The 57,671-nt window shown below is 33.8% G+C and carries 58 protein-coding genes (1 of these 58 running past the window's edge); 16 read left to right on the forward strand and 42 right to left on the reverse strand.

Annotated elements, in window-relative coordinates; genetic code table 11:
• Positions 1-195 precede the first annotated feature (195 nt).
• From F8154_RS04455 to F8154_RS04480, 6 genes are all read right to left on the reverse strand, one after another.
• Positions 196-753, reverse strand: coding sequence for a UbiX family flavin prenyltransferase (locus F8154_RS04455; protein WP_151860400.1), 558 nt, complete (start codon positions 751-753; stop codon positions 196-198).
• 110 nt (positions 754-863) lie between these two features.
• Positions 864-1,466: a cysteine hydrolase family protein gene (locus tag F8154_RS04460; RefSeq protein WP_151860401.1), complete on the reverse strand. Its 603-nt coding sequence runs from the start codon at positions 1,464-1,466 to the stop codon at positions 864-866.
• A 66-nt stretch (positions 1,467-1,532) separates the two neighbouring features.
• Positions 1,533-2,948, reverse strand: coding sequence for a dihydroorotase (locus F8154_RS04465; protein WP_151860402.1), 1,416 nt, complete (start codon positions 2,946-2,948; stop codon positions 1,533-1,535).
• A 22-nt stretch (positions 2,949-2,970) separates the two neighbouring features.
• On the reverse strand, positions 2,971-4,641 hold the full coding sequence (locus F8154_RS04470) for a formate--tetrahydrofolate ligase (RefSeq protein WP_151860403.1): 1,671 nt from the start codon (positions 4,639-4,641) through the stop codon (positions 2,971-2,973).
• 63 nt (positions 4,642-4,704) lie between these two features.
• On the reverse strand, positions 4,705-5,610 hold the full coding sequence (gene ftcD / locus F8154_RS04475; protein ID WP_151860404.1) for a glutamate formimidoyltransferase: 906 nt from the start codon (positions 5,608-5,610) through the stop codon (positions 4,705-4,707).
• Positions 5,611-5,666: 56 nt separating this feature from the next.
• On the reverse strand, positions 5,667-7,253 hold the full coding sequence (locus F8154_RS04480; protein ID WP_151860405.1) for a methyl-accepting chemotaxis protein: 1,587 nt from the start codon (positions 7,251-7,253) through the stop codon (positions 5,667-5,669).
• Positions 7,254-7,629: 376 nt separating this feature from the next.
• Here F8154_RS04480 and F8154_RS04485 point away from each other — a divergent pair, with 376 nt between their 5' ends.
• Complete coding sequence (locus F8154_RS04485; RefSeq protein WP_151860406.1) at positions 7,630-8,322, forward strand: cyclase family protein; 693 nt, start codon at positions 7,630-7,632, stop codon at positions 8,320-8,322.
• Positions 8,323-8,348: 26 nt separating this feature from the next.
• Here F8154_RS04485 and F8154_RS04490 read toward each other — a convergent pair whose 3' ends face one another.
• The 6 genes from F8154_RS04490 to F8154_RS04515 all read right to left on the reverse strand — a co-directional run bounded on the left by F8154_RS04490 (position 8,349) and on the right by F8154_RS04515 (position 13,194).
• Entirely contained in the window at positions 8,349-10,073 is a 1,725-nt protein-coding gene (locus F8154_RS04490) for a PucR family transcriptional regulator (protein WP_243141166.1), read from the reverse strand.
• Positions 10,074-10,186: 113 nt separating this feature from the next.
• Positions 10,187-10,825, reverse strand: a complete 639-nt coding sequence (locus F8154_RS04495) for a cyclodeaminase/cyclohydrolase family protein (RefSeq protein ID WP_151860408.1) — start codon at positions 10,823-10,825, stop codon at positions 10,187-10,189.
• A 99-nt stretch (positions 10,826-10,924) separates the two neighbouring features.
• On the reverse strand, positions 10,925-11,467 hold the full coding sequence (locus F8154_RS04500; protein ID WP_151860409.1) for a TDE2712 family protein: 543 nt from the start codon (positions 11,465-11,467) through the stop codon (positions 10,925-10,927).
• An 83-nt stretch (positions 11,468-11,550) separates the two neighbouring features.
• Positions 11,551-12,264 (reverse strand): flavodoxin family protein, encoded by a 714-nt coding sequence (locus tag F8154_RS04505; RefSeq protein WP_151860410.1) that lies wholly within the window; start codon positions 12,262-12,264, stop codon positions 11,551-11,553.
• Positions 12,265-12,304: 40 nt separating this feature from the next.
• The gene (locus tag F8154_RS04510) at positions 12,305-12,772 is read right to left on the reverse strand and encodes a nucleoside recognition domain-containing protein (protein ID WP_151860411.1); all 468 of its coding nucleotides are present in this window, start codon (positions 12,770-12,772) and stop codon (positions 12,305-12,307) included.
• Complete coding sequence (locus tag F8154_RS04515; protein ID WP_151860472.1) at positions 12,769-13,194, reverse strand: nucleoside recognition domain-containing protein; 426 nt, start codon at positions 13,192-13,194, stop codon at positions 12,769-12,771. The genes F8154_RS04510 and F8154_RS04515 overlap by 4 nt, the downstream gene beginning before the upstream one ends.
• A 273-nt stretch (positions 13,195-13,467) precedes the next feature.
• Here F8154_RS04515 and F8154_RS04520 point away from each other — a divergent pair, with 273 nt between their 5' ends.
• The gene (locus tag F8154_RS04520; protein ID WP_151860412.1) at positions 13,468-14,250 is read left to right on the forward strand and encodes an SDR family NAD(P)-dependent oxidoreductase; all 783 of its coding nucleotides are present in this window, start codon (positions 13,468-13,470) and stop codon (positions 14,248-14,250) included.
• Positions 14,251-14,343: 93 nt separating this feature from the next.
• Here the strand turns inward: F8154_RS04520 and rluF are convergent, their stop codons facing one another.
• On the reverse strand, positions 14,344-15,039 hold the full coding sequence (rluF, locus tag F8154_RS04525) for a 23S rRNA pseudouridine(2604) synthase RluF (protein ID WP_151860413.1): 696 nt from the start codon (positions 15,037-15,039) through the stop codon (positions 14,344-14,346).
• A gap of 317 nt (positions 15,040-15,356) precedes the next feature.
• Between rluF and F8154_RS04530 the strand changes: the two genes are divergently transcribed.
• The 3 genes from F8154_RS04530 to F8154_RS04540 all read left to right on the forward strand — a co-directional run bounded on the left by F8154_RS04530 (position 15,357) and on the right by F8154_RS04540 (position 20,249).
• Positions 15,357-16,730 carry a pyridoxal-phosphate dependent enzyme gene (locus F8154_RS04530; RefSeq protein ID WP_151860414.1) on the forward strand — a complete coding sequence of 458 codons (1,374 nt, stop codon included), beginning with the start codon at positions 15,357-15,359 and terminating at the stop codon, positions 16,728-16,730.
• Between the two features lie 386 nt (positions 16,731-17,116).
• Entirely contained in the window at positions 17,117-19,060 is a 1,944-nt protein-coding gene (locus F8154_RS04535; protein ID WP_192930160.1) for an HD domain-containing phosphohydrolase, read from the forward strand.
• 118 nt (positions 19,061-19,178) lie between these two features.
• Positions 19,179-20,249 (forward strand): baeRF3 domain-containing protein, encoded by a 1,071-nt coding sequence (locus F8154_RS04540; protein ID WP_151860416.1) that lies wholly within the window; start codon positions 19,179-19,181, stop codon positions 20,247-20,249.
• A 23-nt stretch (positions 20,250-20,272) separates the two neighbouring features.
• On the opposite strand, the gene F8154_RS04545 is transcribed toward F8154_RS04540, so the two are convergent.
• From F8154_RS04545 to F8154_RS04570, 6 genes are all read right to left on the reverse strand, one after another.
• Positions 20,273-20,941, reverse strand: coding sequence for a hypothetical protein (locus tag F8154_RS04545; protein WP_151860417.1), 669 nt, complete (start codon positions 20,939-20,941; stop codon positions 20,273-20,275).
• Positions 20,935-21,504: an NAD(P)H-dependent oxidoreductase gene (locus tag F8154_RS04550; protein ID WP_151860418.1), complete on the reverse strand. Its 570-nt coding sequence runs from the start codon at positions 21,502-21,504 to the stop codon at positions 20,935-20,937. Before F8154_RS04550 ends, F8154_RS04545 begins: the two co-directional genes overlap by 7 nt.
• A gap of 14 nt (positions 21,505-21,518) precedes the next feature.
• Complete coding sequence (locus F8154_RS04555) at positions 21,519-21,995, reverse strand: flavodoxin domain-containing protein (protein ID WP_151860419.1); 477 nt, start codon at positions 21,993-21,995, stop codon at positions 21,519-21,521.
• A gap of 24 nt (positions 21,996-22,019) precedes the next feature.
• Positions 22,020-22,412, reverse strand: a complete 393-nt coding sequence (locus tag F8154_RS04560) for an FMN-binding protein (RefSeq protein WP_151860420.1) — start codon at positions 22,410-22,412, stop codon at positions 22,020-22,022.
• 30 nt (positions 22,413-22,442) lie between these two features.
• Entirely contained in the window at positions 22,443-22,895 is a 453-nt protein-coding gene (locus tag F8154_RS04565) for a MarR family winged helix-turn-helix transcriptional regulator (RefSeq protein WP_243141168.1), read from the reverse strand.
• Between the two features lie 114 nt (positions 22,896-23,009).
• Positions 23,010-23,522: a GNAT family N-acetyltransferase gene (locus F8154_RS04570; protein ID WP_151860421.1), complete on the reverse strand. Its 513-nt coding sequence runs from the start codon at positions 23,520-23,522 to the stop codon at positions 23,010-23,012.
• Between the two features lie 191 nt (positions 23,523-23,713).
• Between F8154_RS04570 and F8154_RS15030 the strand changes: the two genes are divergently transcribed.
• Positions 23,714-24,472 (forward strand): LysM peptidoglycan-binding domain-containing protein, encoded by a 759-nt coding sequence (locus F8154_RS15030; protein WP_192930162.1) that lies wholly within the window; start codon positions 23,714-23,716, stop codon positions 24,470-24,472.
• A 124-nt stretch (positions 24,473-24,596) separates the two neighbouring features.
• Here the strand turns inward: F8154_RS15030 and F8154_RS04585 are convergent, their stop codons facing one another.
• From F8154_RS04585 to F8154_RS04605, 5 genes are all read right to left on the reverse strand, one after another.
• Positions 24,597-25,523: a M15 family metallopeptidase gene (locus F8154_RS04585; RefSeq protein ID WP_151860422.1), complete on the reverse strand. Its 927-nt coding sequence runs from the start codon at positions 25,521-25,523 to the stop codon at positions 24,597-24,599.
• Between the two features lie 101 nt (positions 25,524-25,624).
• Positions 25,625-26,116 (reverse strand): flavodoxin family protein, encoded by a 492-nt coding sequence (locus tag F8154_RS04590; protein ID WP_151860423.1) that lies wholly within the window; start codon positions 26,114-26,116, stop codon positions 25,625-25,627.
• Between the two features lie 27 nt (positions 26,117-26,143).
• The gene (locus tag F8154_RS04595; protein WP_151860424.1) at positions 26,144-27,031 is read right to left on the reverse strand and encodes a cell division protein FtsX; all 888 of its coding nucleotides are present in this window, start codon (positions 27,029-27,031) and stop codon (positions 26,144-26,146) included.
• Positions 27,028-27,705: a cell division ATP-binding protein FtsE gene (locus F8154_RS04600; RefSeq protein WP_151860425.1), complete on the reverse strand. Its 678-nt coding sequence runs from the start codon at positions 27,703-27,705 to the stop codon at positions 27,028-27,030. The genes F8154_RS04595 and F8154_RS04600 overlap by 4 nt, the downstream gene beginning before the upstream one ends.
• 21 nt (positions 27,706-27,726) lie before the next feature.
• Positions 27,727-28,845 (reverse strand): coiled-coil domain-containing protein, encoded by a 1,119-nt coding sequence (locus F8154_RS04605; protein WP_151860426.1) that lies wholly within the window; start codon positions 28,843-28,845, stop codon positions 27,727-27,729.
• A 185-nt stretch (positions 28,846-29,030) separates the two neighbouring features.
• On the opposite strand from F8154_RS04605, the gene F8154_RS04610 reads away from it, so the two are divergent.
• On the forward strand, positions 29,031-29,618 hold the full coding sequence (locus tag F8154_RS04610; protein WP_151860427.1) for a TetR/AcrR family transcriptional regulator: 588 nt from the start codon (positions 29,031-29,033) through the stop codon (positions 29,616-29,618).
• On the opposite strand, the gene nagZ is transcribed toward F8154_RS04610, so the two are convergent.
• The 4 genes from nagZ to F8154_RS04630 form a co-directional block, all read right to left on the reverse strand.
• Positions 29,615-30,853 carry a beta-N-acetylhexosaminidase gene (gene nagZ, locus F8154_RS04615; RefSeq protein WP_151860428.1) on the reverse strand — a complete coding sequence of 413 codons (1,239 nt, stop codon included), beginning with the start codon at positions 30,851-30,853 and terminating at the stop codon, positions 29,615-29,617. The genes F8154_RS04610 and nagZ overlap by 4 nt on opposite strands.
• 47 nt (positions 30,854-30,900) lie before the next feature.
• Positions 30,901-32,502 (reverse strand): hypothetical protein, encoded by a 1,602-nt coding sequence (locus F8154_RS04620; RefSeq protein WP_151860429.1) that lies wholly within the window; start codon positions 32,500-32,502, stop codon positions 30,901-30,903.
• Positions 32,495-33,214: an ABC transporter ATP-binding protein gene (locus F8154_RS04625; protein WP_151860430.1), complete on the reverse strand. Its 720-nt coding sequence runs from the start codon at positions 33,212-33,214 to the stop codon at positions 32,495-32,497. Before F8154_RS04625 ends, F8154_RS04620 begins: the two co-directional genes overlap by 8 nt.
• A 177-nt stretch (positions 33,215-33,391) precedes the next feature.
• Positions 33,392-34,255, reverse strand: a complete 864-nt coding sequence (locus tag F8154_RS04630) for a MerR family transcriptional regulator (RefSeq protein ID WP_192930163.1) — start codon at positions 34,253-34,255, stop codon at positions 33,392-33,394.
• 240 nt (positions 34,256-34,495) lie between these two features.
• On the opposite strand from F8154_RS04630, the gene F8154_RS04635 reads away from it, so the two are divergent.
• On the forward strand, positions 34,496-35,566 hold the full coding sequence (locus F8154_RS04635) for an AI-2E family transporter (protein ID WP_192930164.1): 1,071 nt from the start codon (positions 34,496-34,498) through the stop codon (positions 35,564-35,566).
• 7 nt (positions 35,567-35,573) lie between these two features.
• On the opposite strand, the gene F8154_RS04640 is transcribed toward F8154_RS04635, so the two are convergent.
• From F8154_RS04640 to F8154_RS04660, 5 genes are all read right to left on the reverse strand, one after another.
• Complete coding sequence (locus F8154_RS04640) at positions 35,574-36,284, reverse strand: ATP-binding cassette domain-containing protein (protein WP_151860433.1); 711 nt, start codon at positions 36,282-36,284, stop codon at positions 35,574-35,576.
• An 18-nt stretch (positions 36,285-36,302) separates the two neighbouring features.
• On the reverse strand, positions 36,303-37,079 hold the full coding sequence (locus tag F8154_RS04645) for an ABC transporter permease (protein ID WP_151860434.1): 777 nt from the start codon (positions 37,077-37,079) through the stop codon (positions 36,303-36,305).
• Positions 37,054-38,103 (reverse strand): ABC transporter substrate-binding protein, encoded by a 1,050-nt coding sequence (locus F8154_RS04650; RefSeq protein ID WP_151860435.1) that lies wholly within the window; start codon positions 38,101-38,103, stop codon positions 37,054-37,056. Before F8154_RS04650 ends, F8154_RS04645 begins: the two co-directional genes overlap by 26 nt.
• A gap of 75 nt (positions 38,104-38,178) precedes the next feature.
• Positions 38,179-38,451, reverse strand: coding sequence for a Crp/Fnr family transcriptional regulator (locus F8154_RS15665; RefSeq protein WP_151860475.1), 273 nt, complete (start codon positions 38,449-38,451; stop codon positions 38,179-38,181).
• Positions 38,406-38,807 (reverse strand): cyclic nucleotide-binding domain-containing protein, encoded by a 402-nt coding sequence (locus F8154_RS04660; protein ID WP_151860436.1) that lies wholly within the window; start codon positions 38,805-38,807, stop codon positions 38,406-38,408. Before F8154_RS04660 ends, F8154_RS15665 begins: the two co-directional genes overlap by 46 nt.
• Positions 38,808-39,061: 254 nt before the next feature.
• On the opposite strand from F8154_RS04660, the gene F8154_RS04665 reads away from it, so the two are divergent.
• The 5 genes from F8154_RS04665 to F8154_RS04680 are packed head-to-tail and all read left to right on the forward strand — an operon-like array spanning position 39,062 to position 42,303.
• The gene (locus F8154_RS04665; RefSeq protein ID WP_243141169.1) at positions 39,062-39,886 is read left to right on the forward strand and encodes an ABC transporter ATP-binding protein; all 825 of its coding nucleotides are present in this window, start codon (positions 39,062-39,064) and stop codon (positions 39,884-39,886) included.
• 25 nt (positions 39,887-39,911) lie between these two features.
• Complete coding sequence (locus tag F8154_RS15355) at positions 39,912-40,301, forward strand: ABC transporter permease (protein WP_243141170.1); 390 nt, start codon at positions 39,912-39,914, stop codon at positions 40,299-40,301.
• Positions 40,301-40,717, forward strand: a complete 417-nt coding sequence (locus tag F8154_RS15360; RefSeq protein ID WP_243141171.1) for an ABC transporter permease — start codon at positions 40,301-40,303, stop codon at positions 40,715-40,717. Before F8154_RS15355 ends, F8154_RS15360 begins: the two co-directional genes overlap by 1 nt.
• A gap of 27 nt (positions 40,718-40,744) precedes the next feature.
• A complete protein-coding gene (locus tag F8154_RS04675) occupies positions 40,745-41,779 on the forward strand; it encodes an ABC transporter substrate-binding protein (protein WP_192930165.1) in 1,035 nt (344 codons plus the stop codon).
• A gap of 20 nt (positions 41,780-41,799) precedes the next feature.
• On the forward strand, positions 41,800-42,303 hold the full coding sequence (locus tag F8154_RS04680; protein ID WP_151860439.1) for a CD3072 family TudS-related putative desulfidase: 504 nt from the start codon (positions 41,800-41,802) through the stop codon (positions 42,301-42,303).
• An 88-nt stretch (positions 42,304-42,391) separates the two neighbouring features.
• Here the strand turns inward: F8154_RS04680 and F8154_RS04685 are convergent, their stop codons facing one another.
• Positions 42,392-43,498 (reverse strand): M23 family metallopeptidase, encoded by a 1,107-nt coding sequence (locus F8154_RS04685; RefSeq protein WP_151860440.1) that lies wholly within the window; start codon positions 43,496-43,498, stop codon positions 42,392-42,394.
• 455 nt (positions 43,499-43,953) lie between these two features.
• On the opposite strand from F8154_RS04685, the gene F8154_RS04690 reads away from it, so the two are divergent.
• The 3 genes from F8154_RS04690 to ppx are packed head-to-tail and all read left to right on the forward strand — an operon-like array spanning position 43,954 to position 49,208.
• Complete coding sequence (locus tag F8154_RS04690) at positions 43,954-45,498, forward strand: Ppx/GppA phosphatase family protein (RefSeq protein ID WP_151860441.1); 1,545 nt, start codon at positions 43,954-43,956, stop codon at positions 45,496-45,498.
• Between the two features lie 2 nt (positions 45,499-45,500).
• Complete coding sequence (locus F8154_RS04695) at positions 45,501-47,663, forward strand: RNA degradosome polyphosphate kinase (RefSeq protein WP_151860442.1); 2,163 nt, start codon at positions 45,501-45,503, stop codon at positions 47,661-47,663.
• Between the two features lie 21 nt (positions 47,664-47,684).
• Complete coding sequence (ppx, locus tag F8154_RS04700; RefSeq protein ID WP_151860443.1) at positions 47,685-49,208, forward strand: exopolyphosphatase; 1,524 nt, start codon at positions 47,685-47,687, stop codon at positions 49,206-49,208.
• 144 nt (positions 49,209-49,352) lie between these two features.
• On the opposite strand, the gene F8154_RS04705 is transcribed toward ppx, so the two are convergent.
• The 8 genes from F8154_RS04705 to F8154_RS04740 form a co-directional block, all read right to left on the reverse strand.
• Positions 49,353-50,006 (reverse strand): heterodisulfide reductase-related iron-sulfur binding cluster, encoded by a 654-nt coding sequence (locus F8154_RS04705; RefSeq protein ID WP_151860444.1) that lies wholly within the window; start codon positions 50,004-50,006, stop codon positions 49,353-49,355.
• A 24-nt stretch (positions 50,007-50,030) separates the two neighbouring features.
• Positions 50,031-50,456 carry a hypothetical protein gene (locus F8154_RS04710; RefSeq protein WP_151860445.1) on the reverse strand — a complete coding sequence of 142 codons (426 nt, stop codon included), beginning with the start codon at positions 50,454-50,456 and terminating at the stop codon, positions 50,031-50,033.
• Between the two features lie 176 nt (positions 50,457-50,632).
• Entirely contained in the window at positions 50,633-51,238 is a 606-nt protein-coding gene (locus F8154_RS04715; protein WP_207706829.1) for a uridine kinase family protein, read from the reverse strand.
• A 175-nt stretch (positions 51,239-51,413) separates the two neighbouring features.
• Positions 51,414-52,016 carry a hypothetical protein gene (locus F8154_RS04720; protein ID WP_151860447.1) on the reverse strand — a complete coding sequence of 201 codons (603 nt, stop codon included), beginning with the start codon at positions 52,014-52,016 and terminating at the stop codon, positions 51,414-51,416.
• A gap of 173 nt (positions 52,017-52,189) precedes the next feature.
• A complete protein-coding gene (locus F8154_RS04725; protein ID WP_151860448.1) occupies positions 52,190-53,362 on the reverse strand; it encodes a Wadjet anti-phage system protein JetD domain-containing protein in 1,173 nt (390 codons plus the stop codon).
• Positions 53,359-56,565: an ATP-binding protein gene (locus tag F8154_RS04730; protein ID WP_151860449.1), complete on the reverse strand. Its 3,207-nt coding sequence runs from the start codon at positions 56,563-56,565 to the stop codon at positions 53,359-53,361. Before F8154_RS04730 ends, F8154_RS04725 begins: the two co-directional genes overlap by 4 nt.
• Positions 56,537-57,160: a DUF4194 domain-containing protein gene (locus F8154_RS04735; RefSeq protein ID WP_151860450.1), complete on the reverse strand. Its 624-nt coding sequence runs from the start codon at positions 57,158-57,160 to the stop codon at positions 56,537-56,539. The genes F8154_RS04730 and F8154_RS04735 overlap by 29 nt, the downstream gene beginning before the upstream one ends.
• Before the next feature lie 5 nt (positions 57,161-57,165).
• A protein-coding gene (locus F8154_RS04740) for a Wadjet anti-phage system protein JetA family protein (RefSeq protein WP_151860451.1) crosses the window boundary here: on the reverse strand, positions 57,166-57,671 show its end. 910 nt of this gene lie beyond the right edge of the window; only the last 506 of its 1,416 coding nucleotides appear in the window; the start codon falls outside the window, past its right edge; its stop codon occupies positions 57,166-57,168.

Genomic DNA, 57,671 nt, shown 5'->3' on the forward strand with positions numbered 1-57,671 from the left:
CTCTTAACTCTTAACTCTTAACTCTTAACTCTTAACTCTTAACTCTTAACTCTTAACTCTTAACTCTTAACTTTTAACTCTTAACTCTTAACTCTTAACTCTTAACTCTTAACTCTTAACTCTTAACTCTTAACTCTTAACTCTTAACTCTTAACTCTTAACTCTTAACTCTTAACTCTTAATTTTTAATTTTTCTTACTTCTCGCCCCATCTTTTAAATAGGTTATTTTCTATATCAAGTTGATCTAGTGCTCTACCAACCATTATGCTTACAATCTCTTCAATGCTTTCTGGTAGATGATAGAAGCCAGGGGCAGCAGGTAATATTTTTACTCCCATACGGGCAAGCTTCAACATGTTTTCCAGATGTATTACACTTAAAGGTGTTTCTCTTGGTACGATCACAAGCCTTCTACCTTCCTTTAGCACCACATCTGCAGCCCTAGTCAACAAATTATCAGACATTCCATGGGCAACTGCTGCTAAGGTTCTCATTGAGCAGGGAATAATAATCATTCCATCTGTCTTAAATGATCCACTTGCTATGGCGGCGGCAAGATCATTATTGTCATGATATACTGTAGCTAAACTCTTTAACTCGTCTAAATTCATACCGCACTCATGATTAACGACATACTCACCCATTTTTGATACAACTAAGTGGGTTTCTATATTTAGTTGCTGTAGAACCTTCAAAAGGCCTACTCCATAAATGGCACAGCTACCACCAGTTACTCCTACTATTATTCTCATTAGCATCACCGCACTTTATTCAAGTTTTCCTTCTGAAGATTAACATCACTTAGATAAATACTATTAGCCTGTTAATAAAAAGCTTTATTAGTTAACAGGCAATAGTAATACTATTCTACTTGGTTATTGGCATCTCCTCCACCAATCCAAGGGTCTTCTCCCTTTTCCCATGCTTCAATATACTCATCTATAGTCATAACCTTAGAAAAAATACTTAAATCCTTTAGTCCATTTAAGTGCATTTCTTCAGTTTTAGAAGCACAACCATCACTTAAGGTTATTACCTTGTAGGCATTAGCTAATGCATCTGTAGCAGAGCTTCTAACACATACATTTGTCCATACTCCTGTAACTACAACAGTGTCGATGTTTTCTTCCCTTAAATATAGGTCTAAATCTGTATGGGCAAAGGCACTGTGTCTTCTCTTAGGAACGATATACTCGTCTCCTTCTGGGTAAAGCTCTGGAATAAAGTCTGAACCCCAAGTACCCTTAACTGCATGTAGAGGTCTTACTCTAAAGTCTGCATCATTCTTTCTGTGGGCCTCTTGAATGTGAACTAAATGAATGTCATCATCCTTACGATTTCTTACCCATTTAAAAAGCTTCTGAAGATCTGGAATTATTGTTTCACCACCTGGACATCTTAGTGGTGCCTTTACTCCTACAAAATCATTTAGCATATCTATTACTAATATAGCGTGTCTTGGCATAATCTCTCTCCCTTTCAAAGTTAGTTTTGTCTAGATTGGTATAAATACCAATCTAGACAATTATAATTAGTATTTAATAACTCTCTCAAGCTTTTGTATTCTTTGTCTCTTAACAAATTGACCATAGCCTGGTTTACCAACAATACCTTCTTTATCATCATATACAACAGTTCCACGAACAACAGTTTTAACTGGCTTACCTTTTAGTTTAATACCGTGTAATGGGTTGTATTTAGCCATAGAGTAGGTTTCTTTTTGATCTATAGTCCATTCTCTTTCTAAATCTATAATTGTAAAGTCAGCATCTGACCCTATCATTATAGCACCTTTTTTGGGGTATAAGCCATACATTTTAGCAGCATTTGTACTTAAAACCTCTACTAATCTGCTTAATGTAAGTCTTCCCTTGTTGTAGCCTTCACTAACTACTATAGGAACTAATGTCTCTACTCCTGGTATTCCTGGAAAGGCTGACCAAATGTTCATTCCTGGACCTTCTTTTTCTGTTGCAATTTCGTATGGGGCATGGTCTGTAGCCATAAAATCTACGCTTCCATTTTGTAGACCTTCCCAAAGCTCTTCGTTATCCTTCTTTGTTCTTAGTGGTGGTGCAATCTTTGCAAATTGCTTATGCTCTGTCATTGCATCTTGGTAATTAAGCATTAAATAATGTGGGCATGTTTCCGAAGTAACACTTGAACCTCTTTTCTTAGCCTCTCCAATCAGCTTTGCACCAACACCAGCACTCATATGCACTATGTGAAGTCTTGCTCCTGTAGCTTCTGCAAAGTTTATACCTAGCTCAATTGCTGATCTTTCAGCTTCAACGCATCTAGCTTCTGCCCAAGCTGGACCATCTGTTCTACCTTCTTTTTCAAACTTTTTAACGAAATAGTCGCACATAGCAAAGTTTTCAGCATGAATTCCTACTGGTACACCTATTTCTGCAACCCATCTGAAGGCCTCAAGCATTTCAGGGTCAGTTACTCTCTCGTAGGTTGGTACTGAAGGTGTCATATAAACCTTGAAGGCGCAAACCCCATAATCTGCTTGTTCCTTAACAATATGCTTTTTACCAGCTCTTATATCTTCACCGGTTACTCCACCCCACATAGCATAGTCAATAACAGCTTGATCCTTAATAGCATTAAGCTTATGCTGTAGCTCCTCTACACCCCTTACTGATGGCTTAGAGCAGCATGGCATATCCATTATCATGGTTAATCCACCAGCTGCAGCTGATGATGATCCAGTTAAAAATGTTTCTCTGTGGGTAAAGCCTGGGTCCATAAAATGGGTGTGGGAGTCGAAGCAGCCTGGTAATGTTAAGTGTCCCTCTGCATCAATCTCGCTATTGTACTCTATACCCTCTAGATCAGTCACAAATCCTGCTATTTTTTCATCCTTTACTAAAATATGAGTTAAAACTGTTTCGTCACCATGGGGTATTTTTGCATTTTTAACAACAACATCGTATTTCATTAAAAAATCCTCCTTTTTATTTTTAGAATAAGCCTAAAATCTCTCCATCTTCTGTAATATCCATATTATTTGCTGCTGGTATCTTAGGTAAGCCAGGCATTGTCATTATGTCTCCAGTTAAAGCAACTAAAAACTTAGCACCCGCTGAAACTCTAATTTCTCTTACTGTTACCTTAAAGCCCTTTGGTTTTGCTAAAAGTGTTGGGTCATCTGATAAGGAATATTGTGTTTTAGCCATGCAAATTGGCATTTTGTCTAATCCTAGTTTTTCAATGTTTTTAATTTGCTTTTCGCAGCCCTTAGTAAACTCAACTCCATCAGCGCCATAAACCTCTTTTGCTATTTTTTCAATTTTTTCAGGTATAGATAGCTCAACATCATATAGTGGTTTGAAGCCAGTAGGTTTCTTTTCTATAGTTTCTACAACCTTTTGTGCCATTTCTTTACCACCTTCACCACCATTTGCCCAAACATCTGACAATACTACTTCAGCACCTAAATCCTTACATTTATCAAAAATGTATTGTAGCTCTGCTTCTGTATCTGTTGGGAATTTGTTAATTGCAACAACCACTGGAACTCCAAATTTTTGAACATTCTCGATATGCTTCTCTAAATTACCAAAGCCAACCTCTAATGCCTTTAGGTTTTCAGAGTTCAGTTCAGCCTTAGGTACTCCACCATGATTCTTTAATGCTCTGGCTGTGGCAACTATTACTGCACAATCTGGCTTTAACTCAGCAAAGCGACACTTTATGTCAAAGAACTTTTCTGCTCCTAGATCAGCACCAAAGCCAGCCTCTGTTACTACGTAATCTGCTAATTTAAGGGCTAACTTTGTTGCCATAACACTGTTGCAGCCATGGGCTATGTTTGCAAAGGGGCCACCATGAATGAAGGCTGCTGTGTTTTCTAATGTTTGCACTAAGTTAGGCTTAATTGCATCCTTCAGCAGTAAGGTTAATGCACCAGTTGCGTTTAAATCCTTTGCTCTAACAGGTTCATTATTGGAGTTATAAGCTACTATCATGTCACCTATTCTTGCCTTTAAGTCCTCCATGCTGGTTGCTAAACAAAGTATTGCCATTATCTCAGAAGCTACTGTAATATCAAAGCCATCCTGTCTTGGTACTCCATCACCCCTGTTACCTAGACCTACAACAGTATTTCTAAGGGCTCTGTCGTTCATGTCTAAAACTCTTCTCCACACTATTCTTCTAGTATCTATATCTAAGCTATTACCTTGATGAATGTGATTATCCAGAAGTGCAGCCATTAAATTATGGGCAGTTGTAATAGCATGAATATCTCCTGTGAAGTGTAGGTTAATATCCTCCATTGGTACCACCTGAGAGTAGCCACCACCTGCTGCTCCTCCCTTTACTCCAAAGCATGGACCAAGTGATGGTTCTCTTAGGGCTGTAATCGTTTTCTTGCCAATTTTGTTTAGCCCCATGCTTAATCCAATATTAGTTGTTGTCTTTCCTTCTCCTGCTGGTGTTGGATTAATAGCAGTAACTAAAACTAACTTTCCATCAGGCTTGTTTTCTAATCTTTTGAATACGTCTAAGGAAACCTTTGCTTTGTACTTACCATAAAGCTCAAGCTCATCCTCCAGTATTCCAAGATTTTGGGCTATGTCTGTAATTGGTTTCATCTTCGCCTCTTGGGCTATTTGAACATCTGTCTTCATTTGTTATATCCCTCCGTAGTATTTTATCTCAGCGGTGTTACTATGCTCCCACTTTTTATCCCTTTACTTCATTAAATGTGTTTCAAGTATTTGCTCTTTTCTAAAGCCTTCTAATCCTAGATAATATTCTAAGGAGTTAATTATATAATCTAGCTTAACAGGCCCAACTATCTCTGATCCAGTAACAGCAACTCCATACCTAGCTGCCTCCTGCTTAACAAAGTTAAATGCCCTGTATAAAGGTGTAGCTCCACAATCAAACATGTTCATTGATACTACAACGCCTTCTCTTTCTGGAAACTTAATGCCTACTGCTCTAACAGTTGAAAATCCACCACTAGGTCCTCTTACTCCCTTAGCAATGGCTTTAGCAATGCTTAAGTCGTCGGTTGCTAAAAAGATATTATAGGCTGTCAAACCTTCTAAATCTGCACTTACAATAGTAGCCCCAGCTGTTGGATGCAGGGCTGCTGGTCCAACATCAGGCTTTCTTTCATCAGTATGGGCAACCTCCTTTAATCCCTCATATTGACCTTTTCTAATAAAAGAAAGTGCTTTTCTATCTTCATTTCTTGCATTTTGTCCTGAGAAGAATACTGGAACCTCAAATCTTTTATATATTTCTTCTCCTATTTCTTCTGCTAGATTAACACATTCTTCAATTGTAATGTTTTTAAATGGAAATATAGGTATTGTGTCTTGAGAACCTATTCTTGGATGAGTTCCTTCTTGCTCCTCCATGTTAATTAATTCATAGCTTTTTTTAGCCATATTTAGTAGTGCTTCCTTAAGGGGGGCTGGCTCACCAATAACAGTAACAACTGTTCTGTTGAAGTCATGCTCTGGCTCATAGCTAACAAGACTAACACCTTCAACGTTTTTTAATGGTTCAACTATTGCTTCAATTACTTCTTTTCTTCTTCCATCACTAAAATTTGGTACAGCTAAAACATACTGCTTTTCTGTCATAAAATCTAACCTCCTTAATATATGTTGTATATTTTTGTAAGATTACTTTTGAAAAACTAAAACTTTAGTAAAGTGTCAATAGATAATCCTACTTGATATATAATACCCTTATCATCAATTGTTGCTAAAAACTTAAAAAGCCTATTATCTTCCACCCTTTTCTTTACAGGGGTTGTAACCTTCATTGTGGTTCCCTCTTTAAAAGCATTAAAGCTTTTATCTATTTTGTATAGATCTAACCCTATAGAATCCTCTACGTTGCTAAATTTAACTACTCCTTTATTATCGGTAACATAAATAGCATCCATTCCTGTTTCTTCAATTAGACTAGCAACCCGTTGTTGGTCTATACCGTTTTGCTTAATGGTTGTCTGTATGTAGTCTACTGCCTGCTGCATTTTCCCCTCCATCACCCTACTGGTTACATGTTGTTGCATGTCGTCTGCCTTTTCGTATAGGGTGTCGGTAATCTCTTGAAGATTAATTAGCCTTTCATTTTGTAATAAAACTTCGGCTGTTGATTGCTGCATTGTAGCCGATATTTCTTTAGAAAAGTCTGTGGCCTCTACAATATTGGAGCCAATGCTTTTGCACTTTTTATTTACTTTCCCTATGCTTTGATTCATATTTTCTACTTTATCTACACTTAGCTGCAAAGCGTTATTGACCCTATTGAAGTCTTCTACTGTGTGTTCTGTTAATTGGTAGCTTTCATCAACCTGTTGCTTTTCCTCCTCCATCCATTGACCAATTCCAGTAATTTCTTTTTTAAGCTCTAGTAATACCTCTTCAATTTGACTTGAAATAGTCCTTGTGTCTTGGGATAGTTTAGATACTTCATTGGCTACCACAGCAAAGCTTTTTCCATGCTCCCCAGCTCTAGCAGCCTCTATAGAGGCATTAAGTGCCAAAAGATTTGTTTGCTCTGTTATTGAGTTTATTAGGTCCATCATGCCTTCCATTTTATAGGAATCTTTCTTAAGCTTATCAACTTGCCCAGCAGTTATCTCAACTGCATTTTTAATTTCCTTCATTTTGACTTTGATGGTTGCAGTAGAATTAATTCCCCTTTGAGCTTCTCTAATTGTATTTGCTGTAAATTTTGCTGTATTATCCATTTCTAAGCTTACATCATTTAGGGTGCTAATCATTTCATTATTGTTTTTTGCTATTATATTAAGCATTTCAAATTGTTCTTCACTCTTTTTGCATGTTACTTCAGTTGATGCTGCAATGGTGTTCATTGTTTCAGTGGATTCGTTAGAAACTTCATTTAGACTGCTACTTACCTCTGCAATTTTTGTTGAGATATTAACCTCTTGTCTAAAATTTGTTTTTAGATTTTCCACCATTGTTTTTATATCCCTTAGTATTGTTCCACAATAGCCTATTTCATCTTGTGGAACCTCAAACATTAGGTCATTTTTATTGATTTTTTCAATGGAACTTTGTATCTTTTTTAATGGTCGATAAACAAAATAATTATATAATACGGTTAATATTATGGGTATTAGTATAACGTTTAAAATGACTAATGCAATTTTAGAACCGTAAACTGCTACAACTGCATTTAGTAAGGTTAATGCTAGAATAGTTGATAGGATTACAAAGCTTATTAGAACCTTCTTTCCCCTCGGAACCATAATTTTCCTCCTTATCCCCTAGGCTATGTTTTTGCCTCTATTTAAAGGTACCACAAAATTGAAAATATTTCTTTGTAGTTTTTACATGAATATTCCCAGTTATCTTATGGATAATTCATTGTAGTTTTGTGAAATATATATAATTTTTCTGACTTTTTAAAAATTTTAAACTGCGTATATAAAGTCCAGTTATTTGGTAATACTTTAACCTATAGATTTTATTCATTATAATAAACTCAACTGGGTAATATAAATAGTTGTCCATTAAAGTAGGAATTTCTTATAAAAAAATGTATAATTAACTTATTATTGCCTGGATCTTCTCTTTCTTGAATTCCTTATCCCACGTAATTCAAATTGAGAAAGGAGAATAATCATGACTCTACGACTTATTGATTTATCGCAAGAAATTTTTCAAGGAATGTCTGTATTTCCTATGCATCAGCCTACCTTTATAATGACAAACATGACCCATGAAGATAATATGAAGGCTACTGGCAGTAAAAAACTAGGGTTCTCTGCAAGAAACCTTTTAATTAGTGAACATGGTGGCACCCATTGTGATGCAGTATGGGAGTATAAACCGTCTGGAGCAACCATAGAAAAAATGCCCCTTGAGTATTTCTGGGGAAGTGCTATTTGTATTGACTTGTCCCACATTCCACCCACCCGTTATATAGAACCAAAGGATTTATCTTTAGCACTTGATAAGTCTGGACTAACTATCGAAAAGGGAGATATTTTACTTATGTATACAGGTCACCATGATCGCCATTTTGGTACTGATAAATGGCAAACCACATATAGTGGGTTAAGCTACGAGGGTGCTAAGTGGCTTGCTGAAGCAGGAGTTGTAAATATTGGTGTAGATGCCCCTGCTATCGATCATCCAGAAGACCTTGACTTTTCAGGGCATTTGATATGTGGTGAGTATGATATAACAAATACTGAAAATCTGTGTAACCTGCATTTAGTTGTAAATAAAAGATTCTTATATTTTGGACTTCCTTTAAAAATTCGCGATGGATCTGGCTCACCTATAAGAGCAGTAGCGTTATTAGAGGAGTAACTACAATAGCCCTTATTTATTAAGGGCTATTTTCTTAGTATTTTCTTTATTTTCAATGCTATTTCTAGGTTAAGCCTATCCTTATGGTTATCTAGGCTCATTCCTGTTATGGCTTGTATTCTCTGTATTCTATATAAAGTAGTATTATAATGGGTGTATAGTTCCTCAGATAGTTTTTTTAGATTTCCATTGTTTAAAAAGTAAGCCTCTAGGGTTTTAACCAATTCGGTAGACTTTCTTTCATCATATTCTACTAATTTTGAAATAGTTACTTGATAAAATCTTTCAAGCTCTTCGCTAAGGTAATCCTGACATAATATTTTATATATGCCTAACTGCTCAAAATGTATAACACTACCACTATCAATGAGTTCACCACTAATAATTGCTTTTACAGCATCAATATAGCTTTTATAAACCTTTGATAGTCCCCAGTAGGAGCGACCAACACCAATTTTAAAATCCTTAATATTTAATCTTCTCAACAATACCTTTTCCAGCTGACTACAGAAATTATTTATCTTATCTTCACTATTACATTCCTTTGTTAAGCTTAATAGGATATATAGGCTATCGGTTTTATTAACTATAAAGGCCTTTAGCTTTAAGCCTTCAACCAAGCCTTCTGTATCATTATTTAAAAGAGAAACCTTTTGTAAAAGCTCATCTGCCATTTTATTATCTTGGTTTTCTAATTGAACAACAATCATTTTATACTGCCTATCAGGTTCCAGCTTGAAAACCGATACTTTTTCCATTGCTTTTTTTTGCCTATTTACATCTAATGATAATAAATCCTCAATAAACTCTGACCTATGTCTATTTTCTACATCTCTAATTGATAGCTGTTTTAATACTTCTAAGGCAATAGTGGTTGATGCTGCCTCTAAAATAGACAAATCAAAGCCTCCTAGGGGTGTTTTAAGTGCCCAAGTAAACATATGACCATATACATTGTTTTTAACAATAATGGGCATTACCATTCTTCTAACATGCTTACCTGTAATAATTTCTACAGTTTCATTAAATTTCTTCTCCCTTACTTTATCTATTCCATTATAAAAACGACCATAGTTATTTAGTATCTCTATCCTTACATCTTCTGGTAGCTCCTCTAATCCCATTAGTACATTATCATTGAACTCAAGGTTTATTAGAATTGGGTTTTGTAAATTCTCATAAACTACTCTGGATATATCGTTAACATCTCCACCACTTAATACAACATTCATTAATTGTTCGTGTACGTTTTCTATTCTCTGAAGTAATGTAGCCTGCTTATTAAAGATTTCTTTAAATATTGAAGTCATGATGTCAGATAAAGGTGTTTCATGATAGATATCAATTATAGGGAAATCAAGCTCATCTGCTAAATCAAGAACCTCTTCAGGAAGCTTATCTAAATATGGATATATTTTAATGCCTATACCTGCTAGTCCCTTTTTTGCACAATTTTTTATCAGTTCTTTTTGAATAGCTATATCTTCATTCTTGAAGGAGTAGGCGGTTGTCAATAGAAACTCACCTGCATCAACCCAATCAGCAAAATCTGGATCTGCAGTAATATTAACTTTAGAAATTGTATTATATAGTCCTCTATTGCCTGCAATAATTTTGCAATTTTTCATCCCTTTAAGTCCCATAGCATCTTTGATTGTGATACCATTTTGTCTAATCATATGCTCCAGCTCCCTTACATCTTTGCCTTGTAAAATATATACAATATGCATGGCCCATTTAATATTAATCATTTAAATATTCAGTATTATTTTCTAAAATCCTTTAATTATTTATTATTTATATAATATTTTAAATATAACTAAAAAAAATCTTGAGGTTATCAAGATTCTTTTTTTACAATAGCTTAAAGCTTTGAATAAACTAATTCAATTACTTCATCCTTAAGCTTTGTGCCTTCCTTTAAAATCATCTCACATTCACTATTTATCCCTGAAACATATTCTTCATTCTTTAATCCCTGTAAATTAATTCTAACATTAAACAACGCACCCTCTAATCCGCCATAGGCCATAAGAGCTGCAACTCCAATGTCTGTAATAGCATTAACATTTCCAGATTCAGCAAAAACCTTTTGACACTGAAGCACCTTTAAGCATTCCTTAGCTGCTGATAAAGGCACCTCTAAAGCTCCGATAGTTGCCTTTTCTATAGCTTCTTTTCTTGCTTTTTTATCTTCATCTGTTTCCTTTGGTAGCTTAAAGGCTGCCATTACTTCGTTAAATGCCTTTGTATCTTCATCAATTAGCTTATTAAGCTGTGCTTTTAGCTCTATAGCAAAATTGTGCTTTTTTTGTATTACATTTTGCACCTCTGAGTCTAATTCATTATAGGCTTTTCTACCAATAGTTAAATTTCCTACCATAGCTGTTAATGCTGCTCCTAAGCTACCAGCCAATGCAGATACACTACCCCCACCTGGTGTTGGCTCTTTACTTTCAACCACTTCTATAAATTCTTTAACAGTTTTGTCGACTAACAACATATCTTTGCCGCCCCTTTCATTAGTTTGTTACATGTATATTTTACACAATTCATTGAATTTAAGTCTATGTAGAATATATACAAAAGAGGAAGGCTAAGTTTAGCCTTCCAATAGTTCCTGAATTTTCTCTTCAATATAAGCTGTAATAGGTTTGTCCCCTATTGATGCTTTGTTTTCTTCATATAAGTCTGGTTTTACTCTAAAGAAATTGATAATTAGCTTGTTATCAATAATCTTATATTCATCAGTGTGACTTGGTAAAAAAATCAACTCAAGCTCTTCATGGCTGATATTCTTATTATGGCTATTTATTTTTTCAACAAGTGAATCTAGGTTTAAAGTTTTTAATGGAGCCACCATCAACTTAGTATAATCTAAATCCTCCATCATCCACATATTATTATTCCAAAAAACCCTTTCCTTTTTGTTATCACTGTGGAAGATTTCTCTATTGGATATTGCACTTAAAGCTCTTCTTACAGATTCACTATTAAATTCATTATCATAAATATAGCTCATTTCTGGTTGCTGTGCCTGACTGTTAAGATAAGCCTCTCCAACCTTTTCCCTTTCACTTGTTGCTTGCCAGTAGTAAAGCATACCTTCAATTACATCCAGCTTGATTTTTATCCTTTTAACCATAACAAACACTCCTCTACTTTAAGACTCTTAATAAGTATATACTTAATACATTACTAAATCAATTTCAACAAAGGTATTGATTTTTAGAAGGGACTATTCTTTCCCATTAACCATCCTTTTTTTCTCCAATATTCCTTGTCTGCATTACCATCCTTATAGCCATTGATCATTCTTCTCATCATCATAAACATTATTCTAGTAAATATCTGTGGTCTCAATAAATCTCTTTTTTCTAACATAAAATAAAAGGCTCTTGACTTTTTTCTTAATAATCTACTAAGCTTTTCCTTCTTAACATCACTCATATCTTCCCAGTTCTTGGCAGCCATGCTGAAGCCACACTTTATAACCCTTTTAACTCCCCAAAACTTGAGATTCCTTGCAATAGGCTTAATGGCATAGCTGGTACCTGTACCTGCAGTAGTAGATATAACCATTGCTACCTTCGAAAACATTTCCTCCATAGGCCTATGGGGAAGATACATATAGGCAAGGTGATCTAAAAATGCTTTCATTCCACCACTTTCAGCTAAAACATATACTGGTGAGGTTAAAATTAAACCATCTGCCTCCCTCATGGCTTGGACAATTGGTTGAATGTGTTTTGAGTGGGGGCATTTGTCTTCACTAACTTCAAAGCAGGTATAACAGCCACAGCAAAAGCTAGGCATATCAGCAGGTAGAAAAAACTCATCAAACTGTATACTTGTAGCTTTTAATAATTCCTCTTTAATTATTTCAGTAGCTTTATAGGTATTTCCTCTTCGAGGACTACCATGAATTATACAGACCTTCAATACCTTCACCTCATTTAATATTATTTTTTATTCCTTACCCTTATGATAAATTCTCCTGTCTTATTTCTTGTAATTCAGCAGCTGGTAGCTTTTTTGAAAATATATAGGTTAGTATAAATGCCGCAATTAGTCTTGTAATTAACAGTATATACCCATTTGCACCTACTGCAACAAATATAAGTGTATCTTCGAAAACTGCATGACATGACACTAAAAATATTGTTATTAAGGTTAAGTCCCGTTTGTTTAAGTTGCCTTCCTTAGCACTTTGAATAATAACCCCTGCTCCATAGGAAAGACCAAATAAAATACCTACCAATAGTGGTAATACTGTTTCATTCGATGTTTTAAATATTCTTGCTAAAAAATTGAAGGGTTTAGTAATTTTGTCTAATACTTTATAATCCTTTAAAATTTGTAGGGTTATCATTATAGGTATTATTATTATTGCAATCGAGTAAACAGAATTAATGCTTCCAAATGTAGCCTCTTTTAAAATATTCATCATATAATGGCACCTAACCTTCCTACAATTACTCCCGATACAATTGCTAGGCTTATTCTAATGAGTATAACCTTAGTAACGCTTATTCCCAGCTTCTTTGAAACAGCTGTTTCTACTAATAATGAATGGGAAAAAGAAAGCATCATTGCAATAATTGTTACTTCTAATGGGGTAAGTTGAATTGCATTTATTCCTCCAATGGCTGCATATAGGTTAAGTATATTACCTAATACCAATATAATAGCGGCTTCCCCTGGTAAATTAAAGACTGCCATAATAGGCTTAAATATCTCAGCTATCCAATTAATAAGAGGTGTATATTGTAAAAAGGTTATTATAAAATATACAGGAACTATTACCTTTGCTAGCATCCACGTGGTTTCTACTCCTTTTTTTATGCCTTCCTTTATTGAGTTTATTAGCATCAATATTCAACCCCTTTTTATGCAGCCTTAAGTAGTTTTATGATTACTATTACTAGTATAGTATAACAAAGGTTTTAATACTTCTCCACTAAAAAATATTCACCTGCCGGGGGGACACCTCTATGTTTTACTTGCACTTGTCAGAGGGAAGCCACACTCCCAATATTTTACTCATAAAATCAATAAATTTGGTAATAATTATTATATTAGTAAAAATATTCTGAGTCAATAATAAGCAATATAGTAAAAAAGCACATCATTTGGGAGGTCAATATGGATATAAATGGAAAATGTATTGTTTTAACTGGAACAGCTTCAGGTATAGGAAAAAGTCTTTTAGAGCATCTACTTCAATATAATGTAAAAGTAATAGCAGTAGATAAAGAGGAACAGCCTTGGTTATTTTCCCACCCAAAGGTAATTCCTTATCAATGTGACATTAGTAAAAAGAAAAATATTGATATGCTATTTGAGTTTGCAGTAAATAAATTAGGTGTTGTTGATATATTCATAGGTAATGCAGGCTTTGGATATTATGAGAAAATTGTAATAGAAGATTGGGAGAGGATAGAAAAAATCTTTCATACTAATGTTTTTGCTTCCATCTATGCAGCAGAAAAAATGTATGCTCTAAATAAAGATAGGAGATACATGATTGCATTTACAGCATCGACTATGGTTGAGTTTCCTATTCCTGGGTATGCTTTATATGCTGCAACAAAGTGTGCACTGGATGGTTTTATAAGGACCTATAGATACGAAATGGGTAATAAGGGTAAAATATTAATGATTTACCCTATATCTACCAAAACCCAGTTTTTTCAAACAGCTGGGAATACTAGACCTCTTGAATGGCCATTGCAAACGCCTGATAAGGTGGCAAAAGCTATTATTAAAGGTATACAGAGGGAGAAGGCCTGTATCTATCCTTCGAAAATATATAGTTTGGGTAAAATTATATCCGCAGTTATACCCTTAGTTCCTAAACTGTATATGAAAAGGGAAATCATGAAGCTAGAAAAATGGCATAAGTCTTCATTACATCCATATAACTAGCTTGCATCAGGGGTTTAATCTTGAAATATCTTGCATTTACTGCCTATTTAGGTTAATTGCTTCTAGTATACGTCTAAAAAGTTGTCAACAACCCTATCCCCGTGACACTAAGTCTGTGAGCTGTTTTAATTCTTTTTCTTTTATGTATCGCCATTCCCCAGTTTTTAGTCCCTTTAGGGTTATGTTCATTATACGTATACGCTTCAGCTTAATTACCCTATAGCCAAAGGCCTGACTCATTCTTCTTATCTGTCTGTTAAGCCCCTGTGTTAGAATTATTCTAAAGGTTTTTTCATTTATTCCTTCAACTACACATGGCTTAGTTATTTGTCCCAAAATAGAAACCCCATTTGCCATACCCTTAATAAAGGCTGAGTTTATGGGTTTATTAACTGTAACTATATATTCTTTTTCATGGTTGTTCTCAGACCTTAGTATTTTATTAACTATATCTCCATCATTAGTTAAAAGAATAAGCCCTTCGGAATCCTTATCTAATCTACCAATAGGAAATATTCTTTGAGGATAATTTATAAAATCTATTATATTTCCATTTACATGCCTTTCTGTTGTGGAAATGATTCCTGTTGGCTTGTTTAAAGCAATATAAACAGATTTCATTTTATTACCAATTGGCTTATTATCAATTTTAACTATATCACCTGGCCTAACAATGCTACCAACTTCAGATATACTACCATTAATAGTTACTCTTTTATCAAGTAGTAGCTTATCTGCTTCTCTTCTGGAGCAAATACCAGTTTCACTTATATATTTATTGATTCTCATTTAAAATACCTTCCCCGTTGTTTATTTCTATTTCTTTATTAGCTTTATATCGGAGGCTTTACGACATTCCCCATTCTTAAGGAGGAGATATGTATCGCCACCCATGAAAGCAAGTGGAACTAAGCTTACTTTATTTTACAGCATAGTTTTAAAGAAGTCACTAAAAAATTATACCTCATATTAGGGTTAGTAATTATGCAATTTCCTATGCTTTTGGTAAAAATAGTATTAAATATGATTGGCTAGAATTTTTTGGGGTATATATTTAAATATTTGGTATATATCTATAATTAGTACAAACTATAAGGAGGAATTCGATGAAGAATACTATTATCAACATGGTGGGAAAAACCCCCTTGGTGAGAGCAGAAAACCTAGAAAAGGAATTAGGTATATCGAAAATATATCTTAAGTTAGAGGGTAATAATCCATCAGGTCAACGTTTCGACCGATTAGCACATTTATTAATAAAGGATGCAGTATCTATAAATAAAAGAACTATTTGCATGGGTACACCAGGTCCATTGTCCAACTCCCTTGCTTTAATATCACAATTTTATGATGTGGAATGTGTTTTTGCATTCCCTACAAGCAGTAGGGCATTAAAAAACAAACTGTTTAATAAGGAGAACATTAAACTTGTTGAATGTGGAAAAACACAAGCTGAATGTGTAAACTATTGCTCTGAAATGAGTGAAAAACACGGATGGTATAATGCCACCTTAGGAATGGAGAATAATATTTTAAATATGACTGCATTATCCTTCATTTCCCAAGAGCTACACAACCAGGTAAAGGAAGAAATTGATACTGTGTTTTCACTTATGAGTTACGGTTTTTCAGTGTCTGGACTACACTTAGGCTTTAGGCAGCTTTGGATTAATAACCATATTAAGAAACTACCTAAGCTGTACAATTGTACTATAAATGAAGGAAATGTAATTTATGAATCCTACAAAAAAAATTCACTAAAGATCAAGCCGTTGCCTAATGAAAAAATAAAAGTTACTAGATATAACAGACACTTACTCAATTTTAATAGCTCTATAGCTCAAGATGCATTAGATTCAATATATGATGCTAACGGAACAATTACTGGTATTACCGAAGAGGAACTATTAAAGTACACAGGTAAGTTTAAAAAGATAGAAAATATTAAGTTTAGTACAGAAAATGGCTATGCTATTGCAGGATTTATGAAGGAAGTAGAAAAAGGTAATATTTCTAATGGTAATCATGTAATTCTGCTGAATGACGGAAGAGTTGATTTAGACGTCAGAAGGGTTACTAGAAATGAAGTTGATATGTCTATAGACGAGATTGTAAGCAATATAGATGAATGGCTAATGGAGTATACAGATCCTCTTTATGAGATTAAAGAAGCCTTAGAGCAAGCATTTGAAACAGGCTTCGTGTTAATGTCCTTTTATAACAACCAATTGTCTGGTATATCTGTTATTGTACATACTGGCTTTGAGAATTTTATACCAACCTATCACCTAGGCTATATAGCTACAAAACGCACTATTAAGGGTCGTGGAATAGCTACACAGCTTCTAAGAAAGGCTATTGAGCTTTCTGGTGGAAATATCTCATTACATGTTGAAAAAGACAACAATAGAGCTATAAAGCTTTATGAAAAAATGGGCTTTAAAAAATCCTATCTAAGAATGATTCATCAATCCCGATAAACAAAATATTATAGTCACCATACTAATTAGCTTTAGTGTTGGTGGCTATTTTTTATGTAGAGATTTTTATTTATTAAAAGCAAGGTGTTAATAAAAAATTAACATAAACACCTGCTATTAGTAATTTAAAGTAGTCTAGGCTTTTTTTTAGTCATATTCTTATATATTTCGATATTATTTTAACAAATTATTATTAATAGAGTGAGTATGCAAATATCAAAGTGGTATATATGACATATATTAATAAAATAAACAAACATAATAAATTATGCTGTTTCAACCTTTATAATAATATTGACATTGATATATATTATAATAGCAATGTAGGAATTTGTTATTTTTTGACGATGTTAGCAAAATTCAAAATCCCTACTAAAGGAGGTACAATGAATAGTTTAAGAGGAATAATTACAGTAATTTTAGTTATTGTACTAATCATATTAATAAGTGTTAGTCTACTTAACTTTTTTTATGTAAATAGTGTCTATAATGACCTTGAGGATTTATATAAAGCAATTATCTTGTCTCAAAACATACATAACGATATTAACTTACCACTTAAGGTTATAAACAATATCGAAAACCAAACAAGCTCTAATCAGCCTATGGATTCTGATAGATACGATAGATTGTTGGAAGCCTATTTAAGTAATTATAGCAAACTAACCGAGAAAACTGATGCCTTATTGACTACTACCTCAGTTTTAGAAGAAATGTTAGAGGACTTTAACAGCCGAATTATATTAAATGGTACAAATGAATTTAGAATATTGTCAAAAGATATTAATAGTGTTTTAAATAATACAGATTATTTTATATTAAGCTTCAACAGCATGCCCAAAAGCGAGATAGTAAATATTTATAGATTAGATTCAAGTGCCATAAGAAAAACAGCATTAAACTACGATAAGCTAAAGGTGGAAATAGATAGCTCCTTAGATAGCTTTAGAAGCCTACAAAGATCCCTTATCACAAAATATATATCTATAGTTTTTTTATCCTTTATGATAACACTTGCAATAATTATTGTTTTAACAGCTGTACTTATTAAACTATTAAGGACTGACATTCCCTTTGTAGTGAAAAGCTTTAATATGCTCTATGCCCATGATTACGATATTAATAATTTACCGAAAATCCATGGAATTTTCAAAGAGGAAATTCAGGTGAAAAAATTTGTAGAAGGTGTTTTTCAAGAGCAAAAGATAATAGATGAAATAAAGCAAATCTCCAGTAGTGAATTTATGCTGGAGGATGTGATTGATAATATTTTTAAGATAATACATAAGCCCTTGAAAACCGACAGAATTGGTGTGGCCTTTATCAATTACCCTCAAGAAAAGATTATAGCAGAGCATGGTGTTTTTAAGTATAATAGAGTACTACTTGGACCAGGCTTTGAGGTTAGTTTAAAGGATACAACCTTAACTGATTTAATTAAAGAAAACAGACCTATAATTACCCATGATATTGATCAACAGCTGATTAAACGGCCGGATAGTAAATCCCTACAGCTATTAAGGGATGAGGGTATAAAATCTAATATGATAATACCTATAACGACAAATAAAACCGTTGTTGGTTTCATCTTCTTTAGCTCTATTAAGGAAAACAATTACGATGAAAAAGCTTTAAGACTAGGTAAAAACATTGCTTATGAATTATCCTCTATTATAAACAAAACATATTTAACAAAGCTAATGTTTACTAATGTAACAAAAACCTTTGCAGATATAGTTGAGAAAAAGGATTACGAAACTGGGGACCACATTAAGCGTATGACAGCTTATTCTAAAATAATAGCTTCAAAGCTTATTAATCACCCCCACAAGGATTATTCTATTAAGCAAAGCTTTATAAATGATGTAGAAAACTATGCTGCTGTACATGATATTGGTAAAGTTGCTATTCCAGACTGCATTCTAAAAAAGCCTGGAAAACTAACCTCAGAAGAATGGGATATTATGAAAGCTCATTCAACCATCGGAGCAGATTTATTAGTAGGTCTAAAGGATAGCTTGCAAATATTCAATAAGAATTTCTTTGAAATGGCGATTACTATTACAAGATATCATCATGAGCGATGGGATGGTTCTGGATATCCTGAAGGGTTATCTGGTGTATCTATTCCTTTAGCAGCAAGAATTGTGGCAATAGCAGATGTGTTCGATGCCCTATCATCAAAAAGAATATACAAAGAGCCCTTAAGCTTTAAAGATTCAGTAAAGCAAATTAATATTGGATCTGGTAGTCATTTTGACCCCGAGTTAATTAAGATATTTAATGCATCAATTGGTAGCATAAGAGAAGTATATGAAGACCTTAATTAGAATCTAGTTTAATAAAACTAGATTTTGTTGTTTATTAAGCTTTTGTTGGGGTAATTAGAATTATAATGTGTATTAATATTCATGGTATTGATACGGTGTTATTAGAGGAGGCTAATAAATGAACTATTTAACTAAGGACTTACTTACCAGCTTAATCAAAGAAAACTACAATGAAAAATGTGTATCTATATTTATTCCAACAGCACAGGTGGGTAAGGAAGCATCGGTTGGTAGTATTAGTCTTAAAAATCTATTGGATATAGCAAAAATAGAGCTACAAAAGGATGGCTTTTCCTCCAAAAAAGCTCATCAGTTTTTAAGATCTGCCTACGACTTAGTTGATAATTCTATGTTTTGGAGCTATCAAAAGGAAGGTCTATGGATTTTTATAACCTCCGAGGAAATAGATTATTATAGATTACCTATAGGCTTTAAGCAACTAGTTATTCTATCTAAAGGACTTTATATACAACCATTGCTTAAATTTTTTGTAGCAGATACGGATTTTTATATATTAGCACTAAGTCAACAAAAAATTAGATTAATACATTGTACAAAGTATAGCTCCAAGGAAATCAATAATGATATAAATAACAAATGGGAATCTGTATACCAGAGTAATGGCATAGATTGCGAGGATAGCAAGAAGGGTATTTGTAAATTTTTACAGCATGTTAGCAGCAGCTTACTTAAATATATTGACGTAAAGGATGCTCCTATAATATTAGCTGGTGTAGACTATATACTATCAATATTCAAGGAGCTACAACCCCAAATCAATATACATAAAAAGGTTATATTAGGAAACTCAGATGATTTAAGTGTAGATGAGCTTCATGGTAAGGGTTTGGAACTACTTGAAGCATATTTTAATAAGCCTATCCATAAAGCCCAAGAAGAATATAAACATAAAAGTGAATCAAAACAGGTATGTAACTGTATTGAAAAGGCTATTTCCTCTGCTTATAATGGTAGAATTAAAACACTACTTGTTACTGCTGGAGTACGGCAATGGGGTACATACAAACCCTATTCAAATGATATTATTTTATATGAGGATAGAAAGCCTAATTCGATAGATCTAATTAATTTTGCTGCAACCCATACTTTTTTAAACGGTGGTAAGGTATATGAAGTAAATCATGGTAAAGCACTGGATAGCTACTGCTACGGTATCTTAAAGTATTAAATGTCGAAGCCTTTAAGGGGCAACTATATATAGGGTTTTTCTTCTATATTAGTGGCACCCATTTGCAGTGATATTTTACGGCTCTTATAATTTAAGTATAGAGCTAAGGGCCAATATAATATCTTAGGTATTTTAACCGTCAGCAACTCTTGAGATTTTGCTGGAATTTTTTCTCCCTTTAGAATATTGTCGATAGCATAATCAAATGCTAATATCATTTTTTCACCCTTTTTGCCTAAATCCTCAAGCAAGGCACCATCTAACATTGCCCCACCACCATAGCCTAAGCCTCCTAGCCAGGTCATATTATGGTCTTCTGCAAAGGATCTACAGGCATCAAGCACCGATTGACAGAAGCGGATTTCTGGAAATCCACACTGACCAATTGCAAAGGTCCCCTTACCCTTCAGCTCTTCACCATATTTTTTTGAAAGCTCTTCTAAAAACCATATTGTTGGATATGGTAGTGTATCAACGTACACTGGTGCAATAAAACCTATTATATGACAATTATTGATAAGCTCCTCTAAATCTTCCAAACTAGACTTACCTTTAAAATAATCTATTGCATTAATAATATCAGCATTGCTATCTCTTTTTTCTGATAGTGCTTTAATAGTTCTTGCAAAGCTATAGGAGGTTTTATTTCTTCTAACGCTTCCATTTACAAGAATAATCTTTTTAGCTACCATGCCGACACCTCCTTAACCAAATCCATTATCTCATTTTCAGCCTCTGCAGATTTATTATTTAAGCTAATAGTTATTGCTTTGTGATGGGGAGACTGCATATTCAACGCATTTCTTTCTATCAACAGCTTAAATGCCTGCTTTTGGCCTTCAGTAGTATCTTTTCCAACACCAACTCCAATTAGATTATGATACCCATAGCGCATAGGATGCAATAGATTGCCATTCTTTACAGTGTAAAGGGGTAAGCCAATTAGAGTAAACTTATCTACTGCTTTTTTTAATAGAGATGAGTACCCTCCAAATGTAATTGGCGTAAGGAGGATTATACCTTTACTATTGGCTATGGCTTTAATAATACTAGGTATCTCATCTTCAAAGCCACATCTTCCTGGAGTTTTACTTCCACATGATCCACAGCCAGTACATGCTAATATATTCATATCCTCTAAATCAAAATAGTTGTAGGTAATTTTTTTGTTTTCTAAGTTCCTCGTTAATAAATCTGTAACTCTTCTTGCACTGATGTTATCTTTACTTGAGCCATCAAGTATTACCCAATCCAAATCTTTTCCCCCTTTTACTTATTCATTAATTCTGCAAACCTTTCAATATTATCATATAAGTATTTCGCTGTATCTTTATTGGTCTTTGCAACCTTCTTTGTTATAAATCTATCAATAAAGCTCATTTTACTTATAGTAAACTCTCCACCAAAAACCTCCTTTGCTTTAGCCTTTTCAGTAAGCTCTTGTGGAAAGGAACTATACAATTGATCTAAGGCTTCTTTTTCATCTCTCATGCAGCAAATATATAACCCCAGCTGTTTATTTTTTAAGGCCTTAAGATTATCTTTGCAAAAGCTTGTCACCTCTTTTTGTATGCTACCAATATAAATTGACCCACCAATAATTACTGTTTCATACGTGGATAAATCAATATTATTTTTAGTTTTTAAATTGATGCAGTCAACTTCACCAGCTAGCTTTTTTGCAAGTATTTCAGCACATTTTTCTGTAGCACCATATTTTGTTGAATAGACAATTAAAGTTTTCATTATAATCCCCCTCATATTTTTTTCTTAATTAACTGTAAGAGCATTTTCAACAGCTTTGCTTATGGCATTACTGCTAACTGTAGCTCCACTAATTACGTCTACATTTAAGGACTGTTTTTCTAATATACTATCTATCACCTTTTCCGCTTTTCCACCTAGTCCATTTTGATGTCTTTCTATTGTTATATCGGTAATTTTATTGTCCTTTACCTCTACCACTACCGACACCTTAACAAGCCCAGCATCACATTCTCCAGTATAGGCTCCATCGCTAACCTGGCTTAAATCCACATCATTAACTACAATTTCTGGTGACTCCTCTAATAGTCCCATTGAATTAAGTATAATCATATCTACAACCATTAAAGCAAGCATTGTAGCAAATATTATGCCTAATATTTTAAAAAGCTTCTTCATTTTACTATCCCCTTTGTTTTCTTTATAGTTTTACTCCGTTTCCTCTATCTTTGATGATAGCTTGTATATACCTCTATACATCCTTACTAATTCTTCATCCTTAATGTCTCTAAAAAGCTCCCTTAGAAAAAGGTCACTGTCTGGTTCACGTTGACTCCAGAAGGAATAGCTTTTTTCAGTTAATCTAAGTCTAATAACCCGTTTATCATTATTATCTTTTTCTAGTGCTAAATATCCCTTCTTTTCTAGCTTAAGTGCAATTTGCTTAACATTTTGATGTGAAGAGCCCATTACACGTGAGACTTCTTTAAGGGTTGGTGGACTATCAAAAAACTCCTCAATTACTGCCGTCATAAGCCACTGCTTTGTAGTCATGTCAAACTTTGCAAGTTCCCTATCTAGTACTACCTGTAGCTTATTTGCTAATACAAAAATACTTCCAAATATATGCTTTTCCATGTGCAAATCATCTCTTATTTCCATAGAACACCTCCTAAAAAAGGTAATACATTACCTACATAAGTAATATATTACCTTTTTGTATTTCTGTCAAGCATTTTTATGTTATTTTTTAAATTAGTACAGCCTATAAAAGCTTTAATACTCCTCCCTTAGTATAGACATAATGTTCAAAGAGTAATATTGATTGTTATGCTTTTTACATTTTCTTAGGGTTCCTTCATGTGTAAAGCCTTCGCTTATATATAGCTTTATTGCTCTTTCATTGTATTCAAAAACATCCAACCATAGACGATTACAATTAAGTTTATTAAAGCACAGCTCTTTTATTAGTCTTACACATTTTCTTCCATAACCCTTTCCCTTATGTTTTAGAGCAATTCTGTCCAATGATATAACATCATCTTTACCTTCTAATCCCGATAAAATTACATAGCCAATTATCTCTGTACTGTTACTGGCTCTAATAATCAAATGTAGCTCATCCTTCATTTCAATAGACTTAAGATGCCTTTCCCTTGACCATAAATATACATATCGTCTCTTTTGATGATCATGCTGTACTTCTTCTATACTCAACACATCATCAATATCTCCTTCAGTTGTATAGCATAGCCTAATAGTCTCATCCTCAATAACTACTTTAGTGATAAGCCACTCCCCCTTTGTTTTGCTTTACCTATATTTTATAGTTAGTTATAGACAAAAGCAATCGACTACTAATAAAACATCTATTAACGGTTATACACAAATCATATGAAGAACCTATTGATTTTGACTGAATATACTATAGTATACTATCCTACCATAGTATATTTTATATGTGAAAAGGAGGAAATCAAATGTACTACTACTATAATCAATTACCTTGTCCTGCTGGTACAGCACCATATATTATTCAGGCTGGGGATAATTACTTTAGTTTAGCTATTCGTTTCAATACAACTGTTCAAGCCATAATTGCCGCTAACCCAAATATTAATCCGCTAATGTTAATGATTGGTCAGAGAATTTGTATACCAACACCAACTACATGCCCAACAGGAACAACTCCCTACACCATTAAGGTAGGGGATACATTCTTTAGTATAGCTAGAGATAAAAACATCTCAGTTGATGCTCTATTAGAAGCAAACCCTGGTGTAGATCCCGATAGATTATTTATTGGTCAAATTATTTGCATACCAGTTGTTCCACCGCCAACCGTTTCTTGTCCTACGTTGAGGGAGGGCAGCAGAGGTGCTGATGTAGAAAGGCTTCAAAGATTATTGAGGGACGCTGGATTTGATCCAGGACCTATAGATGGAATTTATGGGCCCAGAACTAAAGCTGCAGTTATTGCTTTTCAAGAAAGTAAAGGGCTATCTGCTGATGGTATAGTAGGTGTTTTAACTTGGACTGCACTTGGTATAGACTGTGACACTCCTCCACCTCCAGCTTGCCCCACGGGAACCACTGCCTATACTATAGTAGCTGGTGATACCTTCTTTAATCTTGCTAGAAGATTTAATACTACAGTTGATGCAATTAGGAGGGCTAATCCCAATGTGAATCCAGATAACCTTCAGATCGGTCAGGTTATTTGTATACCAGCATCTTAAAGGAGTCAAAAAAAGGCCTATACTAATATAGGTCTTTTTTGACTCTTTTTTATTCTTCCTTTAGCAACCCTTTACTTAAGCGGTTTGTAATCTATATGCTATGTTTTAGGAAAAGATAAAGCCTTTAGTAAATATCCCTTCTTGAATATTCAAAGCCTAGATACTCTTCTAAAGTAATATCACTGCTGTAAATTGCTTCGGCCTCTTCTTTTCCAACATACCTTAAATGCCATGGTTCATAGGTGTAGCCAGTGGTTGTTTCTTTTCCCTTTGGATATCTAATAATAAAACCAAATCTGTGGGCATTTTCCTTTAACCAAATACCCTCTTTAACATTACCTAGCTCTTCTGTTAGCCTTAAGGCTACACTTCTGCTGCTAACATCCATTGCAAGTCCTGTTTGATGCTCACTTTGTCCTGGAAAGGCACTAGTTTTATTGGCTTCCTTTTCTCCCTTACGCCTTACATTAGCTTCAAATATTGATTTTTGTCGACTGTAGGAGCGGTAACCCGATACAGCAAACAGCTCAATAGCATCCTTCTCTGCCTCATCAAATAGCTCCTCTAATGCTTCAGCAGCTACCTTCCTCATATACTTCTTTGGTAAGTCCTCACTAAAGGAAAAGCTTACATTAGGTATAACTAAATCACTTGGAACATAGTCTGAAGGTAGTTGTCTTTCTTTATTGACAAGCACCAATATATCCTCTGGGTCTTCAACATTAACTATATTTTCTTCCTCCTTGTGGTTTTCTTCAACCTCTTGATTGTTATCAGCTACAGCCTCTACTGATTCTTCGCCATTGGTTTCTGCTTCATCAATTTCAACCTCTTCAGCTTGATCAGCTTCAGCCTCTTGATTTTCTTCTGCCTCTTCAATTGCAGCTGTTTCTTCAGCTTCTTCTGTAGCCTCTTGGTTAGCTTCTGTTTGTTCTTCAGTAACTTCCTCAAAGCCTTCTGCCTCTACTGGCTCCTTAAAATTCATTCTTACTAAACCAAACACCATTACAACCAGTAGAATGGTTAAAAAAGCTATAGTCCCCTTTTTCATTGGTATATTCTCCTTAATTTTGTCTATTATTTTATGTCATTTTGCTTATCAAATATACTATTGAGTATAGCAGAAAAAGCCTTTTAAATCAATGTTGTTAGCTATTCTATAGCTTTTCCAGCTATATCCTTAGCCCACTTTTCTGCCTTTTCTCTAGCTAATGTTTGATAATTAGATAGTGGTTCAAAGAAGTCTATTTCTCCAAGTATATTACTATCAGCTAGCCTTTTTTTTAGATTAATAAAGGTTTTACCTATTTGCCCTCCATGACAGCTGAATAACCCAACGCTTTTATTTTTAAGATTAGCTTTTTCCAGTAATGAAGCTATGGGAGGTGCATAGGTCCAAGCCCATACTGGAGTTCCAATAATTATTAGGTCATAGTCCTGTAAATCCTGTTTGAAGGTCTCCAATTCTGGCTTTTTATTCATTACAACTTGACTACCACCCCAGAGGTACTTTCCAAAGCCCCTAGATTTTATTTCCTTTTTAGGCTTTAGTCTAAGGAGGTCAGCACCAATAGCTTCTGCCATAACTTCAGCAATAAGGTTGGTGTTGCCTTCAAAGGAATAATAAACAACTATTGATTTCATTACTATTCACTCCTTAAATATTAATTATTATTTGACTTTTGATGATACTAGCCCAAAAATACCCCCAGCAATTCCTAAAAAAATGCTTAACAATGTAGTTATAATAACTAGTCCTGTTTTTAGTGATTCTACGGGTGGTAGAGGGATAAAGGGAAGTGGACCTACCATCATAGTAAACAAATGCTCTAGGGTTAAGTTTGATAGTATTATTGCTAAAGCCCCTCCCCCTATAGTTAAGAGCACCCCCTCTAATAAAAAGGGTGTGGCTATAAAGCCTTCTGGAGCCCCAAGCAACCGTAAGGTTCTTATCTCTTCTCTATTGTTATAAATACCTAAGCGAATAATGTGGGAAATAATAAATAGAGTTGTAATACCAACAGCCACAACTACTATTACTCCCAATATCCTTAATATTTTTGAAATGCTATATAATCTATCTAGCACCTCTCTATTATCCCTAATATAAGTTATACCATACATTTCTTCAACATCTTCTATAACCGAATCAATTGTATTTAAATCGATTTTAGCCTCTATAAAACCGCTGAAGGGATTATCCTCAAAAAACTCTAATACCTGTGCCTCCTTCCCTAATATTTCCTCCATTCTTTTTAAGGCTTCCTCCTTTTTTACTATCCTTGCCTCCAGCACCCCCTCATGGCCTTTTATTTCTTCAGCCAGCTTAAGGGCATCGTCCTTTACAATTCCTTCATCGTAATATATATTTATTTCTGATTCTTTTTCAATAACCCTAACAACTTCGTTACTGATCCACCAGCCGGATATAACCATTGATAAAATAAATAAAATTAAGCCTGTACTGAATATAGTAAAAACATTGGATAAGAGATTTATTTTAAATAGGGTTTTAGCCTCCTTAATAAAATATCCTATATTAAATAAAATGCTTTTCATATGCTACACCCCAAACTCTCACAATATATATTTCCATTATTTATATGAATTAACTTGTCATAATTACTATTTTTAATCAAATGGGTTGCATGGGTTGTAATAATCACCGAGGTATTTATGTCTTTGAATGACTCCAAAAGCTCCAATATATTCACAGCATTATCAACATCTAAATTACCAGTAGGCTCATCAGCTAGTATTAATGATGGTTTTCTTGCCACAGCCCTTGCAATAGCAACTCTTTGACTTTCACCAAAAGACAGGTTTTCCACTGGAGTCAATAGCTTATGCTCCAGCCCCACCTTCTCCATTGCATCGTGGGAGGCCCTTTTAATTTCACTAGGTGTAAGGTTCAGAAATCTCATTCCTAGCATAACATTTTCAATTGCTGTCCTACCTTTAATTAGCCGAAATTCTTGAAATACTGGTCCTAGCTTTAACCTTAGCCTTCTAATATTACTGGCCTCTTCCTTCTCCATTGTTTGACCTAGTATTTTCAGTAAACCAGAAGTAGGAAATTCTATTCCCATAAGTAATTTTAATAGGCTTGTTTTACCTGATCCGCTGACACCTGTAATATAAACCATTTCTCCTGCTTTTATATCTATATTAATATCCTTTAGGGCCATAGTGCCATCGGGATATCTTAAGTAAATGCTTTTTCCTTCAATCATCGTTTGTCCTCCCCCTTAGTACTAAAATAAAACTAGCCTAGCTAATATTTCTATGTAACCCTCCTTAATCTCTATTTCCCGTATAATATTTTTACCTATAAGTGGCTTTAAATCAATTTCTAAATAATCCTCCTTAAATAGACCCTCTAGGGAAACCTCCTTCAAGGGTACACCATAAAATTCTCCGCTTTCTACTTGAAATCTTAATACATTGCCCTGATGAATAACAAATTTCCCCATTAAGGTTAGGTTGCTGTTAGGCATGTTCACTTTAACCTCATTAGGTAAAAATTCAAACTCCATTTTAGGTAAATTTGAATACTCATCAAAAATACTATTAAGGGTTTCGTCATCTATGGAGCCTTTAATGCCAGACAATGTAAAGGTTGTTTTTACTGCATCAAGAGGTAGACTGCCCTCTTCAATAATTCGTGAAAACTCCTTTATAGTGTCAGTAAACAATGGCTTTAATTTATCCCACATAATCTCCATGTTATGTAGCCGTTCTTGATAATACTCCTTTTCCTCCTCCAGCTGGGTTAAGTAGCCTTCAAGCTCATCCATTAATTCCTTTTGTGTGGTAAGATAGCTGGCTAGCTGCCTTTGCTTTTCTTTTACTATGTTAAGGCTCTCTGTTAGCTTTTTCTTTTCTATGTCTAGTCTATTTTTACTATCCTCTAACTTCACCATTAATTCTCCAGTGTTTTTGGTTAAATCCCTTAATACATTTATTCTTCTAAGTAGAGCTGCTAAGCTGTCAGAGCTTAAAATAATCTCGATGTAAGATGCTGCACCTCTTCTTTGATAGCTTTTCAATACTTCTTCTAATGCCCTTTTATTACTAATATACTTTACTTCTTCTGCCTTTATCTTTAGCTCTAAATCCTTTATTTGGTAGCTTAAAGCATCTATTTCTTTTACAGTTTCAGCCTCTTGTTCTTCAGCCCTCTTAATTACCTCAGTCAGAAAGAATAAATCATGAAGTATTTTTATTTCCTCCTCTGATATTCCCGACAGCTTCTCTTCTACATTATCAAAGGGCTCTGCTTCACTAATTAGAATTGCTGAAGAAATAACCATAATAGTTATTAAAAATATCAAGCTAAAGGCTATAGCTAGTTTTTTCCTATTCTTAACCATAGGGTGTCACCATTCCTCTTATCCAGTTAATTGTATTCCTATGTCTATTCTATCAGAATGGTGTAAATACTAAAATAACTAAATGCTAATTCTTTTACTAAACCTTATTGCATAATTATAATTACTATTATATAATATACCATATGTTATATATCTGAAGTTATATATTGTTTTAGGAGGGTATTATGGCACCTAAGAAAAAGTTTTCTAAGGAGAAGATTATTGACGCTGCTTTTGAAATAGCAAAAACAGAAGGTTTAGATAATATAACCATTAGAAAGGTTGCTGACAAAATAGGCAGCTCTATAGCACCTATTTATGTCAACTTCAAAGACATTGACGAGCTTATTTCTAATGTTGTAATGAGGATATATGAAGTAAGCCATAAAATGTATTTAGCTGAGGATTCTGGTGACTCCTTTAAAAATATGGGAGCTGCCAGCATTAGATTTGCTAAAGAGTATAGTGTGTTGTTTAGAGATCTTTTACTGAAAAGCAATAAATATATGAAGGATTATGATAAAGCATTAGGAGGCTTTTTAGTGGAGGAAATGCGGAAAGACCCCGACCTTGAAGGCTTTTCTGATGAAGAGCTAATGAATATTCTGCTTAAAATGAGGATATTTCAGTTAGGTCTTTCTGTAATGGTTGCTAATGATCAGTTACCACCTAGCTTTAATGATGACAATATTCTTGAGCTATTGGAAAGTGCAGCCTCAGATGTTATTATATCAACAAGAATTAAAGGAAAAAACAAAGACCTGCAGGTTTAATATTGCTTTAGCAGCTCACTTGTATGGTTTATTATCTCATTTATATTTATGTTACTGATTGGTTTATCTGTTAACATATATTTGTTTTTTAATTTCAATATTCTATATACACTTTCATTAATTCTCTCTGGTGTTATTTCTCCTTTTTTTACAGCATCCTTTAAGTAATTAATTACTGTCGTCCAGTTTTCATATTCATGGCAAACTAAAACTATATCACTACCAGCCTTAACAGATTTTACGGCTGCTTCCCCTATATGATAGGTTTCAATTATTGCTCCCATAGTCATATCATCTGTTATAATTAAGCCATTAAAGTTCAGCTGTTTCCTTAAAATATCAGTAATAATTACTGGTGATAAGGTTGCAGGATTTTCTAAATCTATTTTATTATACTTTATATGTGCTATCATTATTGCATCTGTATCATTGTTTATTGCTGCTTTAAAGGGAACCAACTCTAATTCTAACAGCTGATTTAAATCTTTATCTACAGCTGGTAGACTATCATGTGAGTCTATTAAGGTATCTCCATGTCCTGGGAAATGTTTTACAACTGGGATTACTCCTGTTGACTTTATTCCCTTCATAACTTTAATTCCATGCTTACTAACAACTGCTTCATTTGAGCCAAAGGCCCTATCACCTATTACTGGATTTTGTGGATTACTGTCTATATCTAAGACTGGTGCAAAATTCATGTTAATGCCATAGCCCTTAACTCTTTTTCCAATTGTATTACCAACTGCATAGGAAAACTCTTCATCATCTATTTTTCCTATTTTTCTGCTGGATGGTATTTTTCCTAGTAGCTTCTGGAGTCTGCTTACCCTACCACCTTCTTCATCAATAGATATAAATAATGGAGTATTATTAACCCTATTTGCTTCTTTAAGGGAATTAATTAAATGTAATAGACCATCTGAGTCCTTGATATTCCTCTCAAATAGTATAAAGCCACTTACCTTATATTTCTCAATTAATTCTATCGTATTGTCGTCAAGCTGGTGTCCTACAACACCAGCCATCACCATTTGTCCTATTTTTTCATCAAGGGTCATATTCTTCATTTCTGTTAATATAGGATCCTCATCTATTATTATATCCTCAGCAAGCTTTTCATCTTTAGGTTGAGATAAGTTGTTTTTACCCTCATCTTCATCCACTTTAGTTGAGCATCCTGTAAGCAAAATTATAGACAAAAGTATAGATACAAAAAGGGATGGCTTTATCATTATTTATCTTCCTCCATTTAGTCCTATAGTTAATCTATTTTAGGTATTTAGTATATTATAGAATCAAATTTATCAATATACCACCTAGTTATTACATAGTAAACAGCTATAAATAAAACTATTGAAATAAGACTGTATATTAAAAGAATAGTATGCCCACTATAATTGGGCATCAACCCATATAATATGTAGAAGGCTCCTCCTATTACTAATCTCACTACTAATGAAATCATAACATTTAAATTGTTTTTTACAGCTGTTGTTGGACTGGTCCAATTTAATATAGGGCGTTCTATATTGATAGCTATATCTATTGTAGAAAACAATAGGGTAGCAGTTATGCAAAACAATAATCCTATTCCCATCATATCTAAGCTTATCGGTAGGTACGCTGCAGCTGCCAATGCTAGAATAATAGACCCAATAAAGGATATTATCAAAGTAGAATATACCCTATATCTTATGTTTTCTGCTGTAGTAATTGGTAGTACCCTAGTTTCCCAGAAGGTCTTTCCTTCCCTTGTAATTACAGTTGCAGATAGGTTTCCTATTATTGCTGGAGTAGTAACTATACCTGCATACAGATATATCAAGTATGGTGCTATTGCTTCAGACCTAAATATTTCATTATTAAGCTGACCTGTAAAGGACATAATTATAAACATCAATATGGGAACTAGCATTGTTAATACTGTATTTAATGTAAACACAGGATTACTAAAAATAATTAAAATATGTCTTTTTATTAATTGAAAACCTCTGCTTCTTGATTTATAGTATATATTATTATTGCTGATAACCCCACCATCCGATTGATTAAAGGACATTAATGCTCTGTTGTATAGGAAATGGGACATAAGCTTTAAGGCATATAACAATATTATATGAAGTAATATAAAGAGACCTCCGTATAAGAATGAACCCTGTATCATTTTAGTTAGCCATATACTAGGGGGAAAGCCTCTACCAATTAGCTTTAATAAACCATCCTCTTGTAGCATCAGGTTTGTGAAGCCTTCAGGGTCAATTTCCACTCTTGTTAAAGTAATTTGAATAAGTAAAATCAACATCAACAGCAATATATTTCCACCTATAGCCATTAGGTTTCTTCTTTTACCTCCAGCAATAATGGACATAAAGGGGATAATAACTAATGTTGCCAATAGCATCGGAATTAATGGTGACATAATTAATGCTATAATTCCTATAATTAACGGTAGTGGTTGAATTCCTCCTATTATACCATAGGCTATAACTGCTGTGCCAAAAAATAAGCAGGCGATAGCTAAAAGATATAAATAAACAGAGGCCAATTTAGAAAATATAATTGATTCTTCCTTTAAAGGTAGAGAGGCTATAAACATTAAATCCTTAGAATAAAAAAAGTTAGATATTATTAATGGGATACATGCAAAAAATATCATCATTACATTACCTATATACATATAGGTTATTGTAAGCTCAGGAATACCAATACTTGAAAAAACTTTATATATGCTTAAAGCTAAGTTAAAGGCTGGAATGATTAATAAGACTGGTATCAAAATAGCCAGCTTTTTAAGCCACCTATTATTAAGGTTTAGGTGCTGAGTGTACTTGCTAAAAAAATCAAATACTTGTATTTTGGTTAATGATATAAATTTATTCATTCTTTGTCATCTCCAGGAACACCTCTTCAAGTGTTATATTTTTATTCTTTTTAATGGTTTCTAGCTTATCACAGGCCACCAGTTTACCCTTATTAATTATGGCTACTCTATGACACAGGTTTTCCACAACTTCTAGTACGTGGGAAGAAAAGAATATGGTTCCACCATTCTCACAATGCTCCCTCATTAAATCCTTTAGTATTTTGGCGGAATGGGGATCTAACCCCACTAAGGGTTCATCTAAAATAAAAAGGTTAGGATTCGGCAGCAATGCTCCAGATAGAAGTAGTTTTTGCCTCATTCCATGGGAGTATGAGTTAATGGTCTTAGGAAGAGCATCATATATTTGAAAAGCCTTAGTAAACCTCTCAATTTTCTTCCTTCTGTCTTTAAGGGAAACCTCATACATATCTGCTATAAAATTTAGATAGTCGATACCCTTTATTGCATCAAATATTGCAGGATGGTCTGGTACATAGGTGAAGTTCTTTTTAGCTTTAACTGGTGCTTTTGAAATATCTACTCCATTTATTATTATAGAACCCTCTGTTGGTGAAAGAATGCCAGTAATCATTTTTATTGTTGTTGTTTTACCTGCACCATTGGGACCTATAAACCCAATTATTTCTCCTTTTTTTATTTCCAAAGAGATATTGTCAACAGCCCTCTTTGATTTATCGTAGGCCTTTGTAACATTTTTTAAAACCAACATGATAAAACCTCCTCCACTAAACATTCTATATGTCTTTATATTTGTTATATATATACTATAACAATTCTAATAGATAATCAATAGCACTTTGATAAATAGTTATTAAATCTTTTTAGCTATAAAAAAAAGGGCTAATATATTAGACTTTAGTCTTATATTAAACCCTTTTTTTAATAATTATCCTTTTTTAACTATAGGCTGCATTATATCCATTTCTGGGTATTCCTTTTTACGACTTCTATCATCGTATACTTCCAATGAGAAGCTTTCTGCATGCTTATACTCTGTTTTCGGAAGCCATGTGGTAAGCAAGTAATCATTTGCCCTTTGCATTGAGCTATTAACCATCTCATCAAATGTCTCTCCATTAAAGGTACATACTGCATACTCCCCCTTTGGTATATCAAAGGTGACAAGGCCTTCTGGTATATCTTCATATGATGATACTGCATCTGCTACTATGTATTGTATACCTGCTTCTGTAAATGCTAGTATTCCATATCTAACTGATGGGTATATTTTATTTGATATTTTACTGCTTACATCCCTATCCCAATATTGGCTCCAAAGGTCACCAAAGATGCTTGCATCCTCAGGAGGCCATGCTGGTATATTTATGGATATTCCCACGGTTTTAATAGGTTTATCCTTAGAGGCAACCTTTATCTCCAATTTATTAGCTTTATTATTTATTTCCATAAAACTATCAGCTCCTTGTGTTTTTTTAATTCTTTCCTTTAGCTTTCTTCTAACATATAAGATTTTTTGCTGCTTCCAGAATAGTTTCTCATGTTTTTTCTGTAATTCTGCCACTAAATTGATTTTATTGCTACCAATAAAGCCTTTTATTTCCTCTAAGGAAAATTCATATTCCCTCATTTCTGTTATGAAATGAATATCTTCAACCTGATCTTCTGAATAGTATCTATATCCGTTAAATCTGTTGATTTTACTGGGCTTCAATAAACCAATTTCATCGTAAAACCTTAAGGCAGATGTTGAAATCATACCTATTCTTGAAAACTCTCCTATTGTGTACACAATAATCATCTCCTTTGGCCTAATTATATTATAAAGCTTCAGGTAACTTTAAGGTCAATAGGGTTTTTAAAATTTTAGCTTTATAGGTTATAGCTATAAATATATTTGCTATGTTATAATTACGCTATATAGTAAATAATAAAGATTAAATAATATTTCCAAAGGTTTTCTTTATGATATATTAATATGGCTAAAGGGTATAACTATATCATAATTTATATTACGAAGGGAAGAAAAGCCATGATAATAGAAGGTAAACTAATCAAGCATTTAATAAATATTCTTTTAGTTTTATTAATTATTTTCCTGCTTGGACAGATAGATTTTATTTTAATACCTTTAGGTAATATTCTATTTCTTACTTTATTACCTATAGTTTTTGGTGGACTTTTTTATTACATACTTAGACCATTAGTTGCTTTTCTTGTTGGTAGGAAGGTCAATAAGACAGCAGCAGTAGTTATTGTTCTACTGGGCTTAATTGTAGCTTTTTCCATTTTAATTGTTTATGGTAGTGGGTCTATAAGGGAAGAGTTTAGCTACTTCTATGTCACCTTTTCTGAACAACTGGAGGATATAAGTGAGAGTACTAAGGACATTTTAGATCAAGAAAACTATTGGATATTTTCCGTTAAAGACCTAGAGAGCAAAATAATAAATGCCTCGGAAATTGGACTTGAAAAGCTAGGAGAAAGTATGACTGGGTGGATATCTATTATTGCAAATGTAGGTACCGTTATAGTTCTAATACCTATAGTTATATTCTTCTTATTAAAGGACGATGAGCTGTTTTATAATTATTTACTTAAGCTGATTCCAAAAAAACATAAGGAAACAGTAACCACACTTTTTAAAGATATTGATCAAGTGCTTTCTATTTATATTACAGGTCAATTAATTGTAGCATTGTTTTTAGGAATACTTACATATATAGGTTACTTAATAATAGGACTACCTAACGCCTTGATATTAGCTATTTTTTCTATGATTACATCTATAATACCCTTCCTAGGACCTTTTTTAGGAGTTCTTCCAGCTATAATAATAGGTGGAACCGTCAGCTTCTTTATGATAATCAAGGTACTTATTGTACTTATTGTAACACAGCAATTAGAAGGCAGCTTAGTTAGACCTAATATTGTAGGTAACAGGCTACAAATACACCCGCTGGTTGTTATATTCTTAGTTATAATAGCTATAGCATTGTATGGATTTATTGGAGCTTTCCTAGTGATACCTATATATGGGGTCATTAGAGTTATTATAAGACACTTTTATGGAAGGTACATGTCCTCCAAGCAAAATAAGTAAAAATTCCTTATTCAGTTATTTTATCTTCTAGCATTTCTCTATACTTTTGGATTTTATCAATACCGCTCCTAGCTTTTCCTGGGGGTTCATCTATAACGATTTCCTTCTTTAAGGTTAAGGGTGGCCCCTCCAGAACATGTATATAATTAGCCATACACAGGGCTTCATCAGCATCATGGGTAATCAAAATAAAAAGCCCTTTTTTTCTATGCCAATAATCTATAATATAGTCCATTAACGTTTTCTTCATGTTTAAATGTAAACCCTTAAAGGGTTCGTCCATAATAAGAATATCTCCATCATATGCCAAAGCCCTAGCAATAGACACCCTCTGCTTCATACCACCACTTAATTCTTTAGGATAATAGTTTTTAAACTCCTCTAAATCCACTAAAGACAGATAATTATCTACAATGCTATCAATATCTCCCTTGTGATTGTAGCTTTCTAAAACAAATTTTATGTTTTTTTCTACAGTTGCCCAGGGCAGTAGCCTTTCTTCTTGAAAAATATAAGAAAAGCTTTTGTTATTAAAGCCTTGTATATCTCCCGAATCATAGGGAATAACACCTGCTAAAATGTTTACTAGGGTTGTTTTTCCACATCCAGAGGGGCCAAATAGACAGTGGATTCCTTCAGAAGAAAAATCCATGTTAAGGCCACTAATAACCTTTTGCTTACCGTAGCTTTTATGTAAGCTCTTAATTTTTAGCTCCATATAACTCACCCTTTACAGTCAACTATTTATCTTAGAATACTCTTTCATATTCCTCTTTGTAGTAAATCTTTTAAAAATCCCCTCAAACAACATACTTAGTATTATCACCACAAAGGTCCAAGCAAATAGCATGCTAGAGTCTAAATATACCTTAGCACTGTATAAATGACTTCCTATTGCATTTTGTGGATGACTTAATACCTCGGCAGCCACGCTTACCTTCCAGCCTAGGCCTAGGCAAGTAATACAGGCAGCAAGCAAATAGGGAACAATTGTAGGTAGATATATTCTCCTTAAAATAATCAGCTTCTTTATACGGTATACCTTAGACATTTCTATAAGCTTATGATCTACATTACGGACTCCAGCAACTACATTTGTCCAAATTATAGGAAAGCACATTAAGAAGCAAATAAAAATTGGAACATTGGAAGAGGTAAACCAAATAAGTGCAATAATTATAAAGGATAATACTGGAGTAGATTTTAAAATCGTCATGAAGGGATTAATTATATCATACACATAATCATTTAAAGCAGAAATTATACCGACTATAAGACCTAACAATATAGATATACTAAGTCCAGCAACTACACGAAAAATTGAGTAGGCGATGGTTCTCCAAAAAACATTAGAAAAAATCATTTGCCCTAATGTAGTAATTACCTGTAAAGGGGACGGAACATAAATATCCCGTCCAACTACTATATGGGTAAGCTGCCATATGCTAATCCAAAATATAAAGACTAAAATCTTATTTAGTGATTTTTTATCTTTTATAGTAGAAGCCTTCATTTGGTAGCTTTCCTCCAACCGATTTTGGTTCAAAATTAAATAAAACCTGGTAAAAATCCTCTAGGTAGGACTTGGCCTCGTCCCCCTCTATGAACACAATATTGCTATAGGGAATTGCTTTCTTAGCTATAGCAGCCTTAGGTAAAATACCATGCTTCTCAATTAACTCAGATGCCTTATCAATATTACTATTTACAAAGGCTACTGAGCTTTTATACTCATCTAAAAATCCATTAAATGCTTCCTTGTTTTCTTCTACAAAGGCTTTTTGAACTATTATAGCTCCCATTGGTAGCTTGCTATCCTCTGGTGTTACTTCATTCCATTCCTTAGTTATATCTAGGGCTATTTTCAAGTCTGTATTCTTCATCATTGCTGTAGTAACATGGGGCTGAGGTAATAATGCTATGTCAACATCTCCTGCGGCTAAAGCAGCTGCCAACTCAGCATGCTGCAGCTTATATTCTAACATAACATCCTTGCCTACAACTAATCCATTTTCATTTAATATGTATTGAATTACAAAGTCAGGTGCAGAGCCCTTACCACTAGTATACAGTGTCTTACACCTTAGGTCTTCAACTGAGTTAATGGTATCTCCATTTTCCACTACATAAAGTACTCCTAGGGTGTTTACCGCTGCCAATTGAACAGCTCCTTCGGTTTTGTTGTGTAAAACTAAGGCTAGGTTAGTAGGTACTGCTGCCACATCCACTTCTCCACTAATAACCTTACCAACTAAATCATCAGGGCTTCCTAGTACAGTAAACTCATAATCTATAGTAGACTCGTTGGTTTCACTTTTCTCCATTAAATCCACCATGCCCATTCCTGTAGGACCCTTTAATGTTGCTATTTTAAGCTTTGGCTTTTCTTCTGCTTCCATGGAGCTATCATCAGCTACCTCCTGCTGTATTTCTTCAGTCTGTTCTCCTGTGTCTGTAGTACAACCTACAGCTACAGTAACTAGAACTAGTATCATTAGTAATGCTAAAACTGTTTTTGACTGCCATTTATTTAACATATTCTCAACAACCTCCTTTATTGATAATGATTGTCAACTTCATAATACCACTGCCACTATTTGTTGTCAACTTTTCTAAAATATTATTTTATTCCCTTTAAGTGTTAGATATTCCTCTTCTTGAAGTTCCTTAAATATCCTATATAGAGATGCCCTGCTGATTCCCAAATAATCTGCCAGCTGGCATTTATTTAAGGAAAGTGTAACTATATTCTGGTTCCTTTGCTGATACTTTAGCTGTTGGAGGTACTCCTTAACCCGTTCACTTATCTTATCATGGGTAAAGCATTCAACCCTTTGGTTTAAAAATAAATACGCTGGCCTACGTAGCTTAAATAATTTTGCAATATAACTTCATCCATTTTAAAAAGCTTTAATAAGCAACTTTCCGTAATAAAAAGTACAACTGCTTCACTATTGGTGTATAGATAGGTGACATTTTCAAGCTCTTTCTGGAATAAATATGGGATTCCGAAAATACTTCCAGCCTTAATTCTATTCATTATTATCTTTTTACCAGTTAAAAGATTTTTTTGCACTTCAATTTTTCCCTTTAAAACTATACCTATCTCATTACTAAAATCCGCTATGTACTGTCCCTTCTTATATTCTATAATTCTATAATTAATATTTTTTATATATAGCTTAAGCTTCTCTGGAGTTACGTCCTTGAACAAGAAGCATTTTTTTAATGTATTATACATAGATTTTTCCTTCTCTCTTAAAGTATATCAATTATCATCATTAATTTGTATAGATTTATTCCGTAAAATAAATAAAAACACAGGGGGACGGTTCTTCTGTGTTAGGCACAAAAAACGACAACAATATTCATAATTTTTATAATACATAGTCTAACTATAGAAGTTTTTAATTGGTAATAATAAAGCGATTGTAATATAATTCATTATGCCTTCTTAGTATTAAGCAAGTTCTTTCCCAGAAAGGAGTTACCATGTTGATAAATAGCAATGCCAAAGCTATAGAGCTACCCTTGCAGGCAACAGTAGCTAGTAATGAAAAATTTATTGTTAAGGGGTTAAATCATAGATACAGTGTTAAAAAGGACAAAAGGATAGATGTATTAGATAATATTGATTTCACAGTAAAAGAAAAGGAATTTTTAGCAATAGTAGGCCCTAGTGGCTGTGGCAAAAGCACTTTGCTAAATATTATGTCGGGGCTTCTAAAGCCAACTGGTGGTGAAATACTACTTGAAGGTGAAGCCTTAAGCTCCACTACTAAGCGTATTGGCTACATTTCACAAACAGATACTTCGATGCCCTGGAGAACTGCTATATCAAATGTTGAGCTAGGAATGGAGATTAAGGGAGTTTCTAAGAAAAAGAGAAGAGAAATTGCCCTTAAGCTTATGCAAGATGCAGTGCTGGCAGGATTTGAAAAGAGCTTTCCCTATGAGCTTTCAGGTGGGATGAAGAAAAGAGTAGATATTATAAAAGTACTAGCTATTGACCCAGAAATAATATTCATGGATGAACCCTTTGGTGCCTTAGATGTTTTCACTAGGGAAATGCTTCAAAACTATATTCTTTCTTTATGGGAGAAAACTAAAAAAACAATAATTTTTATTACACATGATTTAACAGAGGCTATTACCCTTGCAGGCCGAGTAATAATTTTAACTAATCGCCCAGCAACAGTTAAATCAGAGTATAAAATTGACTTGCCACGACCTAGATCTTCCTTTGACATAAGGTATGACAAAAAATTTATTGAGCTGCATAAAAGGATTTGGGAGGATTTAAAGTCAGAGGTCAGGTAGCAAGAAATCAATTGGAGGACGGTACATGAAGGACATTAAGCTTATAAAGCAAGGAAAGGCCTTAGGTATTAGGCTATTGTTAATTTGTGGTTTTTTAATATGCTGGGAGCTATTTACTTCTACAGGTTTTCTTGACCCCTTTTACACCAGTAAACCATCACTTATATATAAGGATTTGCAGGAGTTTTATAATAGCGGAGCTTTAATGAAGCACACAGCTATAACTTTGCAGGAGGCTATATGGGGCCTAATAATAGGTACAGCTATTGGAATAAGTGTAGGGTTTCTTCTCGGTCTTGTTAACATACTGGGTAGAATATTTGAACCAATAATCACTGCCCTCTACGGAATACCTAAGCTAGCCTTAGCACCTATATTTGCTATATGGTTTGGACTTGGAATAAAATCAAAATAGTGCTATCAAGCCTACTAGTATTCTACCTTGTTTTCTTTAGTACATACGCAGATGTTAAGGGTGTAGATAATAATTTAATAGCTTCAGTTAAATTAATGGGGGATACTAAGCTACAAGTGTTATACAAGGTAACTTTACCCTCCTGTGTCCCCTGGATACTATCGGGTATTCGTGGAGGACTAGGTGCCTCTCTAATTGGGGCAATTGTTGGAGAATACATGGGTGCTAGCGCTGGCCTTGGCTGGATGATATCATATGCAACTTCATTCTTTAAAATTCAGCGTGTAATGTCCTGTATATTTATACTCTTGCTAATTGGTATAAGCTTTAATTTCTGCTTAAAGGTGGCTGAGGGTTGGCTGCTTCGTTGGCGTCCTAACGCAAGCTTAAATACTACAAATGAAGAAGCAATATAAATAATAATTGATAAGGAGATGAGTGTTTTGAAAAAAATTATAGTAAGTTTTTTAGTGTTAATTTTAGTAGCATCAACTTTAGTGGGCTGTGGGGAAAAAACGCCTGAAGCAAATGAAGCCTCAAACCCAAATAATGAAGAGCAGCAGCTAGAAAAAATAGTTGTATCAGAACTAAGAAGTGAATTTTGGCTTCCTGTTTATCTTGCCGATGAGTTGGGCTATTTTAAGGAAGAGGGTCTTGATGTGGAGTTTGTTACCTATAAGGATGGTCCCCTTGCCTTCCAGGGAATGCACGCAGGAGATTCACAATTTTGCATGCTAAGCTCTGAGCCAGTTCTAAGGGCATATGATCAGGGAAAAGAGTCTAAAATCATTTTATCAACCCTAACCAATAAACCATATATGTTTGTAACAAGTCCAGAAATTAAATCTGTTAAGGATTTGAAGGGTAAAGTAATATTTGGTGGTATGCCAGGATCAGCCCCCTACTCCTTTGTTGCTTCAATATTAGCCAGTGAAGGCTTAGACCCTGAAGCAGATGTAACATGGGCAAATTTGGAATACGGTGCTTCATTAGCTGCCCTTGAAAGTGGACAGATTGTAGGTAGTTACATTAGATCTACAGCAAAAACTGAAGTAGCCCAAATGGGAGGAAATATACTTGTTGATGCCACAATCGCTGATTCCCATAAAAAACTATACGGATCAGATAAGTATGAATCTACTATTGTCACAGTAACTAAGAAATATGCTGAAGAAAACCCAGAAACTGTTCAAAAGTTTACCAATGCAGTAGTTAGAGCTATAATTTGGCAAACAGAGAATACTGATGAAGAGGTTGCAAGGGTTGCTACTCCAGTGTTCCCTGGCAAAAGCTACATAAATGCAAAGCTGATTGAGTATCTAAGAAGCTCATTATCAGTAGATGGAAATATTTCAGAGGAAGGTCATAATACAATTATAGACTTTTGCTTAAAGGAAGGCTTGATTTCTAGTCCAATACCCTATGAAGATGTAATTGATACATCATTTGTTAAGAAGTCATACCAGCAGTTTAAGTAATGAAAAGGTAGGATAAAGCCATGAAGCGAAATAAGCGTATTGTAATAGTTGCCCATTGTATTCTTAATGTAAATTCAAAGGTTGTAGGGTTAGCCCAATACGGTGGAGCCATTAGAAAACTTGTTACTGATTATGTAAATGAAGGCATAGGAATTATTCAACTACCCTGCCCCGAAATAACTTTTTTGGGCTTGGAGAGATGGGGTATGACTAAAAATCAATATGACACCCCCAGCTATCGTAAACACTGTAAAAAGCTAATAGAACCATATGTAGAGCAAATAATAGAGTACTTGAATAATGGATATATTATAGAAGAAATTGTAGGTATTGACGGTAGCCCAAGCTGTGGAGTGAGCTTGACCTGTTCTGGATACAAAGGCGGAATGGTAGATGAAGGACATCACCAATGCCATGAAATTAGTGGTAGTGGTATAATGATAGAAGAGCTTAAGGGGCTTCTTAAGGAGCACAACGTAAATATTCCTATGTCAGCAATAAGTGAAAAGGATGAAATTGAGTAATAGAAATACCCCTTGTAATTGGGGTATTTTTTATTATTAACCTAAGGCTTTAGCTTAAGATTAAGTTATAGGTTAAGCTAAACTAACATCACTTGTTTGCAACTCTTTCACCTTTTTTTATGAATGTCTGTGACGAAAAATTACCATTGACCTTCAAGCTGCTAAACTTTATAGGTAATCCATCTGCAAAATAAAAGCTTGGTCGATTTTGAAAGTGAAGATGTAAATGGGGTTCTGTTGAATGTCCTGAATTGCCGCACCTCCCAATTACCTCCCCTCTTTTTACGTAATCCCCTTTTTTCACTCTAATGCTACCTGGAATAAAGTGAGCCATAAAAGAATACTCGTTTTCTTCATGCTTAATAATAACAAAATTACCTCTAAAATCTGTGGATAAAAAATCTAGTTTCATAGTACCTGGATATGGATAATCCCTAACATTGTTTTTTGTTGCCATAACTTCTCCATCGGCTGGAGAAAGAATGTTTTTACCAAAGCAAATATAATCCGTTAGTTTGTTTCCTTCATTTATATGTCTAATATTATTAGAGTCAGCCATTACAAAATCGTAGGCATATCTTTGATTAATAACCTCCCAGGAATGTGAATCTTTTTGATCTATTCCACCATTCATAATTAACCATTCATCTTCAAAGGGCAATGAGTAGTTACCTTTTTGCTTAAAATTCTTTAGTCCAGATGAACCTATCATACCAATAATTTGCATTATAATCTGGTAAAACTGAAAAGGGTTTAAAAAAGCTAGTATAGATGTAATATAACAATTCATTATAATTTTAATGCTCCCTGCCCTCTCACTAGGTGCTGGCAATGGAAAAACTTCATTTTGTGTATCCTCTGTTATAGAAAACCCAGTAAAAGTATCAATAAAAATGAATACTATTGCAATTATAATAGCTATTGATGCCATTAGGAATAGCTCCGAAACAAAAATACCAATAAAATATAAAGCTATGCAAGCTACCCCTATAGCTTTATACAATAACTTGCTTTTCTTCACCAAAGGTAGGGATAGTGCAGAGGTTATAAATATTGTTAATATAATTAGTCTAGCAATATTTAAGTACACTTGTGGGGGGGATAGTGTTCTCTCTACTACCAGCATAAGAACTAATAAAAATCCCGTTATGTTTATGGCTTTCGTAATAATAGAAGTAAGACCTAGTTTTTCCAAGCTTATCACCCATATTAATGTATTTTACAAGGCAAGTAGTCCTTATTTTCTTTATAACCTGTATTTGGCTTCCAGCTAACCTATTCCATCACTAGGTATATAATTTCTAATAGCTTTGCTATTTTACTATATCATAAAAAACTATGATTTTATACCATATTTTACTATGTACACTATTAGTTTAAATTTATCTCAGCGGCGTTACTAACACTCCCACTTCTTAAGCGGAAGATAAGTGCCGGCAAGCTTCGAAATAAGGGCAACTAGAGTTCAGGTGGAGTTAAATCTCCATCTGAACTATGTTTTCTTTATAAATAATATGGGTCTAGAAGTTATGTCGCATAATGTCATAAAAGCATGGAAATTCACTAAAATTTAACCTTTTACTACTTTAATATAAATACTACTTGTAATATAATTATAATAATTCAAAAAAATTTGCTGGGGGAATCGTCATGAATAAGAGAAGGAAGTCTTTAGTGATTGCAGGTATAAGTGTAGGCTCCCACGCTCTAAAGATAAAAATCGTTGAGGTAACAGAAAAAGAGGAAATTATAATACTAGAAAAGGTTAGTAAAAAAACCACTTTAGGAAGAGACACATTCTCAAAGGGAAAAGTAAGCTATGGGGTGGTTGATGAGGTTTGCCAAGTTCTAAAAGGCTTTAAGAGATTAATGAACACCTACAAGGTACAAACCTATCAAGCTTTTGCCACTAGTGGTATTAAAGAAGCAGAAAACAGAGATTATATATTAAATCAGATTAAATCAAAAACGGGATTAAATGTAGAGCTAATCAATAGCTCCCATAAAAGATTTCTTACCTATAAGGCTGTTAGAGAAAAGCTAACTAATCACCAACAGCTACGAAGGGAAGGAACTATGATTTTAGATGTTGGCTCAGGTAGTATTGAGCTTTCTATCTATAGTAATGGTAATTTAACCTTTAGTCAAAACTTAAAGCTTGGCTCCCTTAGGCTGAAGGAGCTACTGCTAAGTCTTGAGGACAAGACCTTGAACTTTCCTAAGGTTTTAGAGGATTATATAAGAAGCAATACGGATATACTATGGAAAACATTTGATTTTAATGAACCTATTAATCACTTTATTTTATTAGGTGATACCATCAAGGATATATGTAGCATTTGCAATAGCCATGACTACTCTATAAATAAAACCCGTTTTTTAAACATGTACCATGAGCTAATTAACAGGCCCTCTCATAAAGCTATGTATCGTCGCAATGTTACACAGGAAGGTGCCTATATTCTTTTGCCCACCATGATACTTGCAAAAACTTTTTTAAACTTAACCTCTTCTTCAAAAATTTACACCCCTTTAGTATCCTTAGAGGATGGTATAGTTTCTAATATTATAGATGAAAGGCTTAACACAAGTAGAAGGCAAGAGTTTCTTAAGGACACCTATTCTCTAGTAAAAACAATGGCAGCAAAATACCGTTATGACGAAAAGCATGCCCATGAGGTAGAAAAAAATGCCTTAATAATGTTTGATGCACTAAAGAAGCACCACGGTTTAGGGGATCAGGAAAGATTATTACTGCAATTGGCTTCGGTTCTTCATGATATAGGAAAGTTTATTAATATGAGTAAGCATTATAATCATTCCTACGACATTATTATTGCCTCTAATATAATGGGTATTTCCCAAGAACAGCTGGCGATTATAGGAAACATAGCCAAGTATCACAGCGGCTTATTCCCTAAAATGTCCCATGAAAGCTTTCAGCAGCTAAGCTTCGAAAATAGAGTTGTTGTTGCCAAGCTAGTATCCATAATTAAAATCGCTAATGCTCTTGATCGAAGTCACCAGCAAAAGATAAAGGATATAAAAATAAGAGTTCATGATAAAAAAATGTTTATAAAAGCCATTGCTAAAGGTGATACTCTACTGGAGGAATGGACCTTTGAAAACAATTCCTTCTTTTTTGAGGATGTTTTTGGTATTACACCTATTCTAAGTATAGAAAGGGAGATATAACTATGGCAGAAGTTAATTTAAATAAAAGTGAACACTATATTAATAGAGAGCTTAGTTGGTTGGAATTTAACTATAGGGTTTTGCAGGAGGCAAAAAACAACAAAAACCCATTACTTGAGCGTTTGAAGTTTTTATCTATAGTCTGCTCAAACCTTGATGAATTCTTTATGATTAGGGTAGCCTCCTTAAAGGATCAGGTTCTTGCTGGTTATAATAAGCCTGACCCCTCTGGTCTTACTCCGAAAAAACAGCTTAAGGAGATTTCTATAGAGACCCATAAAATGATTGAACAACAGTATCGTCTTTTTAACAGGTCCATAGTACCTAATTTAAAAAACCATAACATATATCTTTTATCAAAGGACAGTCTAAATAAAGAAGATGTGGTATTTTTAGAGGATTATTTTAAGAACGTTGTCTATCCTGTTTTAACACCAATGGCAGTTGATTCTAGTAGACCCTTCCCTTTAATTTTGAACAAAAGCTTAAATATCGCTGTGCTAATTGAAGATAAGTCTAATGAAGGTGAGTTTATTTTTGCAACTGTACAGGTCCCCTCTCTCCTTCCTCGCTTCAAAGAGCTACCCAGTGGTGATGGTCAGTCTAAGCGCTTTATACTTTTAGAAGAGATTATTTCCCTCTTTATTGAAGAACTGTTTTTAGGACATCCTGTAGTTTGCTCTTACCCTTACCGTATCACAAGAAATGCTGATTTAACCATTGAAGAGGAAGAAGCAGAGGATCTGCTTGTAGAAATACAGAGATCATTAAAAAATAGAAAAAGAGGCTCTGCTATTAGGTTAGAAATTCATAAGGCAATGGATGAAAGATTAGTCCACATATTAAAAACTGCTTTAGAGATTCACGAGGGAGAAATATATTATATTGATGGACCTTTAGATTTAACTTTCCTCATGAAATTATCTAGCTTAGATGGATATGATTTCTTAAAATATACCAACTATACCCCTATAATCCCTAAGGATTTTATAGATAGTGATGATATATTTGAGATTATTTCGAGAAAAGATATTCTTCTACATCACCCCTATGATAGCTTTGACCCTGTAGTAGATTTTGTCAAAAAATCCTCACTTGACCCACAGGTGCTGGCCATTAAACAAACCCTCTACCGGGTAAGTGGTGATTCCCCCATTGTACAGGCTTTGATAGACGCTGCAGAACGAGGAAAGCAGGTTACTGTACTATTGGAGGTTAAGGCTCGTTTTGATGAGGAAAACAATATTCAATGGGCAAAAAAGCTTGAAAAAGCTGGCTGTCACGTTATATATGGCTTAGTGGGACTTAAAACCCACTGTAAGGTTACACTTGTTGTTAGAATGGAGGAAAGCAGAATTAAGAGGTATGTACACTTAGGTACTGGTAACTATAATGATATTACCGCTAGGCTATATACCGATATAGGTTTATTTACCTGCAAGGATACCTTTGGAGCAGATGCATCTGGCATCTTTAATATGTTATCGGGCTACTCAGATCCCCCAGACCTCTACAAGCTTGAAGTTGCACCCTTTAACCTTAGGGAAAAGTTTTTGGAGTTAATTGAAGCTGAAATTCATCATGCCCAGCAGGGCAAAAAAGCAAAAATTATTGCAAAAATGAACTCTCTTGTTGATATAGCCATTATTAAAGCTTTATATAGGGCATCAATGGCGGGTGTGAAAATAGATCTGATTATAAGGGGTATTTGCTGTCTAAAGCCAGGTATTCCTGATGTTAGTGAAAACATTCGCGTTTTTAGTATTGTTGGTAGATTTTTAGAGCATAGTAGAATTTTTTACTTTCATAACGATGGTTCGGAGGAAATATATCTTTCCAGTAGTGATTGGATGCAGAGGAATTTGGACAGAAGAATAGAGATTTTATTTCCTGTTGAGGATGAGGCTATTAAACATAGAATTTTAGAACTGTTTAAAATCTCTATATTAGATACAGTTAAAGCAAGACGCTTGAATTCTGATGGTAAGTATGTAAAAATTGATAAAAGAGGTAAAAAGACCCTCGACTCCCAAAACTATTTCTGTAGACTTGCAGAAAAGGAAATGAAAAAGCAGAAGAAGGAAAAGTTAAACCCGGTTCTTGAACCTATTACCTCTAGTGAAACCATTAGAGAGGATATAATTATTGAACCAAAAACCAGTTAATTAAACAGAAGGTGACACAACATGGATAAAAAAATAGCTATTATAGACTTAGGCTCCAACTCTTTAAGAATGATTATAATGAGACTTTATGAGGATGGCTCCTATAAATTGATGGATCAAGTGAAGGATATGGTACGATTAAGTGAAGGCATGGGAAATGATATGCTTCTCAAGCCCCAGCCTATGGAAAGAACATTAAATGCTTTAAAATTGTTCAAAAGACTAATTAAGGTACATGCAGTAAAAGAAGTTTATCCTATTGCCACTGCTGCCATTAGAAATGCAAGCAATAAACTGACCTTTTTGAATAGGGTTAAAGCAGAGACCGGGCTTCAATTCCAGATTATTTCTGGTGAAAAGGAGGCCTATTATGGTTACCTTGGAATAATTAACACCTTAGATATAAAGGAAGGCATAACAATAGATATTGGTGGTGGTAGTACTGAAATAGGCTGGATTGAAAATAGAAGGCTTGAAAAATCTGTAAGTATTCCTTATGGTTCTATGAGTCTAACTGAAATGTTTTTGTTTAAAGATGCTATTGAACCACAGGCTATAAAATCCTTAGAAGACTTTATTAAAAAGCAGCTGAAGCAAGTTAAATGGCTTAAGGATACAAAGGATCTGCCTGTTATTGGCTTAGGAGGTACAGCACGAACCTTAGCAAAAATAAATAAACAGGAGATTAAGTTCCCTTTAGTTAGTCTACACAATTATCAAATGACCTACAAGGAGGTGCTTTCTGTTTACAAGAAGGTAAATCACGGTCCTAAGGCTGATCTAAAGGAGGTTGCAGGTATATCAAAGAACCGTATTGATATTATTACTGCTGGAATTGTGCCTATTAAGTTATTGATGGAACATATTGACTCCCAAAGGCTTATTATCAGTGGTAGCGGCTTGAGGGAAGGAGTGTTTTATGAGAATTATCTGCAAGAAACCCAGAAGGGAGAAATCTTGGAGGATGTTCTCTTTCATAGCATTGACAATATACTTAAAAACTATGATATGAACTTAAAACATTGCCATCAAGTTAAAAATTTGGCTATGGCTTTATTTGATGAAACCCAAGAGCTACATGGATTAAGTCATAATGAGAGAAAGCTTTTAGAGGTTTCCGCTCTACTTCATGACATTGGTATGCACTTAGATTATTACAATCATCATAAGCATGGGTTTTATCTAACTTTAAATGTTCCATTAAACGGCTTAAGGAACAAAGAGAAGGTCATGTGTGCTTTTTTAGTAGCTATGCATCGTGAAAACAGCTTTAAAGAAAATTGGGAAGATTTCAACATGCTAATTGATAAGGATGATTATAAAATCATTAAAAAATTAAGTGTTTTTCTTAAAATAGCAGAAAAGCTAGATAGAGGGGAATCCAGCAGCGTAGAAAAGCTTAGCTGTAGTATTAATAAAGATTCCTTTAACCTTTTGATTAAATCCTCTATTCCTGTTGCCCTAGAGGTTTCAGGTGCCATGGAATATCAAAATCTATTCAAAAAGATTTATAAGAAAAACCTTACTATAGAAGTTTTGAAATAACCAGAGACGACACAGGGGGACGGTTCTCTTGTGTTCTTTCGACACAGGGGGACGGTTCTCTTGTGTTCTTTCTTATAGTTTTAGTAGCTCTATCAATTTAAAGAACACAAGAGAACCGTCCCCCTGTGTCGTTTTAAGTATAAACTAATGCTCCTTTATAAACTCGTCAAGCTGAGCATGCCACTGGTCGGGCTCAAAAACACCAGGTACAGTTTCTTCATTGAATATTAAATCAACTAAGTATCTACCCTTTTTTCCTCCTATATGCATTGATTTTATACAGGATACGCAGTAAACAACCACATCTTCATGGGGCATCTCAGATGCACGTTTTCTCATTAGCTCCTTAACCTCATCAACTGGTAAAGCTCCATAAAAGCTATCCCCACAGCATGTGCCCTTTGTTCTGGTTTTTTCTGGCTCAATAATCTTAACATTCATTTTGTTTAATATAGCTCTTATTGCTTCATGAACCCTCTCTTTATTACGAGTAGGGCAAGCATCTAAAATAGACATCTTTTGCCCTTTGTAGTCAGGGAACATATAGTTTTTGCTTTTAGCCAACAGCTCCCAAAGTGAAATAGTAGATATTCCTTGGTTAAGCTCTCTATAACGCCTATCACAGCCAGGGCAAGTATTTATTATTTGTGTACTAACTTCTAAGCTATGTTCATGCTTGCAGCAAGTTATATGTTCTTGTACATTACCATATTCATCATTTAAAAACTCAAGTATCCTTTTTGCAAGATGTGGTTTGTATATTAAAAGTGCACACCCTGGGGCAAATACATTTTTCATAGGTATTCCTCCAATACTAAATTTTTATTTGTTAAACTTTATTTTTATAGTTGATAGTGCTGATATTATAATAAGTAGGAAAATAAACAAGATATCAAGCACTGTTGGTAATAAAATTAGTAAGCTAATGACTCCATAAAACAATGCTATTAATAGCATTTTAAAGAATATGTCTAGATGTGCCTTTGCATATTTTTTTCTTTTTTCACTTCCTGCAGACTTTGCTTCTTCAAAATTAGGACCACCATTTATCCAATAAACATATTCACCCTTGTAAATTATAAGCATTAACAAATACATACTAATAACCATAAAGATTAGTAGAACTAAAGTTGATAATTTTGAAGATAAGTTTGATAAACCTCTGCTAATAATTATTACTGTAACTGGAAAACCAATTAACCAACCTATAAGCGGTTTATAGGTTTTTTTGTATATATTGTTGTTCAATTTCCTTAGCCCCCCTATACTTTCATACTCTGTATGTATTCTTACATCAAGATTATTAATTATTTTCTATTACTACTTTAGTTCTAATACAGAACATATCTCCTCCACCAAGCAAGTCATTGGGTACTGCAACATATTGAAGCTTCTTGCATTTGTATACATTGACTATATTAGCTTTAGACTTTGCTGTTTAAAACCAAATCAGCTGTGTCTATCGGTCTATGATTTTCTACATACATGTCTTCACCAATCATCCACTTTTCCCATAGCTCTCTATACTCTTCGCCATCTCTTTCTATACCTCTTTCTAATCTTAACTCTCTGGGTGCGTCTATCCAAATCTTAAAGTCATATAGTTTTGCAAGTTCTTTTCTTGTTGAATATACCCCTTCAACTAATACAATGCCTCCAACCTTTACCTCAACCCATTCACCAAGATTGTCTGAACTCCAATCATACTTTTGATATGTAGCAGCATTATCATTTACAAGGGGCTCCAGTACTTGTTTTTTCAATCGCCTCCAATCGAAATCTGCACCTATCTCCTTATCTTCAGGGTCACCATTATTTCTTAATTGTGACGGTAAATAAAAATCGTCCATATGCACTATGGTTATTTGGTTATATTCTTCACTAAGCTTTTTAGCTAAAGAACTCTTCCCAGCTCCACCACATCCATCTATTCCTATTAGTAATGTTTTTTGCTTTTGGGGTAAATTTAAGACTGTAAAAATCAAATCACTATAGGACACTGCTTTTCCCTTATCATTTTTAAATTCCAACATGCCAGCTCCTTACCTATCATTTAAATACTCTACTCTATTTTATAGCTTTAGTGCTCTCTATATAAGCAGATCTGTTATAAAGCAACATGTTAACACAATTAATAACATAAATTAAAATACATTATGGACACAGGAGAACCAATTGGGTAAGTTGCTTAGTATAGCAGATTTTTTATTTTTTATAGAAGCGAAGTTTAAGCTCATGTAAAGCAAGCAGTGGCCCCTGATCATATGTATCATTAGGATATGTTTTTTTCATTTCATAAAACTTATCAAGCATCCAAGGAATTGTATCTTCTGTTCCTCGAAAGCCTATAACCAGACAAACTAACGATTGGGTATAAGGACTTCTAATCTCAGCATACCTTTCTTTTAGCAAAGGAGAATAGTTTTTATTGCTTCTTGCAAGTATATCAATAGAATTCTCAATAAAAATCTCATTGTAGCTGCGTACCAGCTTTTCCAACACCATAGGAAGGAGGATTTCCTCAAACTCAAGTGCTTTCTTAATTAATACAACTCTATTAATCATCTCTGTTTCTTTACGTAAGATATTAAGTATAGCCTTAGGGTTTTCTTCTGCTTCAATTAACGCCTTTTCTTGATTTATGTGTTTGAGACGCTCATCATTTAATATTTTATGCTCTATAACTAATTTATTTACTTCTTCTTCAAAATCTTCATATACAAGAGTGCTATAAATAAGACGCTGCACAGAGTTTTCTAGATGTGGGTTGTCTTTGAAGAATTTCTTTGTCAAAAGCTTCTTATACATAATAAAACCTCTCATTCTTAATAATACTTTTTAACTATATATTATCATATTATCTTATTGTGAAGGTATTTTATCAAGGTTATGGCTGATGGTTTATAGGAACACAAGAGCACATGACAACTGTGTGTCATCCCTTGAGAACACAAGAGAACCGTCCCCCTGTGTTACCTGTGTTATAGATTAATTGCCTCTTGCTCTAATTTGCAATTATTCTCAAGCATATAATTAATTACTGTGCCATATTGGCTATCGGCTAATCTTCGAAGTCTATTTTTATCGTTTTCTGTTAACCTTTTAGTATACTTGGCATATGTTTTAATTGTTTCTATATCCATTTTAAAAGGGATGAAGTCAATACCTGTTTGATTTTTTAAATGTTCTAATATATAGAATCCTCCAGCATCAATATCTCCAAAATGATAAAATACAGTTTTGGGATTCTGATGATGTATTTTTTTAATAAACTCCCGTCTAACACTATTATGATAGCCACCCAAATATATAGCCAACATATCTTCATTAGAAAAACTATGAAAGCTTGTTAAGTTTTCAATAGTTATGACTGCTTTTCCAATAACATCAACTCTATCTATATCTGTTAGCATTGCTGATGAAATTCCAATATCACTGCTTAGTCTTGTTAAGTCAATTAACTGCCCATTAATAGTTATATAGCCTGCTCCTTTTAAATTTACATATGTTGGATTCTTAACAATATTTAGATTCCCTAATACTTGATCTCGATCTGGGTAGTTACCAAACTCAAATATAAGATTTACTGCTTTAGGGGCTACCCTTTCAAAAACCTTTGAGTCTTTGAAAACTCTTACTGAAAAATCCCTAGCAAAGGTTTCAGTCTGAACCTTCATTAATTCATCTACTGCTAATAAAAGGTTTTTAAACTCTTTTAGGTCATTGCTGAAAAACTGTATCGATTTATTTTGATGTATTCTTTCATGCTGTACTAAGCAATATTCCTTTAAAACTTCATTTTTTTCTTTGTACTCATCCAGTAGTCTTATTACGGCACTATTAATATCTTTCTTGGGTACCCTGTCAACATAGATGTATATAGCTTCTAGATTATCTGTATTTAATACAACATTATTATAAACATGGGCGGTGTTTGATTGTGCAATAATAAAGGATTTTCTCACTAAAACATCAATGGCTTCGTTTACCCCTTGGAACACCTCATAATTGGAGTGGTCATTATACTTAGAAAACAAGGCTGAAATCTTTACACTAAATTTTTGATTAACTTTGTTTTCCCCTATAAAGCTTTTACTTTTCTCGTATTTATCTATTAATTTATTTATAATTATTCTCTCATACTTACCTATCATAGATCATACTCCTCAATTATTGATGTGCTTCCTTCCCTCATTGCCATAAGAATAGTATCTACCTTTTCACCAATTACTTCTATCTTTGATGGAGGTGTAGCAAGTATAATTTGAAAGCTTTGACTATTAAAAAAGTCCATCATTGAAGTTATTCTGTTATCGTCCATCTTATCGAAGGCTTCATCCAGCATAATAATTCTAATGGTATCCCCTAGTCTATAAAGCTGAACAAAAGAAGCAGCTATAGCAACATAGTATGGTGTCTGGGTTTCACCGCCGCTCTTCTCACCGTAGATTTTAGAAAAACGCTGCAAAGAACCATCTCTCTTTTCAACCACAATATCGTAGTCCAAATAGCTACGATAATCTGTGTACTCAGCAAGTACTTTTTCTCCTTTGTCATCATAGGCTGTTAATTTAGCAAATAAATCCTCCATCTCTTCTTTATATTCCTCTTCAAATGAGTTTGCCCAAAGGGTGAAGCCTCCCATATTATCATTAGAGGTAATCATCTTATAAATACTTTCTTTACTCTTGTTGTAGGTTATTTCAAACCTATAACTATCCTCTCCGTAATATATATCTTTAAGTGCAGAATTAAGATATTTAAACTCTAGTCTTGCATTTTCTATGTTTTCCTTTAACCTTGCTAAAAAAGATTCCTTGAACTCTAGCTGGCAGTTTTCTTTAGCTTTTTTCAAATCCTCTTCATATTTAATTATATCAGATGCAACCAGCTTATGATGTTCCTTAAGGTATTCACCCATTTGCTCAGTTCCAGTTCCGAGGTCACAATCATATTTACTGCAAAAACTGCTTTGAAGCTTAATAAGGTCAGTACGCAAATCATTTTTCTTATTTTCAAGCCCTACTTTAAGTGGTGAAAAGTTTTGAACTATTGTTGCAGGAGATTTTCTTTTTACTTGTTCATTATATTTATTAATTCCTAGCATAGTTATTTCTGTGTCTATATTACAAAGTTCATTGAAGTTCTTTTCTAAAACAGAAATAGTATTATTTATTTGAGTAATATCATTATTGTTGTATTCTAACTCTTTATCTAGTTCTGTTATTTTTCTAATTGATAAAGTATGTTCTTTATCCTTCTCTTTAACAGCTTTTATACACTCTTCTATCTGAATTTGTATCTGTATATAGCTTGGATTGTCTTCCGCCTTCTTAAGTTCTATAGCTTCCTTAGTAATCAGTTCTTTTAATTCCTTAAGTCTATTTGGAGCATCCATGTTTTCTTCTAAGGTTTCAATTTTACATTGGTCTATACTTTCAATTATTTCATGGCTAATTTGACCCTTTTCTTCTGCAATTTTTATATCCTCATTTAATGCTATTAATTCTGCTTCTTTGTTTTTAAGCTGTATTTCATAGGCCTGTGCTCCAATATAAGGAGTTCGATAAACAGCCTCATGAATTTTACGTACAGCATAATTTTGATAAAGCATACAATCTGATGTTATTGCAATTTTATAATCCTTTAGCTTCTCTATTTCATCACAGCGAATTACTCTATTAAGCAGGTATATTGCATATGCTTTTGCATACCGGTTTTCACTTTTTAGGATATAAGCAAGAGAATCCTTGTCAGCTATAGCATTAGTATCAAGTTTGCCAGTATTTACAAGGCCAACTGTATGTACTTCCTTTTTTATTTTGTTGTATACTGCTAAAGCAATTCTATAATACTTGGGCTCAACAATAATATAAAATCTTTGACTATTCAAATAACCTTCCACTGCATTTTGCCATTTACTATCTGTAACCTCCAAAAGGTCAGAGAATATTCTAACATCACTACGTATACCTTGGTTTAAAAACTCTTTTTCAATAGCTATTTTCAGCTTCATAGTATTTTCAGGATACGGTAATTTTTTATTTTTTAGATTCTTTATCTCCTTTTCTAATTTAAGCTTTTGTGTTTTATACTGTTCTAATAAATCCTTAATTCTAACATAATCAAAGCTATACTCTTTATCTAATCTTCGCAATTCCTTATCTAGCTTGTATATTACTTCAATCTTGATTTCCGTTTCTACATCTTGTGACTCTAGCTTTATAACCTCATCCTTGCTCATAATGAAAATTTCATACTTATTCAATAAGCTCAATGCATCAACTACTTTTCTTAGCATCTTTTGAAGTTTACTTGAATTCTTATCTGCATTTTCTTTATCTTTTTGTAGGATTTGTATTCGATGTTTTGTATCTTTGATAAGCTGTGTTGTTTCGTTTTGTCCAAGTGCAATCTGTAGGTTAGTGAGTCTTTCTCTCTCATTTTCAAGGCTAATTTTTAAAGACCCTTCAACTTTTTGCTGATTTATTAGCTTTTGCTCAAGGAAATGATTTTTTTTCTTCAGTTCCTCATGGGTTTGCTTTTTAGCTTCTATTTCTGATTTTTTAATTAAAATATCATTAGTTTTTATCTCACGATCCTTGGCGAGAATATCATCATTCTTTAATAAAATTGTCTCAAGCTCTTCTATTTTCTCCTTTGTAATATCCATTAAGTCCTCAAGTTCTTTTAGAGCAGCAATGTTATTTCTAAGGGTTGCTACTTCTATATCCTTTTCTGACAAAATGAACTTATTTATAAAATCCTTTACGTTATCCATAGGTTTGAATGCCAGTGATTTTGGTATCATATCAAAGAATCGATCTTCTAAATTACCTAATCTTTGTCCAAACCTTGCTTTGGCTTCTGAAAGCTGAGATATTAGCTGTATTTTTTTATCATTTCGTCTAAACTCCTCTGTGGTAGAAGGTCTAGCCCCTGTTAAGAAGGATAGGTCCTCTAATTTGCATTCTTCTCTAAACCATTTTGTAGTAAGCTTACTCTCCTCATCGGGAGAATCAATTTTAACACCAAGTGTAAAGTACTTAGCTGTTTTTTCTTCGAAGAACTCCAGTGCAACATACGTGATTACACTACCTCTTCTAAGATAGGTGCTTTCTTCACTTCCTGTCTTGCAACGGACATAGCCCTTTAAATTCCTATTGCTCTTCTCATTGGCAGCTGTATTAAACTTTCTAGTATTTGTGGTTAACACCAATTGGATTGCATCTAAAATTGTTGATTTTCCTGTTGTGTTTTCACCACTAATCAAAAACGAGCCGTTGACTTTGATGGTTTCATTAACAAAATAATGCCAATTAATTAATCTAATCCTGCACAGCTTCTTCATCATCATTCTGCTCGCCTCCATTCAAATACTTATTTAGTTTTTCATTTACTGCATCATACATTTTAGTTAAGTTATCATTTGGCACAGCAAATAGTACCGATGGATAAATTTTTATTCGTGCATCCGACATAGTAATATCACTGTCCATGTTAGAGATGATGTTATATCTCTTAAATATTCTAATTGCTTCTCTGTATACTGTTTTATCTAGGTTAGATTTTGATTCGATCTTAAGCATATTATATTTTTCATGTATTTCATCAGATAAAACAACTACTTCTTCATTGAGGCTTAATTCCTTACGTTTTTCAATATACAAAAGTCTCAAAATCAGTAAGACAATACTTTCTACTTTTCTAAGTCTTAGCCTGCCTGTTCCCTCTACATTGGTGAGAGCCACAACCCCTTGGATTTCATTAATCTCTATTTTATAGCCCAACAAGTCAAAGTATTCAATAAAAAGGTTTTTATTTTGAAGGATAAAAATATAGTCATTTCTTGTATCTTCTTTTTTCTTTATGATAAAGCAATAATTGAGAAGTTTGTTTGCGGCAATTCTAAATTTCTCTTTTTGTACTACACTTTCATTTAATATTTCCATGATTTTTACTTACACCTCTCTATTATGAAGTCAGAAAATCGAAAACTATTTATGGCTATAATTTTATTGGTCTTAGTGGTCTTATATTTTGATTTTTTATCCTTACCGTATAGGCTTATAAAAATAACTCTAATTAAATCTCGCTTGCTTTCTAAGGGTAAGGTTGAAGCAAGTACAGCTTTTTTGTCTGTTAGTAGCTGATTAACATAATTATTAATGTTTTTTCTAGAAAACCTGTTCTTGTTCTTTTCTTGCAAAGCAAGCTTTCTTAGTTCCCGCTCTTCTTCAGAAATACCTAAGGTAGCACTCAACTCTTCTGGTAAAGACATCTTCTTGGAAATAGGAACAACGTATAGGGAATCGTTATCGATAAATCCTTGGGGAAACATATTAAAAACCTCTAATAGGTCTTCACTCACATCATCATTCAAATTTAATGTATCATCATTATTAAACTCATCTGCAAGATATGCCAGTATCTTTGAAATCTTGCCTTCTGCATTATTGGTGT

This window comes from Alkaliphilus pronyensis (assembly GCF_009017275.1).
In the GTDB taxonomy this organism is placed as follows: Bacteria; Bacillota; Clostridia; order Peptostreptococcales; family Natronincolaceae; genus Alkaliphilus_C; species Alkaliphilus_C pronyensis.

What these genes read in the sequence shown, in the direction of transcription:
- F8154_RS04455 (WP_151860400.1), bottom strand. Translation starts at nt 753, where the DNA reads ATGAGAATAATAGTAGGAGTAACTGGTGGTAGCTGTGCCATTTATGGA.
- F8154_RS04460 (WP_151860401.1), bottom strand. Translation starts at nt 1,466, where the DNA reads ATGCCAAGACACGCTATATTAGTAATAGATATGCTAAATGATTTTGTA.
- F8154_RS04465 (WP_151860402.1), bottom strand. Translation starts at nt 2,948, where the DNA reads ATGAAATACGATGTTGTTGTTAAAAATGCAAAAATACCCCATGGTGAC.
- F8154_RS04470 (WP_151860403.1), bottom strand. Translation starts at nt 4,641, where the DNA reads ATGAAGACAGATGTTCAAATAGCCCAAGAGGCGAAGATGAAACCAATT.
- ftcD (WP_151860404.1), bottom strand. Translation starts at nt 5,610, where the DNA reads ATGACAGAAAAGCAGTATGTTTTAGCTGTACCAAATTTTAGTGATGGA.
- F8154_RS04480 (WP_151860405.1), bottom strand. Translation starts at nt 7,253, where the DNA reads ATGGTTCCGAGGGGAAAGAAGGTTCTAATAAGCTTTGTAATCCTATCA.
- F8154_RS04485 (WP_151860406.1), top strand. Translation starts at nt 7,630, where the DNA reads ATGACTCTACGACTTATTGATTTATCGCAAGAAATTTTTCAAGGAATG.
- F8154_RS04490 (WP_243141166.1), bottom strand. Translation starts at nt 10,073, where the DNA reads ATGATTAATATTAAATGGGCCATGCATATTGTATATATTTTACAAGGC.
- F8154_RS04495 (WP_151860408.1), bottom strand. Translation starts at nt 10,825, where the DNA reads ATGTTGTTAGTCGACAAAACTGTTAAAGAATTTATAGAAGTGGTTGAA.
- F8154_RS04500 (WP_151860409.1), bottom strand. Translation starts at nt 11,467, where the DNA reads ATGGTTAAAAGGATAAAAATCAAGCTGGATGTAATTGAAGGTATGCTT.
- F8154_RS04510 (WP_151860411.1), bottom strand. Translation starts at nt 12,772, where the DNA reads ATGATGAATATTTTAAAAGAGGCTACATTTGGAAGCATTAATTCTGTT.
- F8154_RS04515 (WP_151860472.1), bottom strand. Translation starts at nt 13,194, where the DNA reads ATGCTAATAAACTCAATAAAGGAAGGCATAAAAAAAGGAGTAGAAACC.
- F8154_RS04520 (WP_151860412.1), top strand. Translation starts at nt 13,468, where the DNA reads ATGGATATAAATGGAAAATGTATTGTTTTAACTGGAACAGCTTCAGGT.
- rluF (WP_151860413.1), bottom strand. Translation starts at nt 15,039, where the DNA reads ATGAGAATCAATAAATATATAAGTGAAACTGGTATTTGCTCCAGAAGA.
- F8154_RS04530 (WP_151860414.1), top strand. Translation starts at nt 15,357, where the DNA reads ATGAAGAATACTATTATCAACATGGTGGGAAAAACCCCCTTGGTGAGA.
- F8154_RS04535 (WP_192930160.1), top strand. Translation starts at nt 17,117, where the DNA reads ATGAATAGTTTAAGAGGAATAATTACAGTAATTTTAGTTATTGTACTA.
- F8154_RS04540 (WP_151860416.1), top strand. Translation starts at nt 19,179, where the DNA reads ATGAACTATTTAACTAAGGACTTACTTACCAGCTTAATCAAAGAAAAC.
- F8154_RS04545 (WP_151860417.1), bottom strand. Translation starts at nt 20,941, where the DNA reads ATGGTAGCTAAAAAGATTATTCTTGTAAATGGAAGCGTTAGAAGAAAT.
- F8154_RS04555 (WP_151860419.1), bottom strand. Translation starts at nt 21,995, where the DNA reads ATGAAAACTTTAATTGTCTATTCAACAAAATATGGTGCTACAGAAAAA.
- F8154_RS04560 (WP_151860420.1), bottom strand. Translation starts at nt 22,412, where the DNA reads ATGAAGAAGCTTTTTAAAATATTAGGCATAATATTTGCTACAATGCTT.
- F8154_RS04565 (WP_243141168.1), bottom strand. Translation starts at nt 22,895, where the DNA reads ATGGAAATAAGAGATGATTTGCACATGGAAAAGCATATATTTGGAAGT.
- F8154_RS15030 (WP_192930162.1), top strand. Translation starts at nt 23,714, where the DNA reads ATGTACTACTACTATAATCAATTACCTTGTCCTGCTGGTACAGCACCA.
- F8154_RS04585 (WP_151860422.1), bottom strand. Translation starts at nt 25,523, where the DNA reads ATGAAAAAGGGGACTATAGCTTTTTTAACCATTCTACTGGTTGTAATG.
- F8154_RS04590 (WP_151860423.1), bottom strand. Translation starts at nt 26,116, where the DNA reads ATGAAATCAATAGTTGTTTATTATTCCTTTGAAGGCAACACCAACCTT.
- F8154_RS04595 (WP_151860424.1), bottom strand. Translation starts at nt 27,031, where the DNA reads ATGAAAAGCATTTTATTTAATATAGGATATTTTATTAAGGAGGCTAAA.
- F8154_RS04600 (WP_151860425.1), bottom strand. Translation starts at nt 27,705, where the DNA reads ATGATTGAAGGAAAAAGCATTTACTTAAGATATCCCGATGGCACTATG.
- F8154_RS04605 (WP_151860426.1), bottom strand. Translation starts at nt 28,845, where the DNA reads ATGGTTAAGAATAGGAAAAAACTAGCTATAGCCTTTAGCTTGATATTT.
- F8154_RS04610 (WP_151860427.1), top strand. Translation starts at nt 29,031, where the DNA reads ATGGCACCTAAGAAAAAGTTTTCTAAGGAGAAGATTATTGACGCTGCT.
- nagZ (WP_151860428.1), bottom strand. Translation starts at nt 30,853, where the DNA reads ATGATAAAGCCATCCCTTTTTGTATCTATACTTTTGTCTATAATTTTG.
- F8154_RS04620 (WP_151860429.1), bottom strand. Translation starts at nt 32,502, where the DNA reads ATGAATAAATTTATATCATTAACCAAAATACAAGTATTTGATTTTTTT.
- F8154_RS04625 (WP_151860430.1), bottom strand. Translation starts at nt 33,214, where the DNA reads ATGTTGGTTTTAAAAAATGTTACAAAGGCCTACGATAAATCAAAGAGG.
- F8154_RS04635 (WP_192930164.1), top strand. Translation starts at nt 34,496, where the DNA reads ATGATAATAGAAGGTAAACTAATCAAGCATTTAATAAATATTCTTTTA.
- F8154_RS04640 (WP_151860433.1), bottom strand. Translation starts at nt 36,284, where the DNA reads ATGGAGCTAAAAATTAAGAGCTTACATAAAAGCTACGGTAAGCAAAAG.
- F8154_RS04645 (WP_151860434.1), bottom strand. Translation starts at nt 37,079, where the DNA reads ATGAAGGCTTCTACTATAAAAGATAAAAAATCACTAAATAAGATTTTA.
- F8154_RS04650 (WP_151860435.1), bottom strand. Translation starts at nt 38,103, where the DNA reads ATGTTAAATAAATGGCAGTCAAAAACAGTTTTAGCATTACTAATGATA.
- F8154_RS04660 (WP_151860436.1), bottom strand. Translation starts at nt 38,807, where the DNA reads ATGTATAATACATTAAAAAAATGCTTCTTGTTCAAGGACGTAACTCCA.
- F8154_RS15355 (WP_243141170.1), top strand. Translation starts at nt 39,912, where the DNA reads ATGAAGGACATTAAGCTTATAAAGCAAGGAAAGGCCTTAGGTATTAGG.
- F8154_RS04680 (WP_151860439.1), top strand. Translation starts at nt 41,800, where the DNA reads ATGAAGCGAAATAAGCGTATTGTAATAGTTGCCCATTGTATTCTTAAT.
- F8154_RS04690 (WP_151860441.1), top strand. Translation starts at nt 43,954, where the DNA reads ATGAATAAGAGAAGGAAGTCTTTAGTGATTGCAGGTATAAGTGTAGGC.
- F8154_RS04695 (WP_151860442.1), top strand. Translation starts at nt 45,501, where the DNA reads ATGGCAGAAGTTAATTTAAATAAAAGTGAACACTATATTAATAGAGAG.
- ppx (WP_151860443.1), top strand. Translation starts at nt 47,685, where the DNA reads ATGGATAAAAAAATAGCTATTATAGACTTAGGCTCCAACTCTTTAAGA.
- F8154_RS04705 (WP_151860444.1), bottom strand. Translation starts at nt 50,006, where the DNA reads ATGAAAAATGTATTTGCCCCAGGGTGTGCACTTTTAATATACAAACCA.
- F8154_RS04720 (WP_151860447.1), bottom strand. Translation starts at nt 52,016, where the DNA reads ATGTATAAGAAGCTTTTGACAAAGAAATTCTTCAAAGACAACCCACAT.
- F8154_RS04725 (WP_151860448.1), bottom strand. Translation starts at nt 53,362, where the DNA reads ATGATAGGTAAGTATGAGAGAATAATTATAAATAAATTAATAGATAAA.
- F8154_RS04730 (WP_151860449.1), bottom strand. Translation starts at nt 56,565, where the DNA reads ATGATGATGAAGAAGCTGTGCAGGATTAGATTAATTAATTGGCATTAT.
- F8154_RS04735 (WP_151860450.1), bottom strand. Translation starts at nt 57,160, where the DNA reads ATGGAAATATTAAATGAAAGTGTAGTACAAAAAGAGAAATTTAGAATT.